General features: G+C 39.4%; 54 protein-coding genes and 3 pseudogenes (1 of these 57 running past the window's edge). 30 read left to right on the forward strand and 27 right to left on the reverse strand.

Going from position 1 to position 57,671, the window contains the following annotated elements:
• The first annotated feature begins 503 nt into the window (after positions 1 to 503).
• From PSE69_RS10155 to PSE69_RS10230, 16 genes and pseudogenes are all read left to right on the forward strand, one after another.
• On the forward strand, positions 504 to 2,075 hold the full coding sequence (locus PSE69_RS10155) for a lipopolysaccharide biosynthesis protein (RefSeq protein WP_230088987.1): 1,572 nt from the start codon (positions 504 to 506) through the stop codon (positions 2,073 to 2,075).
• Entirely contained in the window at positions 2,072 to 3,154 is a 1,083-nt protein-coding gene (locus tag PSE69_RS10160) for an NAD-dependent epimerase/dehydratase family protein (protein ID WP_104873141.1), read from the forward strand. Before PSE69_RS10155 ends, PSE69_RS10160 begins: the two co-directional genes overlap by 4 nt.
• Positions 3,151 to 4,899 carry a thiamine pyrophosphate-binding protein gene (locus tag PSE69_RS10165; protein ID WP_154610444.1) on the forward strand — a complete coding sequence of 583 codons (1,749 nt, stop codon included), beginning with the start codon at positions 3,151 to 3,153 and terminating at the stop codon, positions 4,897 to 4,899. Before PSE69_RS10160 ends, PSE69_RS10165 begins: the two co-directional genes overlap by 4 nt.
• Positions 4,900 to 4,902: 3 nt before the next feature.
• Entirely contained in the window at positions 4,903 to 6,012 is a 1,110-nt protein-coding gene (locus PSE69_RS10170; protein WP_154610446.1) for a polysaccharide pyruvyl transferase family protein, read from the forward strand.
• Between the two features lie 2 nt (positions 6,013 to 6,014).
• Complete coding sequence (locus PSE69_RS10175) at positions 6,015 to 7,004, forward strand: glycosyltransferase family 2 protein (protein ID WP_154610448.1); 990 nt, start codon at positions 6,015 to 6,017, stop codon at positions 7,002 to 7,004.
• Between the two features lie 262 nt (positions 7,005 to 7,266).
• Complete coding sequence (locus PSE69_RS10180) at positions 7,267 to 8,409, forward strand: hypothetical protein (protein ID WP_154610449.1); 1,143 nt, start codon at positions 7,267 to 7,269, stop codon at positions 8,407 to 8,409.
• Complete coding sequence (locus PSE69_RS10185; RefSeq protein WP_154610450.1) at positions 8,406 to 9,152, forward strand: glycosyltransferase family 25 protein; 747 nt, start codon at positions 8,406 to 8,408, stop codon at positions 9,150 to 9,152. Before PSE69_RS10180 ends, PSE69_RS10185 begins: the two co-directional genes overlap by 4 nt.
• Positions 9,142 to 10,056, forward strand: coding sequence for a glycosyltransferase family 2 protein (locus tag PSE69_RS10190; RefSeq protein WP_154610451.1), 915 nt, complete (start codon positions 9,142 to 9,144; stop codon positions 10,054 to 10,056). The genes PSE69_RS10185 and PSE69_RS10190 overlap by 11 nt, the downstream gene beginning before the upstream one ends.
• 150 nt (positions 10,057 to 10,206) lie before the next feature.
• Positions 10,207 to 11,034, forward strand: coding sequence for a glycosyltransferase (locus PSE69_RS10195; RefSeq protein ID WP_154610453.1), 828 nt, complete (start codon positions 10,207 to 10,209; stop codon positions 11,032 to 11,034).
• 25 nt (positions 11,035 to 11,059) lie between these two features.
• The gene (locus tag PSE69_RS10200; RefSeq protein ID WP_154610455.1) at positions 11,060 to 12,205 is read left to right on the forward strand and encodes a polysaccharide export protein; all 1,146 of its coding nucleotides are present in this window, start codon (positions 11,060 to 11,062) and stop codon (positions 12,203 to 12,205) included.
• A 5-nt stretch (positions 12,206 to 12,210) separates the two neighbouring features.
• Positions 12,211 to 12,639 carry an arsenate reductase/protein-tyrosine-phosphatase family protein gene (locus PSE69_RS10205; RefSeq protein ID WP_004924339.1) on the forward strand — a complete coding sequence of 143 codons (429 nt, stop codon included), beginning with the start codon at positions 12,211 to 12,213 and terminating at the stop codon, positions 12,637 to 12,639.
• Positions 12,640 to 12,672: 33 nt separating this feature from the next.
• Entirely contained in the window at positions 12,673 to 14,751 is a 2,079-nt protein-coding gene (locus PSE69_RS10210) for a polysaccharide biosynthesis tyrosine autokinase (protein ID WP_272675219.1), read from the forward strand.
• 17 nt (positions 14,752 to 14,768) lie between these two features.
• The gene (gene galE / locus PSE69_RS10215) at positions 14,769 to 15,797 is read left to right on the forward strand and encodes a UDP-glucose 4-epimerase GalE (protein ID WP_076914812.1); all 1,029 of its coding nucleotides are present in this window, start codon (positions 14,769 to 14,771) and stop codon (positions 15,795 to 15,797) included.
• A 152-nt stretch (positions 15,798 to 15,949) separates the two neighbouring features.
• A complete protein-coding gene (trmL, locus tag PSE69_RS10220; RefSeq protein WP_014657216.1) occupies positions 15,950 to 16,453 on the forward strand; it encodes a tRNA (uridine(34)/cytosine(34)/5-carboxymethylaminomethyluridine(34)-2'-O)-methyltransferase TrmL in 504 nt (167 codons plus the stop codon).
• 80 nt (positions 16,454 to 16,533) lie between these two features.
• Positions 16,534 to 16,722, forward strand: a complete 189-nt coding sequence (locus PSE69_RS10225; RefSeq protein WP_426207048.1) for a type II toxin-antitoxin system Phd/YefM family antitoxin — start codon at positions 16,534 to 16,536, stop codon at positions 16,720 to 16,722.
• 75 nt (positions 16,723 to 16,797) lie between these two features.
• Positions 16,798 to 17,033, forward strand: a pseudogene (locus PSE69_RS10230) (Txe/YoeB family addiction module toxin); the annotation flags it as partial.
• A 108-nt stretch (positions 17,034 to 17,141) separates the two neighbouring features.
• Here PSE69_RS10230 and cysE read toward each other — a convergent pair.
• From cysE to PSE69_RS10250, 4 genes are all read right to left on the reverse strand, one after another.
• A complete protein-coding gene (gene cysE, locus PSE69_RS10235) occupies positions 17,142 to 17,963 on the reverse strand; it encodes a serine O-acetyltransferase (protein WP_004924317.1) in 822 nt (273 codons plus the stop codon).
• Positions 17,964 to 17,986: 23 nt separating this feature from the next.
• Positions 17,987 to 19,015 (reverse strand): NAD(P)H-dependent glycerol-3-phosphate dehydrogenase, encoded by a 1,029-nt coding sequence (gpsA, locus tag PSE69_RS10240; RefSeq protein ID WP_004924313.1) that lies wholly within the window; start codon positions 19,013 to 19,015, stop codon positions 17,987 to 17,989.
• Positions 19,015 to 19,491 (reverse strand): protein-export chaperone SecB, encoded by a 477-nt coding sequence (gene secB / locus PSE69_RS10245; RefSeq protein ID WP_014657213.1) that lies wholly within the window; start codon positions 19,489 to 19,491, stop codon positions 19,015 to 19,017. The genes gpsA and secB overlap by 1 nt, the downstream gene beginning before the upstream one ends.
• 116 nt (positions 19,492 to 19,607) lie before the next feature.
• Complete coding sequence (locus PSE69_RS10250; RefSeq protein WP_004924305.1) at positions 19,608 to 20,045, reverse strand: rhodanese-like domain-containing protein; 438 nt, start codon at positions 20,043 to 20,045, stop codon at positions 19,608 to 19,610.
• A gap of 495 nt (positions 20,046 to 20,540) precedes the next feature.
• Between PSE69_RS10250 and envC the strand changes: the two genes are divergently transcribed.
• Positions 20,541 to 21,833 carry a murein hydrolase activator EnvC gene (gene envC, locus PSE69_RS10255; protein WP_154610458.1) on the forward strand — a complete coding sequence of 431 codons (1,293 nt, stop codon included), beginning with the start codon at positions 20,541 to 20,543 and terminating at the stop codon, positions 21,831 to 21,833.
• 26 nt (positions 21,834 to 21,859) lie between these two features.
• Positions 21,860 to 22,819: a divergent polysaccharide deacetylase family protein gene (locus tag PSE69_RS10260; protein WP_154610460.1), complete on the forward strand. Its 960-nt coding sequence runs from the start codon at positions 21,860 to 21,862 to the stop codon at positions 22,817 to 22,819.
• Positions 22,820 to 22,894: 75 nt separating this feature from the next.
• Here PSE69_RS10260 and tdh read toward each other — a convergent pair whose 3' ends face one another.
• Entirely contained in the window at positions 22,895 to 23,920 is a 1,026-nt protein-coding gene (gene tdh / locus PSE69_RS10265; protein WP_036942514.1) for an L-threonine 3-dehydrogenase, read from the reverse strand.
• 23 nt (positions 23,921 to 23,943) lie between these two features.
• Positions 23,944 to 25,140, reverse strand: a complete 1,197-nt coding sequence (locus tag PSE69_RS10270; protein WP_004924294.1) for a glycine C-acetyltransferase — start codon at positions 25,138 to 25,140, stop codon at positions 23,944 to 23,946.
• Positions 25,141 to 25,371: 231 nt separating this feature from the next.
• On the opposite strand from PSE69_RS10270, the gene rfaD reads away from it, so the two are divergent.
• From rfaD to PSE69_RS10290, 4 genes are read left to right on the forward strand one after another with little or no spacing between them, the layout of a single operon-like run.
• Positions 25,372 to 26,310, forward strand: a complete 939-nt coding sequence (rfaD, locus tag PSE69_RS10275) for an ADP-glyceromanno-heptose 6-epimerase (protein ID WP_004924289.1) — start codon at positions 25,372 to 25,374, stop codon at positions 26,308 to 26,310.
• 9 nt (positions 26,311 to 26,319) lie between these two features.
• Positions 26,320 to 27,366: an ADP-heptose--LPS heptosyltransferase RfaF gene (gene rfaF / locus PSE69_RS10280; protein WP_154610462.1), complete on the forward strand. Its 1,047-nt coding sequence runs from the start codon at positions 26,320 to 26,322 to the stop codon at positions 27,364 to 27,366.
• A complete protein-coding gene (rfaC, locus tag PSE69_RS10285; RefSeq protein WP_014657207.1) occupies positions 27,366 to 28,331 on the forward strand; it encodes a lipopolysaccharide heptosyltransferase RfaC in 966 nt (321 codons plus the stop codon). The genes rfaF and rfaC overlap by 1 nt, the downstream gene beginning before the upstream one ends.
• A 60-nt stretch (positions 28,332 to 28,391) precedes the next feature.
• Positions 28,392 to 29,252 carry a WlaTC/HtrL family glycosyltransferase gene (locus tag PSE69_RS10290; RefSeq protein WP_004924278.1) on the forward strand — a complete coding sequence of 287 codons (861 nt, stop codon included), beginning with the start codon at positions 28,392 to 28,394 and terminating at the stop codon, positions 29,250 to 29,252.
• Positions 29,253 to 29,302: 50 nt separating this feature from the next.
• Here the strand turns inward: PSE69_RS10290 and PSE69_RS10295 are convergent.
• Together PSE69_RS10295 and waaA are read right to left on the reverse strand one after the other, a co-directional pair.
• Positions 29,303 to 30,770 (reverse strand): annotated as a pseudogene (locus PSE69_RS10295) (ArnT family glycosyltransferase).
• A gap of 207 nt (positions 30,771 to 30,977) precedes the next feature.
• Positions 30,978 to 32,255: a lipid IV(A) 3-deoxy-D-manno-octulosonic acid transferase gene (gene waaA / locus PSE69_RS10300; RefSeq protein WP_014657204.1), complete on the reverse strand. Its 1,278-nt coding sequence runs from the start codon at positions 32,253 to 32,255 to the stop codon at positions 30,978 to 30,980.
• 215 nt (positions 32,256 to 32,470) lie between these two features.
• Here waaA and coaD point away from each other — a divergent pair, with 215 nt between their 5' ends.
• Complete coding sequence (gene coaD, locus PSE69_RS10305; RefSeq protein ID WP_004924268.1) at positions 32,471 to 32,956, forward strand: pantetheine-phosphate adenylyltransferase; 486 nt, start codon at positions 32,471 to 32,473, stop codon at positions 32,954 to 32,956.
• Between the two features lie 2 nt (positions 32,957 to 32,958).
• Here the strand turns inward: coaD and mutM are convergent, their stop codons facing one another.
• The 11 genes from mutM to radC form a co-directional block, all read right to left on the reverse strand.
• On the reverse strand, positions 32,959 to 33,768 hold the full coding sequence (gene mutM / locus PSE69_RS10310) for a bifunctional DNA-formamidopyrimidine glycosylase/DNA-(apurinic or apyrimidinic site) lyase (protein ID WP_004924264.1): 810 nt from the start codon (positions 33,766 to 33,768) through the stop codon (positions 32,959 to 32,961).
• A gap of 18 nt (positions 33,769 to 33,786) precedes the next feature.
• Complete coding sequence (locus PSE69_RS10315; RefSeq protein ID WP_004924261.1) at positions 33,787 to 34,929, reverse strand: glycosyltransferase; 1,143 nt, start codon at positions 34,927 to 34,929, stop codon at positions 33,787 to 33,789.
• Entirely contained in the window at positions 34,922 to 35,950 is a 1,029-nt protein-coding gene (locus PSE69_RS10320; protein ID WP_272675220.1) for a glycosyltransferase family 8 protein, read from the reverse strand. The genes PSE69_RS10315 and PSE69_RS10320 overlap by 8 nt, the downstream gene beginning before the upstream one ends.
• On the reverse strand, positions 35,943 to 37,181 hold the full coding sequence (gene rfaL / locus PSE69_RS10325) for an O-antigen ligase RfaL (protein ID WP_272675221.1): 1,239 nt from the start codon (positions 37,179 to 37,181) through the stop codon (positions 35,943 to 35,945). The genes PSE69_RS10320 and rfaL overlap by 8 nt, the downstream gene beginning before the upstream one ends.
• Before the next feature lie 14 nt (positions 37,182 to 37,195).
• Entirely contained in the window at positions 37,196 to 38,209 is a 1,014-nt protein-coding gene (gene waaO, locus PSE69_RS10330) for a lipopolysaccharide 3-alpha-galactosyltransferase (RefSeq protein WP_154610467.1), read from the reverse strand.
• Positions 38,210 to 38,238: 29 nt separating this feature from the next.
• The gene (gene rfaP, locus PSE69_RS10335) at positions 38,239 to 39,036 is read right to left on the reverse strand and encodes a lipopolysaccharide core heptose(I) kinase RfaP (RefSeq protein WP_004924252.1); all 798 of its coding nucleotides are present in this window, start codon (positions 39,034 to 39,036) and stop codon (positions 38,239 to 38,241) included.
• Positions 39,029 to 40,153 (reverse strand): glycosyltransferase family 4 protein, encoded by a 1,125-nt coding sequence (locus PSE69_RS10340; RefSeq protein ID WP_040132603.1) that lies wholly within the window; start codon positions 40,151 to 40,153, stop codon positions 39,029 to 39,031. The genes rfaP and PSE69_RS10340 overlap by 8 nt, the downstream gene beginning before the upstream one ends.
• A 1-nt stretch (position 40,154) precedes the next feature.
• The gene (rfaQ, locus tag PSE69_RS10345; protein ID WP_004924247.1) at positions 40,155 to 41,219 is read right to left on the reverse strand and encodes a lipopolysaccharide core heptosyltransferase RfaQ; all 1,065 of its coding nucleotides are present in this window, start codon (positions 41,217 to 41,219) and stop codon (positions 40,155 to 40,157) included.
• A 197-nt stretch (positions 41,220 to 41,416) separates the two neighbouring features.
• Positions 41,417 to 41,584 (reverse strand): 50S ribosomal protein L33, encoded by a 168-nt coding sequence (gene rpmG, locus PSE69_RS10350; protein ID WP_004924244.1) that lies wholly within the window; start codon positions 41,582 to 41,584, stop codon positions 41,417 to 41,419.
• Between the two features lie 11 nt (positions 41,585 to 41,595).
• Positions 41,596 to 41,832 carry a 50S ribosomal protein L28 gene (gene rpmB, locus PSE69_RS10355; protein ID WP_004924239.1) on the reverse strand — a complete coding sequence of 79 codons (237 nt, stop codon included), beginning with the start codon at positions 41,830 to 41,832 and terminating at the stop codon, positions 41,596 to 41,598.
• A gap of 252 nt (positions 41,833 to 42,084) precedes the next feature.
• Positions 42,085 to 42,753 (reverse strand): RadC family protein, encoded by a 669-nt coding sequence (gene radC, locus PSE69_RS10360; protein WP_272675222.1) that lies wholly within the window; start codon positions 42,751 to 42,753, stop codon positions 42,085 to 42,087.
• A gap of 181 nt (positions 42,754 to 42,934) precedes the next feature.
• Here radC and coaBC point away from each other — a divergent pair, with 181 nt between their 5' ends.
• The 3 genes from coaBC to slmA all read left to right on the forward strand — a co-directional run bounded on the left by coaBC (position 42,935) and on the right by slmA (position 45,715).
• A complete protein-coding gene (gene coaBC, locus PSE69_RS10365; RefSeq protein WP_272675223.1) occupies positions 42,935 to 44,140 on the forward strand; it encodes a bifunctional phosphopantothenoylcysteine decarboxylase/phosphopantothenate--cysteine ligase CoaBC in 1,206 nt (401 codons plus the stop codon).
• Entirely contained in the window at positions 44,127 to 44,582 is a 456-nt protein-coding gene (gene dut / locus PSE69_RS10370) for a dUTP diphosphatase (protein ID WP_004924226.1), read from the forward strand. Before coaBC ends, dut begins: the two co-directional genes overlap by 14 nt.
• A 533-nt stretch (positions 44,583 to 45,115) precedes the next feature.
• The gene (slmA, locus tag PSE69_RS10375; RefSeq protein ID WP_004924223.1) at positions 45,116 to 45,715 is read left to right on the forward strand and encodes a nucleoid occlusion factor SlmA; all 600 of its coding nucleotides are present in this window, start codon (positions 45,116 to 45,118) and stop codon (positions 45,713 to 45,715) included.
• A gap of 213 nt (positions 45,716 to 45,928) precedes the next feature.
• On the opposite strand, the gene pyrE is transcribed toward slmA, so the two are convergent.
• Together pyrE and rph are read right to left on the reverse strand one after the other, a co-directional pair.
• Entirely contained in the window at positions 45,929 to 46,570 is a 642-nt protein-coding gene (pyrE, locus tag PSE69_RS10380; RefSeq protein ID WP_004924221.1) for an orotate phosphoribosyltransferase, read from the reverse strand.
• Between the two features lie 116 nt (positions 46,571 to 46,686).
• Positions 46,687 to 47,400, reverse strand: coding sequence for a ribonuclease PH (gene rph / locus PSE69_RS10385; RefSeq protein ID WP_004924220.1), 714 nt, complete (start codon positions 47,398 to 47,400; stop codon positions 46,687 to 46,689).
• Positions 47,401 to 47,522: 122 nt separating this feature from the next.
• Between rph and PSE69_RS10390 the strand changes: the two genes are divergently transcribed.
• Positions 47,523 to 48,386 carry a YicC/YloC family endoribonuclease gene (locus PSE69_RS10390; RefSeq protein WP_014657191.1) on the forward strand — a complete coding sequence of 288 codons (864 nt, stop codon included), beginning with the start codon at positions 47,523 to 47,525 and terminating at the stop codon, positions 48,384 to 48,386.
• A gap of 440 nt (positions 48,387 to 48,826) precedes the next feature.
• Positions 48,827 to 49,957, forward strand: coding sequence for an ABC transporter substrate-binding protein (locus tag PSE69_RS10395; RefSeq protein WP_014657190.1), 1,131 nt, complete (start codon positions 48,827 to 48,829; stop codon positions 49,955 to 49,957).
• 61 nt (positions 49,958 to 50,018) lie between these two features.
• Here the strand turns inward: PSE69_RS10395 and PSE69_RS10400 are convergent.
• The 3 genes and pseudogenes from PSE69_RS10400 to PSE69_RS10410 form a co-directional block, all read right to left on the reverse strand.
• Positions 50,019 to 50,957, reverse strand: a pseudogene (locus PSE69_RS10400) (nucleoside permease); the annotation flags it as partial.
• A complete protein-coding gene (locus tag PSE69_RS10405; protein ID WP_230088988.1) occupies positions 50,909 to 51,574 on the reverse strand; it encodes a hypothetical protein in 666 nt (221 codons plus the stop codon). The gene PSE69_RS10405 and the pseudogene PSE69_RS10400, both read right to left, overlap by 49 nt.
• 56 nt (positions 51,575 to 51,630) lie before the next feature.
• Positions 51,631 to 52,449: a purine-nucleoside phosphorylase gene (locus tag PSE69_RS10410; RefSeq protein ID WP_004924203.1), complete on the reverse strand. Its 819-nt coding sequence runs from the start codon at positions 52,447 to 52,449 to the stop codon at positions 51,631 to 51,633.
• A 187-nt stretch (positions 52,450 to 52,636) separates the two neighbouring features.
• On the opposite strand from PSE69_RS10410, the gene PSE69_RS10415 reads away from it, so the two are divergent.
• Together PSE69_RS10415 and thiM are read left to right on the forward strand one after the other, a co-directional pair.
• Positions 52,637 to 53,839 (forward strand): ROK family protein, encoded by a 1,203-nt coding sequence (locus PSE69_RS10415; RefSeq protein WP_154610469.1) that lies wholly within the window; start codon positions 52,637 to 52,639, stop codon positions 53,837 to 53,839.
• 48 nt (positions 53,840 to 53,887) lie between these two features.
• Positions 53,888 to 54,658: a hydroxyethylthiazole kinase gene (gene thiM, locus PSE69_RS10420; protein ID WP_121874751.1), complete on the forward strand. Its 771-nt coding sequence runs from the start codon at positions 53,888 to 53,890 to the stop codon at positions 54,656 to 54,658.
• 29 nt (positions 54,659 to 54,687) lie between these two features.
• On the opposite strand, the gene PSE69_RS10425 is transcribed toward thiM, so the two are convergent.
• The 3 genes from PSE69_RS10425 to PSE69_RS10435 all read right to left on the reverse strand — a co-directional run.
• Entirely contained in the window at positions 54,688 to 55,392 is a 705-nt protein-coding gene (locus PSE69_RS10425) for a lipopolysaccharide core heptose(II) kinase RfaY (RefSeq protein ID WP_225829611.1), read from the reverse strand.
• Between the two features lie 162 nt (positions 55,393 to 55,554).
• On the reverse strand, positions 55,555 to 56,721 hold the full coding sequence (locus tag PSE69_RS10430; protein WP_004924193.1) for a nucleotide sugar dehydrogenase: 1,167 nt from the start codon (positions 56,719 to 56,721) through the stop codon (positions 55,555 to 55,557).
• A gap of 57 nt (positions 56,722 to 56,778) precedes the next feature.
• Positions 56,779 to 57,671 carry the 3' portion of an NAD-dependent epimerase gene (locus PSE69_RS10435; RefSeq protein ID WP_004924190.1) on the reverse strand. It continues 109 nt past the right edge of the window, so only the last 893 of its 1,002 coding nucleotides appear in the window; its start codon lies off the right edge, out of view — the gene reads right to left on this strand; the stop codon is at positions 56,779 to 56,781.

Raw genomic sequence — 57,671 nt, forward strand, 5'->3', positions numbered from 1 at the left:
TAAAATATTGCCTACGGTCAGCAAAGGAATCCCAAAGAATATAAATCTATTCTTTACAATAGGTTAGAGAGTTAGCAAAATAATAAGACTATTCTCTAAGACAATCACACCGATAGTCAGCAACTATATTTAGTGATATTATTAGGCGCTTTCGCTTGACCGAGTCAGCGAAAATGCATGCCCTTTTGAAGGGCTATGAATGATAAGACGTGCTTATCAATTGAGCAACTGCGTAAAAACGTAATGTTTTCAATTAATAAGCACGAATGTAGAATTCGATGGTGCTCTGGGACCCGACAACCCAGTGCGGTAGCTATGGCTGATCAAATATTGCAGTAAACATTTATACCATAGCTAAATTTATTCTTACTTAATAAATTATTAAATACCAAGGTTTTCAGTGAAAATATTAGTTACTGGTGGTGCAGGCTTTATTGGTTCCGCAGTTATTCGCCATCCCCTTTCATGGTAATAGCTATTTAGTTTAGACATTTATCGGTGGAATGTTAAATTTACTTATTACCAATATTGAGTTTTTACTTTCGATGTCCAATAAAAAAATCCTTAAAAATACAATCTCTCTTTATATACGCCAAATCATCATTATTCTAATTACTTTGTATTCCATGCGGGTGATTTTGAATGCTTTAGGTATAGAAGATTATGGCATTTATAGCGTTGTTACAGGCTTCGTTACTTTGTTAACATTCTTACCGGGAAGCATGGCAAGTGCCACTCAGCGTTTTTTTTCTTTTGCTATGGGTCAGAACGACCTATCAAAATTAAAAAAAACTTTCAGTGTAAATTTAATTATGTATGCAAGCATTGCCTTGCTTGCTTATGCACTGTTACAAACTATAGGTCTTTGGTACATTAAAGAGTTTTTAAAAATACCTGATACACGCTTTAGTGCCGCATTAGAACTCTATCATTTCACTTCTCTCTCTTTTGTTTTTTCCATTTTCAGTGCACCTTTTATAGCAATTCTAATTGCTCACGAAGATATGCATCTTTACGCACTTATTTCTGTGATTGATGTGGTTTTAAAATTAATAATCGCAATATCTTTAGATTACGTTAACTATGACTTACTTGCATACTACGGCATATCTCTTTTTGTTATATCGGCTTTAATAGCATCGTCTTATATTTATATTTGCATAAGAAAATATACTGAGTGCCAACTAAGAAAATTTTATTGGAGCACCACCATATTTAAAGAGATTCTAGGTTTTACAACTTGGACTTTACTAGGGCAAATTAGTACTGTATTTCGAAATCAAGCTGTAACCATTTTAGTCAACCAGATGTTTAACCCTAGCGTTGTAGCCGCTAGAGCTATTGCATTGAACATAGCTAGTCAAGTAGCTGTATTTTCAAATAATCTAAATACAGGGTTATATCCGCCTATCATTAAGTCTTATGCTTCAAATCAAAAAAACGACATGATGAACTTAATTTTTAATGGCTCTAAACTCACTTTTTTCCTAATGTGGGTATTTGCACTGCCAATGCTGCTTGAGATGAAAACAATTTTAACTCTTTGGCTAAAAACTCCACCACAAGAAGCCATTCTATTTACTCAACTAGCAATTGTTGAATCATTGATATTAGCCATAAGCATGCCCCTAACAACAGCAGCAAGAGCCCCTGGTAAAATGGCTTTGTATGAAATAACTTTAGGCAGTATCCAAATTGCAATTTTTTTCGTTTCGTGGTGGGTTTTGAGTCTAGGGTATTCAGCTGAATGGGTTTTTTTCGTAGCAATAGCTGCTAACGTTTTTATGTTTCAAGTACGCCTAGTACTGGTTAAATATCTTATTGCTATGCCAATTTTACCCTATTATAAAAAGGTAGTTGGCCCTGTTCTAGTCATTCTAACCATTTCAGCCGCTCTTAGTATCCTATTATCAAATAGCCTTCCAAACAACTTATATACTTCCTTGGTCGTTATTGTGTTTTCTGTCGCGACTTCAACTCTTGCTATGTACTATTTAGGATTAGATCGCCACTGGCGTAAAAAAATAATTGATGTGTTATCTAATAAGTTTTTAAAATTTAGAGAGATAAAATGAAAATTTTAGTTTTAGGTGGTACGGGTGCTATGGGTATTCACCTTGTACGCTTCTTGGAAAAGCAAAATAACCAAGTTTATGTTACTTCGCGCAGTAGATCAGGCATAAATAATAATATTAACTATATTCAAGGAAATGCCCATAATCAAGAATTTCTAAATAGTTTGTTAAGCCAGAATTGGGACGTAATCGTCGATTTTATGGTGTACTCTACACCTGTTTTTCAACAACGTTATACTCAATTTTTAAAATCAACAAAACAATATATTTTTATCAGTTCCGCTCGTGTTTATGCAGATTCTATTCAACCAATAACAGAAAATTCACTACGATTACTCGACACAATAAAAGATAGTGATTATTTAAAAACTGATGAATATGCTTTAACAAAAGCAAGACAAGAAAATCTTTTATTTGATAGCAATAGTAAAAATTGGACAATCATTCGTCCTTATATTACATACGACGACGAACGATTACAGTTAGGTGTGCTTGAAAAGGAAGATTGGCTATATCGTGCATTACATGGGCGTAGCATAGTTACAGCAAAAGATATTCAAGCTAAAGTAACTACACTTACAGCAGGAAAAGATGTTGCTAGAGGTATTTGTGCATTAATAGGTAACGAACTTGCACTAGGTGAGGCTTTCCATATAACAACCGATCAAAGTATTAGCTGGAGACAAATCTCAGAAATTTATCTACATGCGTTAGCAAAGAATGGATTCAAAGTAAATCTAGTCGAACAAGATTTAGATAATTTCTTGACTTGGCGCAAAGGAAAATATCAGGTTATTTACGATAGGCTATTTAACCGAGTATTCAACAATGAAAAGATTAGTCAATTTATAGATACCTCAACCTTTATTTCACCACAAATAGGTTTAGAGGCATGTATTCAAAACTTTCTCAGTAGTAAGCCCTATGCCTTCAAGTCAATAAATTGGCAAGAAGAAGCTCTTAAAGATAAAGCATTAAAAGAGAGCACATGCTTAAGTGAAATATCTGGGTTCAAAACAAAAATTAAATATTGTTTATTCAAAAGCCTACCAAAGGTAGGAAGGTTACTAACGCGATGAAATTCTACTCAACATCAGAAAAAAATGCATTGATTGTTATCTCACTACTCAAAGCCCATAGCATTCGCTATGTAATTGCTTCTCCAGGCACTACAAATAATGCTCTCATTGGTAGTATTCAAAAAGATCCTTTTTTCAAAATTTATTCAGCCGTTGACGAACGCTCCGCTGCTTATATGGCCTGTGGTTTGGCAGCTGAAACTGGTGAGCCAGTCGTTATCAGTTGTACTGGAGCTACAGCTTCAAGAAATTATGCACCGGGTATGACAGAAGCTTATTATCGTAAACTACCTGTATTAGCGATTACTTCAACTCAACCAATTAGTCGTATTGGGCATCATGTTGCCCAAGTGATTGACCGCAGTGTTATTTCAAATGATGTAGCAAATCTCAGTGTTACTTTACCTGTCGTTAAGGATGAAGAAGATTTTTGGGATTGTGAAGTCAAAGTCAATCAAGCTATTTTGGAGCTAACACGACGAGGAGGAGGACCAGTACACATTAATCTACCAACTACATATAGCCTTCCCTTTACAGAAAAAGAAAATATCAGCTGTAGAGTAATAAATCGCTTAACCTTAGCTGATAAGCTACCAATTCTTGATACAAATAAGCGCATATCAGTTATTGTTGGCTCACACCACAGTTGGAGTGACGATGCTATAGTTGCATTAGAAGATTTTTGTGGTAAGTATAATGCTGCTGTTTTTTGTGATCATACTAGTGGTTATAGGGGTAAAAACCGTGTATTACTTTCACTTGCAGCAGCACAAGAAATTCATTCAAAATCAGAACTAAAATCAGATATAACACTGCATATAGGTGAAGTAACTGGAGATTATCCTTTAGCTGGAATGGCAGGAAATGAAGTATGGCGTATCAGCCCCGATGGGGAATTACGCGATACATTCCGTAGGCTACGTTATGTGTTCGAGATGTCAGAAACGTCATTTTTTCAGCATTTTGTAGAACAAACAGACCAACCATCTACTAATGAATATTTTCAACAATGTACTGATTTTTTAAAAACTGTACAAAATAAAATACCAGAGATACCTTTTTCCAACATCTGGCTAGCTTCCAAGCTGGCATCGAAAATACCATCAGGTTCAGCTATCCACTTTGGGATTTTAAATAGCTTAAGAACTTGGAATTTCTATGACCTTCCTAATACCGTAACTTCTTTCTCAAATGTCGGTGGATTTGGAATTGACGGTGGAGTCTCTACGCTACTTGGCGCATCCTTAGCAAATCCGAATAAACTCTATTATGGTGTGATAGGTGATCTTGCCTTTTTCTATGATCTCAATGCAATAGGCAACCGCCATACAGCAAATAACTTACGTATCCTTCTTGTAAACAATGGGAAAGGAACAGAGTTTCGAATGTATAACCATCATGCTGCCCATTTTGGTTCAGATGGTGATGAATTCGTAGCTGCCGCTGGACATTATGGAAATAAATCAAGAACTCTAATTAAAGACTATGCCGAAAACTTAGGTTTCGAATATTTTTCTGCATGCAATAAAAAAGAATTTGAAGATGTTTATCAACGATTTCTTGAATCTGAAATTACAGATAAGCCAATGCTATTTGAGGTATTTACTGACGGTGATGACGAAAGTGCAGCACTTCAAATAATGCATAGACTGGAAGTCAATACAGAAAGTAAAGCAAAGCAGACATTAAAAAAAGTACTTGGTCCTAAAGGTATTGATACAGTAAAAAAAATAATAAAAAGGTAAAACATGAAAATTGGAATTTTAACTCAACCATTGCATAATAATTATGGTGGTTTATTGCAAGCTTATGCATTGCAACACTATCTCAAACAACAAGGTCATATAGCAATAACTATTGATTTTAAAAAAACATACAAACCTAAACTTTGGGGAATAAAAGGAATAACAATAAATTTCATAAGAAAGTATATTTTAAAACAAAATATTTCTTCAATATTACCTCTGAATGAAAAGAAAATCAGTCAACATACGGAAAAGTTTATATCTAAAAATATAGAAAGGACACAAGAAATAACTAATCCTAATCAACTAAAAATACTTTCTCAATACAATTTTGATGCTTATATAGTTGGAAGTGATCAAGTATGGCGGCCAGCATACTCTCCCGGAATATCAGCTTTTTTCCTTGATTTTTTAGGAAATGATACAACAACAAAGCGAATTGCTTATGCCGCATCATTTGGTATAAATAATTGTGATGAGTTTTCCACAGAAGAACTTGCAACATATTCCCTTCTAGCAAAAAAATTTGATGCAATAGGGGTTAGGGAAGACTCTGCTGTAGATTTATGTGATACACATTTGAGAATTAAAGCAGAGCAAGTTTTAGATCCAACGTTATTACTTTCCCAAAATGATTACTATAATCTAATTACTGATGCCCCCCCCTCACCTTTTACTTCTGATATTATGATTTATGTCTTAGATAAATCAGAAGAAAAGAATAAAATTATCAACCATATTACTCAAGAAATTAAGCTAGAACCATACGATTTTCTAGAGAATAATATTGATAATATTTATGCTAGTGTATCCAAGTGGCTAAAAGGTTTTTATGATTCAAAGTTTGTTATAACTGATTCATTCCATGGTGTTGTTTTTTCAATAATATTTAACAAACCATTTATAGCTATTGGAAATAAAGATAGAGGTTTGACAAGATTTACATCATTGCTAAAATTATTCGGATTAGAGAATCGCTTAATCCTATCCTTAAAAGATATCAATGCGAATATTGTGAAGGACCCAATTGATTATTCTAAAGTAAATAAAATTCTATATGCAGAACAAAAAAAGTCTATAGATTTTTTACAAAAAGCTTTAAGTGATAAATAACTATGCCAAAAGTATCAGTAATTTTACCTGTTTATAATGCTGAAAAATATATAAAACGAAGCTTATTTAGCTTACTAAATCAGACTCTTAATGACATCCAAATCATCATTATAGATGATGGTTCAACAGATAACTCCCTCACTATTATAAATAATATATTAAAGCAAAACTCTATATATAAAAGCAAAGTAACTCTAATTTCTCGTGGAAATAAAGGAGTGGCGGCCACTAGAGCTGAAGGTATAAATATAGCAAGTGGTGATTATATAATTCAGTGTGATAGTGATGACTGGGTTGACAAAGACTGGCTAAAACTACTATATGATACAGCCTGTAAAAACAATTCAGATATTGTAATTTGTGATTATATAGATGTCTATAAAAATAAAAATCATATTGTCTCTCAAAAGTGCTTTCCATCGACAAAACAAAATATAGAGTCCTTACTAACAAACAACATCAGTAATATGAACTGGGATAAATTAATAAAGCGTTCCATTGTAATAGAAAATGAAATTAACTATATCCAAAATGTAGATATGGGAGAAGACTTTTTATTTTCATTAAAATCATTTTATTATGCAAAAAAAATATCTCACATTCCTAAAGCACTCTACTATTATAATAAAACGAATCAAAATTCATTAACATATAAGTATTCAGATAAATCCTTAGCCGATATCATTAATGTTACAAAAGAAGCTGAAAGGTTTTTAATTGATAGAAATTACTTAAACACCGTAAAAGAAAGTTTCGATTTATTCAAATTAAATGTGAAGGTTTCAAGCATCGTTCGTTCTAGTGGTAAGTTGTATGATATAAATAAAGGGATGAATTTATATCCTGAAATTAATTATTTGGTTACCTCGACACACGCCCCTAAGATTTTAAAAATATTATATTTTCTAAAAACAAAAAATATTAGTATTCTAAGCCCTTGCATTTTAAAAATGTTCAATACATACGTCAAAATAAATCTAAATAAAAGATAATCAAGATGGAATCATATGAATATAAAAAACCTTATGCAGTGTGTATAGATTACAAACGTTTTTTATTATAAAAAATAACTCTTTAATAAAAAATAAAACTATTCACTAATATTGCAATATATACCCCGATTATTAAATAAAATTATGTCTTAATGTAAGTATAAATACATGCAAAGTGAGGAACCATGTCATATCTATTAAGTTATTTTTACATTATGCTTAGCATTAAAAAATTCAACTTAAACCAAACCAATATTTAACTATGCTGAACAATCTTATACTGTTTATAGCCTTTATTTTCATAGTCTATGACCCTTGGTTTTTTCAAACATTACGAGGGTTTATTCTAGGTTCAATTATTACCTTAACCTTTTTATTCATAAGAAAAGCTAACGCAATTAATATAAGAAACTTAAAATTATTACTGGTTATAGCTATTTTTTTAATAGTATCATTAATACCAGCCATTGTTCACTATACATTTGATTTTAGTGTTTTCTTAATGTATTTAAGAATGCTGCTCTATTCTATTTTATTATATTTCTTATACTTAGCCATCCCCCAAAAAAGCAGTTTTATACTTTACCTAAAAAAATCAATCTATTTCCAATTTTTAGTTGTTATACTATGTGTATTAGCTCCTGGGGCTTTCCAAGATTTTATATTTAGCGTACATACTGTAGAAGATTACTTTTATGATAGTGAACAAGGATATAGGCTATATATATTTACATCTATGGCATTTTTTCAATTAAGTCTATTTTTTGGATTTGTTTTTAATTTTTTTCTTAATTTATACTTAGAAAAAAAGGTTAATTTAACACCTTTATTACTTTGTTTTGTTTGTGGCATGATTTCTGGAAGAAGTTTTCTATTATTTGCTGCGATATCAATTTTTATTAGTGGTTTTAATTTAAAATTAATAATAGCCTCACTCATCGCAGCGATATCCATATATTTTATAGCCGTTAACTTTCAAGATAATATATATATATATCATGCATTAGAGCCAATAATTAACTATATAAATGATAAAGGGCTTCAAAGTTCTTCATCTGATAACCTAATAAACAATATGCTTATATTCCCTTCTGATAAGCAAATATTGGTTGGTGATGGAATATATACAAACGATGATAAATCATATTATATGCATACTGATTCAGGTTATCTGCGTCAAATCTTCTATGGTGGGATATTGTATTTATCATTGTGTTTAACATTAACTATTTACATTGTTAAACGTGTGTCGGCAAATTGGTTTCAATCAAAAAAATTAAAGTTTTTTATTTCTAGCATGCTGATTTTTAGTATTGGTCATGTTAAAGCTGATGTTTTTATGTATCCTGGCATTACATTCTTTTTATTACTTCTACTATCATTTTATCCTAAGGATGAAAAATGAATATATATGTACTATCATTAAAAGATTCAAAAAGAAGAAGTATATTTTCTCAGAATAATCATTTTTTAGTTGGTGATTATATTTTTTTTGATGCTGTGGAAGGAAAGTTATTATCCAATGATTATATTCGCAGTATAAATGAATCAACGAAAAGGTATAAGCGGAGTATTGGAAAAAATGAAATTGCATGTGCTGATAGTCACATTGCCATATACCAAGATATGATTAAAAAAGAGATAGAGTGGGCCATTATTTTTGAAGATGATGTCATTATTGATAAGAAAATATCTCAACTTATTACATATGAAAAAAACAATCTTGATAAAATGAGCATTTACATCTTAGGAGGCCAAGATGGTTTGCCTAGTAAAGAGATGATCGTAACATCTAAAAAAGATAAAATCATGGTTTCAGATAACATTGAGTTAAAAAAAACTATAGCTAGCTCAAAATATATATATCGTACCTGTTGTTATTTAATACACCTCGAGTTAGCAAAAAAAATAGTAGAAAAAAGGAAAACACATTTTTTCCTTGCTGATGATTGGAGTTTTTTACATAAGAATAAAATAATAAATGATTTTTATATAAGTGATTGTGTTACCCACCCTATAGATTTAGATAATAGTATTATTCAAAATGAACGAAATGTGCATAAAAAAGAAAATATTATATTTAAATTGAAAAATAGCAAATTAAGAAACTACAAAATAAAATTAAGAAAAATAATATATGGACAATAATATATTTTCAATAATAATCCCAACTTATAATAGAATAGAAAGTCTAATATCGACATTGAAACAACTTGAATCACAAACAATAAAAAATTTTGAGGTTATTATTGTTAATGACCATTCGAGTATAGAATACAACGAAAACACGTGGTTGAATGAATTTAAGTTGTTTCCAATTCAATATTATTACTGTGAAAAAAATTTAGGTCCAGCTGGCGCAAGAAATATAGGAGCCAACCTAGCCAAAAATGAGTGGATTCTCTTTCTTGATGATGATGACAAGTTTGCAGACAATAAATTAGAAATTATTTTTAATGAAATTAAAAATAATGATTATAATTTCATATATAATAAGTCTATTATTTTCATGGTTAATGAAAAGTGTAGTTATGAAACTAGTCAACGTGATATTGCCAATATAGAAAACCCTATTGAGCTGATAAAAAAATTTAATTTTATCGGTGGCGCTCCTAATTTTTCAATAAAGAAAAATTTATTTATAAGTAGTGGTGGGTTCAATGATAATCTTAGGGCTATAGAAGATTATGAATTTCTTATTAGGGTAATTCAAAACGATAATACCAGAATAGGGTTCATTAACAAGCCATTAACAAACTGCTTTTATGTGACGAAATATTCTAGTGTTTCAAAAAATGTAAAAAACATAAAAAATGCTGGTTACTGGATCATGAACAATCATGATGATATTAATATCAAAAAATTCAAATCCAATTTAAACTTAATGTTAGCACATGCACAATTAATGTCATTAAGTAGAAAGTCAAGCATTTACTATTTTTTGTCAATCTTGCATGGCGATAATAAAATCAAGTCGTTATTACTATCATTTATATCCTTGATCTCACCAGTTCTTTTAATAAAATTTCGTTGTTTAAAACAAAAAAGTTAAAATAAAATATATTCAAAATGAACATGCCATATTTATTTTTAGAAAGAACACTATGAAACGAGTAAAAACCAGAGAAATACTCAAGAAAGATACTATATTACGTATCGCAATGAATGATTATCGAAGAAATATTTATTATGAGTATATTTTATGAGTAAAAGTACTAGTAATATAGCAATAATCATGAGTGTTTATAAAAATGATAAACTGGAGTACATCAAAGATGCTATCAACAGTATTTGTCAGCAAGAAAATATCATCCCTCTTATACTTATATATGTTGATGGTATCATTCCAAAACAAGAATTTGAATACCTAGAATGTTTACACAAACAGCATATCATTGAATTAATACATTCCAAATATAATAGAGGATTATCATTTGCACTTAATGCACTAATTGATAAAGTTCTTCTGTATCCTCATATAGAGTATATCGCTCGCATGGATAGCGATGATATTTCATTACCACGGCGCCTAGAAAAACAAAAGCAGTTCATGGATATCCATACCGAAATTGATATTCTAGGTACAGCTTGTGAGGAATTTGGAACATCTTATGCTCTTGTAGAAAAAAAATTACCTTCTCAGCATTCAGAGTTAGAAGATTTCAGTATAACTAGATGCCCATTTATTCATCCTTCGGTCATGTTTAGAAGGCGCGTCTTTGAGCAAGGAAATCGATACCCAACTCACACATGCTTTACAGAAGATATGGCTTTTTGGTTAGAACTGCTTTATAAGAACTATAAATTTCATAATTTACCTGATGTCTTACTACGATATAGACTGGAAGAAAATACGATGACTCGCCGAGCTGGCCTTTCTAAAGCTAAAAGTGAAGTCTCTTTACGGCTAGGTTATATGTTTCTTCTAAACAAGTTTAGCTTTAAAAATATGCTGTTAATATACAGTCGTTACTTTTTTCATTTATTGCCACCTAAAATAATGAGCTTAGCTTATAAACATTTAAGATAATTTTGCAAAAGGATTCTTAGCTCTTATGAAACGCCTTTCTATTGTTGCACTAATGCTTACAGCATTAACTGGCTGTACTGTTACCCCTGGTGTCTATATGTCTACCTCGGGGAAAAATGTCGTCGACACTGGCGATCGTGATATTTCTAAATTTGTCGATATCTACCCGATCTCACCAAAACTGTTAGATGAGATGTATACCCCACAAGTTATCGCAAAACCAAACCCAACCCTCGAAAAGCAACTGGCAACCTATGAGTACCGTGTTGGTGTAGGTGATGTATTAACCATTACGGTATGGGATCACCCTGAGTTAACCATTCCTGCCGGCTCTTACCGTAGCGCCGCGGACTCCGGTAACTGGGTGCATTCCGATGGTACTATCTACTATCCGTATATCGGTAAAGTGAAAGTCATAGGCAAAACGGTCACTGAAATCCGTAATCTAGTGAGTAACCGTCTATCGACTTATATCGAATCACCACAAGTGGATGTCAGCATTGCTGCCTTCCGCTCACAAAAAATGTATGTTTCAGGTGAAGTGGCTAAACCCGGTACATTACCGATTACTAACGTACCGCTAACAGTTTTAGAGGCCTTTAATAATGCAGGCGGTCTGACTGAAAAAGCCGATTGGGACAATGTCGTACTCACCCGAAATGGCAAAGAAATTAAAATCTCACTGCAAGCATTAGTTCAGTATGGCGACCTAACCCAAAACCATCTGATGCTACCGGGTGATGTACTATATGTACCACGTAACGATGGGCAGAAAGTGTTTGTGATGGGCGAAGTGGGTCAGCCAAACACCCTAACCATTGACCGTGCTGGCATGAGTATTACTGAGGCACTGAGTAAAGCAGGCGGTACAGATCAAAATACTGCTAATGCAACCGGCGTATTTGTCATCCGTCCAATTAAAAACCAAACCTCAGGTGATAAAGAGCTGGATGCCCTACTGCCGAAAAAAATGGCGGCGGTCTATCAGTTAGATTTATCCGATGCCACTGCCATGGTGATGGGAACGGAATTTAAACTGCAACCTTATGACTTAGTTTATGTTACTGCCGCCCCTATTGTGCGTTGGAACCGCCTAATCACCCAATTGCTACCAACCATCGCAACTTATAATCAGTTAACCGAAGGTACTAAACGTATTCATGACTGGTAATCCATATGTTTAACAATATTCTCGTTGTTTGTATGGGGAATATATGCCGCTCCCCCACGGGGGAGCGCCTATTACAAGCCCATTTCCCCGATAAAAAAGTACACTCCGCAGGCATTATCGCCAAAGAGGATCGCCCCGCTTATGATAGCGCCATCCGTATTGCACAAAACCACAATCTCTCTTTAGATGGTCATCAATCACGTCGTTTAACCAGTGAATTATGTAAAGAAGCAGATTTAATCCTAGTGATGGAAAACGACCATATTGATAGAATCCATCAACAGTTCCCTGAAACGCGTGGCAAAGTCATGCTGTTCGGCCAGTGGCTAAATAAAACCGAGATCCCAGATCCGCATAAACGCAGTGATGAAATGTTCGAGCATGTTTATCAACTGATGGAAAAAGCCGTTATACAGTGGCAAGGGAAAATTTAATTTTACTATTTGAAGGCTTAACGTTAATTGATTATGAACACGACAAAAACCAGCTCCGCTGCCTCTGACGAAATCGATCTGCTGGCGCTATTTAAGGTACTCAAATCCAGCTACCTTAAAATCGGCTTTTTTACCCTCTTTTTTATTGTTATTGGTGCCGCTTATAGTTTTCTAGCGACACCAATCTATCAAGCCAATGCGACACTGCAATACGATAAAATGAGCCAAGTTTCATTGTTAGATCAAATGAGCGATGTGATGCCATTTGCTAATAGTAATAGCCAAGCCGATTCCGAAATCGAGGTCATTAAGTCTCGGATGGTGCTCGGTAAAACGGTTGCAGACCTTAATTTAGATACCCACACCGCACCGGCTGGTTTTTTCGATAGGCTTTGGGGAGACAAAGCTTCTGTCGCTATTTCCCTCTATTCTTTACCTGAACATCTTATTGGTGAACCCGCTATCCTGACCTATTTAGGCGAAAACCGTTATGCTCTTCATATTGATAGCCAAACCGTTGAAGGCAAAGTGAGCGAACTCCTAAAACAAGATGAAATCAGCTTGCTGGTATCTTCAATCAATGCCGAGGTCGGCCAAGAATTTACTCTCATTAAAAACGCCCGCTATTCTACTATCGAAAACTTACGAAAAACTTTAGCGATCGCAGAGGTTGGTAAAGGTACTGGCATTATCAGCTTGGAAATTAAAGGTGCCGATAAAGCAGAAAATGTGCAAATTCTGAATAGTATTATTCAAAATTATGTGGATCAAAATACCGAGCGCAAAAAAGAGGTCACCAACAACACCCTATTATTCTTAGATGAATATTTACCGAAAGTAAAAACTAAATTGGACAACTATGAAAACCAATTAAATGCTTTCCGTAAAAAGAATGAATCTATCGATTTGTCCTTAGAAGCTAAATCGGCTCTTGATAGCGCCTTGCAAGTCGAAGAGAAACTCAATGAGTTAACCTTTAAAGAGGTAGAGATCCAGCAGCTCTATACCCGTAACCACCCCGCTTACCAATCATTGCTGGATAAGCGTCAAAAACTGTTACGTGAAAAAGAGAAAATCAGTAAAAATATCCAAAAACTTCCTAATACCCAGCAACAGATAGTGCGTTTAACCCGTGATGTGGAATCCGAACAAGCTATCTATAATCAGTTAGTAGCCAAACAGCAAGAGCTGAGCGTATTAAACTCCGGGATCACCGCCGATGTACGCATTATTGACTCGGCAGAATCCCAACCTAATGCCGTGGCACCGAAAAAATCATTGATACTCGTTCTTGCCACTATCCTTGGCTTTATTGTGGGTTGCGCTTATGTGATCGCCCGTGAGTTCTTTAATAATAAGATTAAAGGTACTGAGGATATCGATGCATTGGGTGTTAACGTCTATGCCACTATCCCGTTCTCTAATTATGAGAAAAAATTAATCGCAGCGGGGAATCAGCGCCCACTTGCATTGGAAAACCCAGCCGATACGGCAGTAGAAGCCATCCGTTCCCTACGCACCAGCGTTTACTTCTCGGTGATGAACCAAGGGAATAACTTGGTGATGATCAGTAGTGCATCACCGGGCGTAGGTAAAAGCTTTGTTACCTCTAATATGGCGGTTGTATTAGCTAATGCGGGTAAAAAAGTCCTCTTAATTGATACCGACTTACGTAAAGGTCGTATTCATAAAGCCTTTGGTTTAAGCAATAAAACGGGGTTATCCGAATATTTGGCTCAGCAGGACATTACGCAACCGGCCATCCACAGTGGTGTGATTGAAAACCTAGATGTGATCTGCCATGGTAAAAATGTCACTCACTCTTCTGAGTTACTGATGGGAGAGCGTTTTAAACACCTGCTCGACACGGTGAAAGGGCAATATGATATCGTGGTTATCGATACCGCCCCAATCTTAGCAATCACTGACTCCGCGATTATCGGTAAGTACGTCGGCACCTCACTGCTTATTGCCTACTATGGTGTCAATACGGTGAAAGATATTGAGCTATCGCTAAAACGCTTTAAACAAAACGATATCGAAATCACAGGCGTGATCCTCAATGGTATCGATGCGAAATCAGACGACTATAACTATGTCTATGAGTACTAGTCGTACAGGAATTTAAAATGAATCATACAAAGGTCTTAGTCACAGGCGGTCTTGGCTACATTGGTAGCCATACCTGTGTGCAGATGATTGAACAAGGCATGCAGCCAATTATTTTAGATAATTTATGTAATGCCAACCCAGAAGTACTCAACCGCATTGAAACCATCACAGGTAAAAAACCTGTCTTCTATGCCGGTGATGTACGTGATAACGCTATTCTGGATACGATTTTTGCTGAGCACCAAATCACATCGGTGATCCACTTTGCTGGGTTAAAAGCGGTTGGTGAATCCGTTCAAAAACCGATTGAGTATTATGATAATAACGTCAATGGCACGTTAGTATTACTTGCCAGTATGCAAAAAGCGGGCGTCAAAAGCTTAATTTTTAGCTCATCAGCCACTGTGTATGGTGATCCAGAAGAAGTACCATTAACCGAAAACTCTAAAGTCGGTGGTACTACCAACCCGTATGGCACCAGTAAATATATGGTTGAGCGTATTCTTGCTGATCTGCATATTGCACATAACGATTGGTCGGTTACTTTACTACGCTACTTTAATCCCGTTGGCGCCCACCAATCAGGTTTAATTGGTGAAGACCCACAGGGTATTCCAAATAACCTAACACCTTATATCGCTCAAGTAGCAGTTGGTCGTCATAAAGAAGTCATGGTATTTGGCTCTGATTACCCAACTCCAGATGGTACTGGCGTACGTGATTATATCCATGTTATGGATTTAGCTAGCGGTCATATTGCAGCATTAAACAATGTCAGCCATCAAGCAGGCCTACATATCTATAACCTAGGTACGGGTAAAGGAACGAGTGTATTAGAGATGATTGCTGCTTTTGAAAAAGCATCAGGTAAACCTATCCCGTATAAAATTGTTGAGCGCCGCCCTGGCGATATCGCTGAATGTTGGTCTAGCCCTAAAAAGGCCTTTAATGATTTAGGATGGAAAGCACAATATTCAGTACAAGATATGGTTAATGATAGCTGGCGTTGGCAATCTCAAAACCCTAACGGCTATAAGCAGCAATAGCCTTTAATTGAGATCCTTCACTTAACAGCGGGTTCCTTATCGAACCCGCTTTTTTATTTAGCTTCAACAACTACATGCAACTTGTACCATTTGCGCGTAAAATCCTTCCTCATTGTTCCATCTAACTTGACTGTTTAATACAACCATTCGTTATGCCACATATTGTTTTATTCGAACCAGAGATCCCGCCAAATACGGGCAATATTATTCGCCTTTGTGCCAATACCGGATTTAGTTTGCACCTTATCCATCCGCTAGGCTTTACTTGGGATGATAAGCGACTACGCCGTGCAGGCTTAGATTACAGTGAATTCGCCGATATCAAACACCATCATGACTATTATGCTTTTTTAGATAGCGAAGGCTTAAGTCCTGATAATAACCAATCTGCTAGCGGTGCTCGCGTTTTTGCTTTAACCACCAAAGGTAAGCCAAGCCACAGTAATGTAAGCTATCGGCAAGATGATTATTTAATGTTTGGTCCAGAAACGCGGGGATTACCCCCTTACGTACTCGACAATATGCCAATTGAACAAAAGATTCGTATCCCTATGTTGGCAGATAGTCGCAGTATGAACCTATCCAACTCTGTTGCAGTGGTGGTGTTCGAGGCATGGAGGCAGTTGGGTTACGCAGGAGCATTATTACGCGACTGATTTAGCAGCCATGCATGCTTGAACTGTCCTTATAACGCCATTATACCTGTACAGAATAAAGTACAAGTATAGGAGGGTAAATGAAAACAATTTCATTTAGTGATGCTAGAAATAATCTAAAATCGGTATTAGATAGCGTTGTTGATGATGCAGATACTACTATCATCACTTGTCGTGACTCAGAGGATGCTGTAGTTATGTCTTTAGAGTATTACAATAGCCTAATGGAAACGATTTATTACGCTCACCAGCAAATGCCGAACATTTAAATAAATCAATCGCTCAATTTAAAGCCGGAAAAGTAAAGAAAAGAAAGCTTATAAATGAGTAGATTTTTAATATGAACTGACCAAGGATGGGAAGACTATCTATACTGGCAAACCCAAGACAAAAAACGCTCAAACGCATTAATAAGCTTATTGACGATACTAAAAGAACCCCCTTTTATGGGATAGGAAAACCAGAACCACTAAAAGAAAACTTAGCTGGCTTCTGGTCTAGACGAATAGATGAAACAAATAGGCTCATTTATTCAATAGACGATGAGGGTTTAACTATTATTGCTTGTCGTTATTATTAAAAGGTTCAATAAATTGTGATACAGTAACATGAAATAACTCATCTGTATGGCTAGTATATTCATCCATATCTTTTAGCAGTTTCAGCTCAGATAAAATAATGACTCTTCTCAAATCCCATCGCCATCTTCAAAACCATAAATCGAACCATTAAAGTTCTGATCCATCTCAAATGATGGTTTATCACTATTTGGCTTGCCAACCACCCGAGCAGGTACACCCGCGACGGTTGTATGAGGGGGAACAGGGTGAAGAACAACCGAGCCAGCACCAATTTTTGCGCCACGACCTATCTCAATATTACCAAGAATCTTCGCGCCAGCGCCGATCATCACGCCTTCTCGTACTTTAGGGTGACGGTCACCACAGGTTTTGCCTGTACCGCCTAAAGTCACGGATTGAAGAATAGAAACATCGTTCTCAACAACGGCAGTTTCACCAATCACAATGCCCGTGGCATGGTCCAGCATAATGCCACAACCAATACGAGCAGCAGGGTGAATATCCACTGCAAAAGTGACTGATATTTGATTTTGCAGGTAAACCGCAAGCGCTTGGCGCCCCTCTTTCCATAGCCAATGCCCAATACGGTAACCTTGCAATGCATGGAACCCTTTAAGGTAGAGGAGTGGCGTAGAGTATTTATCCACCGCGGGGTCACGTAGACGCACGGCGGATAAATCCATTGCAGCTGAAAAGATCATCTGCTCATCATTACGATACGCTTCTTCAACAATCTCCCTCACTTCCATCGCAGGCATAATGGGAGAGCTTAGCTTGTTTGCTAACATATAGCTGAGCGCACTGCCTAAGTTGTCATGCTTTAGCAGTGTTGCATTAAAAAAACTGGCTAGTAGCGGTTCACAATCAGCAAGCGATTTTGCTTCCTCTTTAATAAACCCCCAGATCCTATCCAATTCTTCTCGCGACATAATGACTCACTTATCTTTTAACTTTAATCTTTCGACGTCGGCGTATAAGCAATTTCATCTTTTGTTGCACGCCCTAATAGAGCCTGTGCAGCCTCTAACACATTTTTATGGCAATAGAGGATTTGATAAATTTGCTCCGTGATAGGCATCTCAACACCGGTACGCTCAGCAAGCGCTTTCACTTCTTTAGTATTGCGATAGCCTTCCACTACTTGGCCAATCTCTTTTTCGGCTTCACTGACACTCACCCCATCGCCGAGCATCATACCAAAACGGCGGTTACGTGATTGGTTATCAGTACAGGTTAACACTAAGTCACCTAACCCCGCCATACCCATAAAGGTGGCAGGATCAGCACCTAATGCCGCACCTAACCGGCTCATTTCGGCAAGGCCACGGGTAATTAATGCGGTACGCGCATTCGCGCCAAACCCCATACCATCAGAAATACCCGCGCCAATCGCAATGACGTTCTTCACGGCTCCGCCAAGCTGTACGCCGACCATATCAGGGTTTTTGTACACACGGAAACTCTTACCGCAATGGAAAAGTTGTTGCAGTTCATCGCCAAATTGGCTGTCGGTTGCCGCAACCGAAATTGCCGTCGGCATCCCCGCCGCCAGCTCTTTGGCAAACGTAGGGCCAGATAGCACCGCGAGTGGAATTTCATTGCCTAATACTTCACGTGCCACATCTTGTAATAAGCGTCCTGTATCTCTTTCTAAGCCTTTAGTCGCCCAAATAACACGAGAATTGGCTTGGAGATGAGGTTGAATTTGCTTGAGTACATCACCAAAAACGTGGCTTGGTACTACGATCAAGATATTCGGACTCGCTTCCACGGCACGTTTGAGGTCCGCTTCGAGAGATAAACTATCAGGGAAAGAAACGCCAGGCAAAAATGCCTGATTGCTACGTTCTTGTTGTAATGTATGGATATGCTGAGGATCATGCCCCCACAGCACAACCTGATGACCATTACGAGCTAACGTAATGGCTAAAGCGGTGCCGTAAGATCCGGCACCGATGACTGTCATTGAAGCAGTTTTCATTAAGCGTCCTGTTGAGCTTCTGTATCTGGCGCTGATTCACCTTGCTGCTGTTGCAAATAATTCATAAACAGTGCATCAAAGTTAACTGGCGCAAGGTTCAGTTGAGGGAATGTACCACGGCTCACCATGCTAGTGATTGCTTCACGTGCATATGGGAACAGAATGTTAGGGCAGTATGCACCTAAGCAATGTGCCATTTGCGTGCCTTCAATACCTTCGATTGAGAATACACCGGCTTGTTGAACTTCACACAGGAATGCAGTTTCTTCACCCAGTTTTGCTGTTGTGGTAACACGCAAAACAACTTCATAAACACCTTCAGTCAATTGAGTAGAAGAAGTATCCAAATCCAGTTTGATTTCTGGCTGCCACTCATGCTGGAAAATATGTGGTGCATTCGGTGCTTCAAATGAAACATCTTTTGTATAGATACGTTGGATCTGGAATACCATTTCTGAGTTGTTTTGTTCTGACATAGTTTTAATACCTTTTAACTTCCATATGAATTTGACTGTATAGACCCGCCGATGTTCAAACTAACCTGTCTCAAATGAGCATCATTGGATATATGACAATTTACACGCCGGATAAATTATTTCTTACCACGAGCCAACGGCAGGTTTTCACCTGACCAGCCAGCAATCCCTTCTTTTAAGATAAAGACTTTTTCAAAACCGTGCTGGACGAGGTGCTCAGCCGGTTTACCTGATTCCATACCACTTGCAGAGACCACAATAACGGGTTTCTGTTTGTGTTTATCTAGCTCACCTAAATTATTGTCTTTAATTTCAGATGGCGTTAAGTTGATAGAATCAATAATGTGCCCTTTGCGGAAGTCGTCACGAGTACGTAAATCCACAACGACTGCCTCTTCTTTATTAATCAGAGCAATCGCCTGCGCGCGAGTGATCACTTTTGATTTAGAGAACAAACCTTTAAAGGTCATTACGACCACCGCGACAAATAGTGCGATCCAAACCAGACTCAATAACATGTTCCGGCTGACGAATTGCATGATTTCTTGCATCATGGGGGGCAATCACTCCCGTTAGTTAAAAACGAATACCAAAGGGTTCAGAGTATACCTTTGTGTTGAGCTAATTACAGCCAGTTAGCGCAAACTACATTGTTTTTTTTGCGAAACACTCCGCAGAAATGGTCTCTAATCCCAACAAAATAGCGTTTATTTATCAATATAGACGAACCATTTTACCATAAGCACAAAGCGTGACAAAAAATTGCACTGTTAAAATCAAGCATTCTGTGTGGTGGAAAAAGACACAGAGGCACTAACGAGCACTGAAAATATTTGATTTAATGCTACAAAATGGCGCGATACACTATACAATCAATAGGATGACAAATGATGATATGCTAATTATTACAAGATAATTTAGTTTTCATCAGGTCATAAAACGCGTTTGGTTCGGCGCGATTTGTTGCAATATTCAGAATAGGGTGCTGGTAACTCACGCTATCAGATGAAATAATCAGCTATCGCATTTATTCGAGGTTTTCTATCAGAATGGCCAATACACATAACCGGATGAAAAAAGCAGCTATTCGTCAGGCTATTGCTTCAACCCTGTTCGTTTGTGGATTAATCTCTCTGGTGCCTAATCAGGTATTGGCGGCCAATCAGATCACCGAAAATAAAGATCAGCTCCAAAATTTGCTGCAAAATATCGCTGAAAAAGAAAAAAGCGTCAAAAACCAGCAAGCCAAACGGGCATCATTGCTGAATCAACTCCAACAGCAAGAGAAAAACATTTCTGCGGCAGGGCGTGAGCTACATGAGACACAATCTCAACTTAAGCAATTAGATAAAGAGATTTCCTCATTAAGCAGCAATATTAACCGATTGCAAAAGCAAAAAGCCGAGCACGAAAAGTTACTTGCCGAGCAACTTGACGCAGCCTTTCGATTAGGTAAGCACCAAGGCCTATCACTGTTTTTAAAAGGTGAAGAAGGCCAACGGGAAGAGCGTATCCTCGCCTATTACAGCTACCTCAATCAAGCGCGCGAAAAAAATATTAAACAGCTTGAGGCCACCACCCTTGAGCTAAATCAGCAAAAACAGCTTGAGCAGCAAAAACAAGCGGAACAAAAAACAGCTTTAGCTCGCCAACAGCAAGAAAAACGTAAACTCGATAAGGCTCAGGCAGCACGTAAGCAAACTCTTGCGGCCCTTGAAAGTACGCTTAAAGAAGATCAAAAAAATCTTGCCATCATGAAACAAAATGAATCTAGGTTGCGAGATAAGATCGCGCGTGCTGAACGTGAGGCGAAAGCCAGAGCGGAGCGTGAAGCACGTGAAGCCGCACGTATTCGTGCTGAGGTGGCCGAAAAAGAGCGTAAAGCCAAACAAAAAGGCTCGACTTATAAACCTTCAGAGAGTGAGCGTTCACTCATGTCTCGTACCGGCGGCTTAGGCCGCCCTGCGGGGCAAGCACTATGGCCAGTTCGCGGACAGACCCTGCACAATTATGGTGAGGCAATTTCAGGTGAGCTACGCTGGAAAGGTATGGTTATCGGCGCTAACGAAGGCACACAAGTCAAAGCCATTGCCGATGGCCGTGTACTACTTGCTGACTGGCTACAAGGTTATGGCCTCGTCGTCGTGGTTGAACATGGTAAAGGCGATATGAGCTTATATGGCTATAACCAAAGTGCTCTCGTCAATGTTGGGCAAGAAGTTCGCGCTGGGCAACCTATCGCCCTTGTGGGAAGTAGTGGTGGGCAAGAGCGACCAGCACTGTACTTCGAAATTCGTCGGCAGGGTAAAACGGTCAACCCTCGCCCTTGGCTAGGTAGATAGCCAAATAAATAGTTAGGAATATAATTATGTCAAAACGCCGGCCTTTTATGCGACTCATCGGTTTATCTCTTTTGATGATGAGCCTTCAGGCTAGTGCAGCAAAATTAGCGATAGTCATTGATGACTTTGGCTATCGCACGAAAGAAGATAACCAAATATTGGCGCTGCCGACGCCAATCACGATTGCTATCTTGCCTGATTCACCTCATGGTCAGCTTGTTGCCAATAAAGCCCATCAGCAAGGGCGAGAGGTTATCATTCACATGCCGATGAAACCCCTTAGCAAGCAACCACTCGAAAAAAACACCCTTTCACCAACCATGAGCGCCGAAGAAATTGACCGTATTATCAAACGAGCCATTAGCCAAGTGCCTTATGCCAAAGGCATGAATAATCATATGGGCAGTGAAATGACCTCTAGTCTTTCAGGTATGCGCCATGTCATGAACTCACTGTCTAAGGCGAACTTTTTCTTTTTAGATAGCGTGACCATCGGAAATACGCAGGCCGTAAAAGCCGCAAATGAATTTGGTGTTCCCGTTGTACGCCGCCATATCTTCCTTGATAACCATCAATCAGAGGAAGAAACTCGCGTTCAACTTAATAAAGCGGTCGCCTATGCACGTAAACATGGCAATGCGATTGCGATAGGTCATCCACACCCTTCGACCGTTCGTGCTTTACAGAAATACTTGCCGCAACTCCCTGCAGATATAGAACTTGTCTCGGTAAGCGCCTTATTACAAGGAAGTTCGCAACCCACAGACCAAAAACCGTTACAAATGCAGCCTGAAACGCCGAATAAACAGCCCACGCCTTCTACAGTCAACCCTAAAGATACGGCGCTGGAGCCAGTTAGGCTCGGGGTATGTGAGTTTACAGTGCCAGAAAATACGTCGCTAGAAGGGATTGATTTTCTGATGTTTGTGGTTGAATCAATTTATCAAGATAAGACGCTACGGCCGCTATTATCTGCCCCAAAATAGCCGCTCTTTACACAACAAAAACCCTAACACTGTTTTCCAGTTGCCGCACAAATTCGGCAACTGGAATACCACCGACTAATCCCAATTTAATATCACTTTTCCTGACTGCCCTGAACGCATCACGTCAAAGCCCTTTTGGAAATCATCGATAGAAAATTGATGGGTGATTATTGGTGAAAGATCTAACCCAGATTGGATCAAGGTCGCCATTTTATACCAAGTTTCAAACATCTCTCGGCCATAAATACCTTTGATAAATAGGCCTTTAAAAATCACTTTACTCCAATCAATCGCCATTTCTGAAGATGGGATCCCCAATAAAGCAATGCGACCGCCGTGGTTCATCGTGTCTAGCATAGAGTGAAAAGCCGCAGGAGAGCCAGATACCTCTAAAGCCACATCAAAGCCTTCTTGCATGCCAAGCTCTTTCATCACATCTTTTAGATTTTCACGCCCCACATTCACCGCGCGAGTGACACCCATTTTTTTAGCTAGCTCTAATCGATAGTCATTGATATCAGTGATAACAACGTGACGAGCCCCCACATGTCGGCACACCGCGGCAGCCATAATACCGATAGGCCCTGCTCCTGAAACTAAAACATCTTCACCAACAAGATCAAAAGAGAGCGCAGTATGAACCGCGTTACCAAATGGGTCAAAGATAGCAGCAATTTCATCTGGAATATTATCGGGGATTTTAAACGCATTAAATGCAGGCAACACAAGGTATTGTGCAAAACAGCCGGGGCGATTTACCCCCACGCCAATCGTGTTACGGCATAAATGCGTGCGTCCCCCACGACAGTTGCGACAGTGACCGCATGTAATATGCCCCTCACCGGAAACACGATCACCGATTTTAAAGCCTTTGACTTCCTGTCCTATCTCAACAATTTCCCCAATATATTCATGGCCCACAACCATTGGAACAGGAATGGTTTTTTGTGACCATTCATCCCAGTTATAGATATGAACATCCGTACCACAAATGGCAGTTTTACGGATTTTTATCATCACATCATTGTGCCCTAGTTCCGGTTTTGGAACTTCTGTCATCCATATACCTGGTTCTGCTTTTAATTTAGACAGTGCTTTCATAGAACGGCCTTATATTATTATCATTAGGAAATGACTTTCAGTTTTTTGCCTATGCGGGTGAATGCGTCTACAACGCGTAAAATATCTTCTTCCGTATGTGCCGCCGACATTTGTGTACGAATACGCGCTTGTCCTTGAGGAACAACAGGGTAGAAGAAACCCGTTACATAAATACCTTCTTCTAGTAATTCATTTGCAAAAACTTGAGCAAGCGCCGCATCCCCTAACATAACGGGAATAATGGCATGATCGGCGCCAGCGAGAGTGAAGCCTGCCGCAGACATCTTTTCACGAAATAGCGCGGCATTACGCCATAACCGCTCACGTAGCGCATCCCCCTCACTCATCATATCGATGACTTTAATCGAGGCCGCAACGATAGCGGGGGCTAATGAGTTGGAAAATAAGTAAGGACGAGAGCGTTGACGTAACCACTCGACGACTTCTTTTTTTGCCGCCGTATAACCGCCTGAAGCCCCACCAAGCGCTTTACCCAGTGTTCCTGTAATAATGTCTACTCGCCCCATCACATCACAATATTCATGGGTGCCGCGGCCATTTTTACCAACAAAACCAACCGCATGAGAATCATCAACCATCACTAATGCTTGGAATTCATCTGCTAGGTCACAAACCGCTTTCAAATTGGCAATAACACCATCCATTGAGAAGACACCATCCGTCGCAATCAAAATGTGGCGTGCACCTGCGGCTTTAGCCTCTTCGAGACAAGCCCTAAGCTCTGCCATATCATTATTTGCATAACGATACCGTTTAGCTTTACAAAGGCGTATTCCATCGATGATGGAAGCATGGTTTAACGCATCTGAAATGACCGCGTCTTCGGGGCCTAGCAAGGTTTCAAATAATCCCCCATTCGCATCAAAACAAGAGGAATAGAGTATGGCGTCCTCCATACCTAAAAAATCAGCCAATTTCTTTTCGAGTTGTTTATGGCTATCTTGTGTTCCACAAATAAAACGGACAGAAGCCATACCAAAACCGTGACTATCCATACCCTGCTTCGCGGCTTCAATCAAATCTGGGTGATTTGCTAATCCCAAGTAATTGTTGGCACAAAAATTAACAACTCGCTTATTACCAACAATTTCAATATCTGCATCTTGCGAGGAAGTAATTATCCGCTCATGCTTAAACAAACCAGCAGCCTCTGTTTGGGCTAACTGCTCTTTAATCTGCTGATAAAATAGTTCTGACATGATTTATTCCTGTTATGTGACGATTTTTAGAGTTTAATAATAGATACTAAAACTATCGACTGATGCAGCATAAATAAATTAAGTTTGCAGCCAAGATCACGATCATTCCCCTATAAAAATGTAGCCTCTAGAATGTTTGTCTGCCAGTTATGGTGTCGTCAGCGCGCAGAAATGCTATTATGAAAAACAATTCGTATCCTTTTTGTTCTTAACCCATTTGAGGTATGCCCGATGATCATTGTCACTGGCGGAGCTGGTTTTATTGGTAGCAACATTGTCAAAGCATTAAATGATGCTGGTCGTACAGATATTCTCGTTGTCGATAATCTGAAAGACGGTACTAAGTTTGCCAACCTTGTTGACCTCGATATTGCTGATTACATTGATAAAGAAGATTTTATTGCGAGTATTATCGCCGGTGATGATTTTGGTGATGTCGATGCGGTATTCCATGAAGGTGCTTGCTCATCCACAACTGAATGGGATGGCAAGTACATGATGGATAATAACTATCAGTATTCGAAAGAGTTACTGCATTTTTGCTTAGAGCGCGAAATCCCATTCCTCTATGCCTCTTCAGCGGCAACATACGGTGGTCGTAGTGATAATTTTATTGAAGATCGCCAGTTCGAAAAGCCACTCAACGTGTATGGCTATTCGAAATTCCTCTTTGACCAGTACGTTCGCGAAATTTTGCCAGAAGCACAGTCGCAAATTTGTGGTTTCCGTTACTTCAACGTATATGGTCCTCGTGAGGGTCATAAAGGCAGCATGGCAAGTGTCGCTTACCATCTGAATAAGCAAATTAATGAAGGCCAACAACCCAAGCTATTTGAAGGCAGTGAAAACTTCCGCCGTGACTTTATTTATGTCGGCGATGTTGCCGCAGTCAATTTATGGTTCTGGCAGAACAATATTTCAGGGATCTTTAACTGTGGTACAGGCCGTGCCGAGTCATTCCAAGCCGTCGCCGATGCAGTGACACAATTCCACAGTGATAAAAATGTTTCTGTTGAATACATTGAATTCCCTGAGAAACTAAAAGGGCGCTATCAAAGCTTCACACAAGCAGACATGACAAAATTACGTACGGCTGGCTATAAGGCACCTTTTAAAACAGTTGCCGAAGGCGTAGCTGAATATATGCAATGGCTGAATAAAGAAGATTAATACAACTTTATGAAAATATTGGTGATCGGCCCCTCATGGGTAGGGGATATGATGATGTCACAGAGCCTATATCGCACGCTAAAGGCTCAATATCCCCAAGCACAAATTGATGTGATGGCACCTCAATGGTGCCGCCCTCTATTGGCGAAAATGCCCGAAGTCAATGCCGCCATCCCAATGCCATTAGGCCATGGTGCGCTCGCGATTGGTGAGCGCCGTAAACTTGGCCTTAGCTTACGCCAAAATGGTTATGACCAAGCCATTGTTCTTCCGAACTCATTTAAATCTGCTTTGGTGCCCTTCTTTGCCAAAATTGCCAAACGAACCGGTTGGCGCGGTGAGATGCGTTATGGACTACTTAATGACCTCCGTACATTAGATAAAGCCGCTTTTCCGTTGATGGTGCAGCGCTATGTTGCATTAGCTTATGATAAGCAAAACATTCACAGCGCAGCAGATATTCCAGAGCCTATCTTATGGCCTAAACTGGCTGTTAATGAACAAGAAGTCACTGAGGCTATTAAAGCGTTTAATATCAATACCACACGCCCAATTATTGGCTTCTGCCCTGGTGCAGAATTTGGTCCGGCTAAACGTTGGCCGCACTATCACTACGCCGCGCTAGCGGAGCAGTTGATCAGCGAAAAAGGTTATCAAATTCTCTTATTTGGCTCACAAAAAGATCATGATGCAGGTGAGGAAATTCGCCAAAGCCTAACGGACAGTGCGCATGAGCATTGTAGCAACCTTGCAGGTAAAACGTCTTTAGAACAAGCCGTGAATTTAATTGCTAGCTGTCAGGCCGTTGTCAGCAATGATTCAGGACTGATGCATGTTGCTGCTGCATTGGATAAACCGCTTGTTGCCCTATATGGCCCAAGTAGCCCTGATTTTACGCCTCCACTATCGAATAAAGCAGAAGTTATCCGCTTAATTAGTGGCTACCATAAAGTTCGTAAAGGTGATGGGGCAAGCGGTTATCATCAAAGTCTCATCGATATTCAGCCTCAATTAGTGGTTGATGCGCTGGCGCGATTACAAATAGGTGTTGCTTGATGCGCGTACTGCTAGTAAAGACTTCATCGATGGGGGATGTGTTACACTCCCTACCCGCACTAACGGATGCACAGCAAGCCTTTCCTCATATCCAATTCGATTGGGTTGTGGAAGAGGGTTTTGCGCAGATCCCCACATGGCACAGCGCAGTCAATCAAGTGATCCCTGTTGCTATCCGCCGTTGGCGTAAAAACTGGTTTTCTGCCCCCATTCGCGCCGAACGTGCTGCATTTCGCCAGCAACTGACTGCAACCCGCTATGATGCGATTATTGATGCTCAAGGCCTATTGAAAAGTGCCTTTCTGGTCACGCGTCTCGCAGATGGCCCTAAACATGGCTATGATCGCCACAGTATTCGAGAGCCTATTGCCAGTTTTTTTTACGACTATAAATACCAAATTAGTAAGCAACAGCACGCCGTAGAACGTATTCGCCAACTGTTTGCCGCGAGTCTTGGCTACGATAGTCCTAAAGCGCAAGGTGACTATGCCATCGCTCAACATTTTTTACATGCCCCCACAGTCACACAGGATGACTATGTGGTGTTCTTGCATTCAACCACTCGTGATGATAAACACTGGCCTGAAGAGCACTGGCGAGAACTGATTGGGTTAATGGCCGACAGTGGTTTAAAAATAAAACTGCCATGGGGCGCAGAGCATGAACACCAAAGGGCATTACGCCTTGCAGATGGGTTTGATTTTGTCGAAGTTTTGCCTAAATTAACCTTAGCCGAAGTTGCTCTACAAATTGCTAATGCTAAGGCGGTGGTTTCTGTTGATACAGGCCTTAGCCATTTAACCGCCGCATTAGATAAACCGAATTTCACCCTGTTTGGCCCAACAGATCCCGGGCTGATTGGCGGCTATGGTTTAGAGCAACATGAAATTAAATCTGTGGATGGTACTATGAGTTCAATAAAACCTAATGAAGTATTTGAAAAATTGAAATCTAGAGTCTCATGATTTATATATCACTGATTGATTATAACTAAATTTTATACTACGACGGGCTAGCCACATTTTATGAAAGAATCAATAACAATAGTAACTGCTTTTTTTGATATTGGTAGAGGAAACTGGAATAGCCAAAATGGCCATTCAAAATCTTTTGAATGCACCAACGATACTTATTTCGAGTATTTTAGCAGGCTGGCAAAACTTGAAAATAATATGGTTGTTTTTACATCAGCAGATTTCAAAGAAAAAATCCTTTCTATTAGAAAAGGCAAGCCAACCCATATAATTACAATCAACCTCCACAAGAAATTTAACTTTATTCTCAAAAAAATAGCGTATATTCAAAATAGCGATGATTTCAAAAAGCTGATTGATCCCAGCCTATTACATTGCCCTGAATACTGGTCACCTGAATATGTTTTGATCAATAACTTAAAACCTTTTTTTGTTAAAAAAGCCATTGACCTAAAACTTGTTAATAGTGAGACTGCCGCTTGGGTTGATTTTGGTTATATTCGAAATAATAAAGCCCGTTATGGAATAACAGAATGGTATCACCCTTTCGACAAAAATAAGATCCACCTCTTTTCTATTAAAGATAATTTAGACCTCACTGATGAAAAAGCAGTATTAGAAAAAGTTTTAAGTAATGATCCTCATATTATTGGTGGAGTATTGGTTGCTAGTAAAGAAAAGTGGTCTGAATTCTATCAAATGGTATTTGAAACCCAAAAAAAATTTTTATCTTCAGGAATAATTGATGATGACCAAGGTATTTTTTTGACCTGTGCAAGCCAACATCCTGATATTTTTAAATTAAATTATTTGGGACATATGCAGTGGCGTAGTGCTTTAAAGTTATTTAATAAAAATTCAAAATATAACAAGCTACTCCGTTTAGGTATTTACCTAAAACTAATTAAATAAACAAGTTATTACGCAAGGATAATGCCTTATTTAAGGCATTATCCTTATCATTATTTCTCTGGCGCAATAAACCCAAAACACATAGTTTCTGGCTCAGCATCCGGCTCTGAACGATAGATAACATCTTCTTTCTCAATCGTAAATTGTGGCCAGTACTGACGAACCTTATCAAAGTTCTCATGAGTGCAATCATCATACTTACGACCTAACAGCAATGCACCATGCTGACGGATCTCCGCTTCTGTAATCTTGCGATTATACACATTCGGCGGCATATGATGTTCAAGGGTCCAAGGCTGGATCACATGTGGCCTATCTTTTGCGTAGATAATAAACCATTGATGTAAATTATCTTCACCACCAACATATTTTAGTGGAACGCCATAACGTTCATCGTTCATGCCAGCGATCTTCACCCTCCGCGATCAACGTTTTCACGCCAATAAATTTTTGCCCTGCGCCCTTAATATTAGCCGCTTGCACAACACAATAACCTAACAGAACCACGACACCGAAAAGGGCTAAACCAATCAGTGGTTTTCTGAGTGATTTAGTCGGCATGACTGTTATAGAGCCAATAAATAGCGGGGCACAAGCTGCCATAAAGGGTTGCAACCATTCGGTAATACGCCCACCGTCATGGAAAGAGAACCAACCATAGATCACCGCTAATGGGAAAAGAACCAAGAAATTCGCCATACGATTTGCTAGCGATTTCGGCCAACCTAATTTCCCACCACAGCTATATAAAATAATGGCGGCAATAATTAAAGGATAAAATACGCTGAGCGCCGCCTTAGTCGTATGCAAATTAAAGCCTGGGTCAATCTGTGAATCCACCCATTTAAAGGCAGAAAAATCACTCGCCATTAACCAAAAGAAATTAGGTAATACAATCGCAAACCAAAGTGCAATCGCTAAATAAAAAACAGGATAACGATAACTTTGGCGAACTTGTTTAACAAATAACGTTAATAAAAATACCGATCCTACCAGCGATAATGTTGAATATTTCCCCATTGTCGCCAAACCTGCAAATAAAGCAAAAAGCAGCCACCAAGCCGGATTTTCATAAACGGCTCGTAAGAAAAAGTAGATTATCCAAGCCCAAAAGGTCACTAAAATATAGTTATCATTGTAAGGAATGATATCAAAATTAATCACACCCGATAAATTCAACATCAACATCGCAAACCAAGCTAGGTCACGACGTGCTGTTAAACGGTATGCTAATTTCCAGACCCCCAATAAACCAAAGGCAACCCCGACAAAATGAATAAAGTACCAGTAAAAACTGTAGGAAATACCCAAATAAATAGCAGGCCACATAAGAACACCAACAAACCAAGGGTTTTTTGGTGAACCCCACTCCCCATTCATCCCCCAGTTAACGGCTTCCACCGTATCATAAGGCACTGTAGGATCTAAGTGAAAGCTGGCTAGAATCCATGCAACCGCATAGCCAATGACCCATAAATAAACATATTTGTTTGATGTTGATTGATTGATTGCTGGCATACTGTCTTAAATAATTGAGTAAAAGTACCCACTATCTATTAGGCAGACTCATCATGCATAAAAATACAAACCTAATAGCACCAATGGAAATTAAACGGCAGATTCTACTATAGTTTATAGCGAATAATAAGAAAGGAAGACAAATAGTCATCATCTATTGTCGTTTTATTCAAGTTCAATATTCTGAATTAGAAATAATCGTTAAAATTATTGCTCTCTCGGAGGCAAGTAAGGTTGTAAAAGCTTTAATAAACGTTGTAGCGCCCCCTGATTTTCATGCAAAACTTCCGCAGCATGACGACCATAATATAAACGGTAATCTTCGTCCGACAGGAGGCTAGTGACTGCTTGAACCATTGAATCGCTATCAGTCACCGTAATTAAGCCATCCGCCTGCTTCAGCTTCCCACAAATATCCTTAAAATTAAACGTATGTGGTCCCATTAAAACAGGTAACGCATGTGCTGCCGCTTCCAACGGGTTATGTCCCCCTGTTTCCACAAGGCTGCCACCAACAAATGCTAAATCCGCAATTCCATATAATAACATCAGCTCCCCCATCGTATCCCCGACAACCACTTGTATATCAGGAGTAGGCACAATACCTTCACTACGACGAATAAACTTAAGACCTGCTTTTTGGGTGAGTTCTTCTGCTTTGGCAAAACGTTCAGGATGACGAGGAACTAAAATCAGTAATAAATCAGGAAATTGTTTTAATAATTGCTGGTGTGCCGCTAACACAATAGCCTCTTCACCTTCATGGGTGCTAGTGGCAATCCAAACGGGTCGATGTGCCGCCCACTGCCGGCGTAATGTGACGGCTCTAACCGCAAGCTCTGGGGTAACGGAAATATCAAACTTAAGGCTCCCCGTGACATTTAATTGCACACGTCTTAGCCCTAGCTTGATGAAACGCTCACCATCTTCTTGGTGCTGTGCAGCAACCATCGTGACATTACGCAACATACGTTTCACAAAACTACCTAATTTTTGGTAGCCTGCCGCAGAGCGCTCAGACAAACGCGCATTCGCAATCACTAAGGGTATTTGGCGACGATTAAGTTGATTAATCATATTCGGCCATAATTCCGTTTCCATAATAATTACTAATTTAGGATCAACTTGATTAAGAAAACGGCGCATAGAGCACGGAAGATCATAAGGAAGGTAGACATGGTAGACATCATCACCGAATGCCGAAACGACTCGTTCGGAGCCTGTTGGTGTCATCGTGGTTACCGTAATCGGCAATGACGGATAATGATGCCGTAATGCCCGTACCAAAGGCACAGCGGCAAGGGTTTCACCAACAGATACTGAATGCAGCAGAATACCGCCCGGCGCAACTTTACCAGCACAAAAACCATAACGTTCACCCCAACGCTTACGATACGCGGGAGCTTTGCGACCCCGCACTAATAGGCGTACCCAAATGAGTGGCTGGATAAGATAAAGAAGTACCTGATATAAACGCAATAACATTCGATCTGATTCACTTACCAAAATTGGCGCTATCTTAACATAAACCTTTTATTAAAGTGTGCAGAATATGCACCTAAAAATAGCTTTAAAATTCGCTTAGGGCATCATTAGTCGGTTGCAACAGCACTTAATAGTCGATAATGTTGATAATATGCACATATTACTTAATTTAAATTTTTTAAATTAGCGTTAACAAACAACGAGATATCAATATTATGAAACATAAAGCGATTTACCCTGGTACATTTGACCCTATTACTTCAGGCCATATTGATATTGTTTCTCGTGCGGCGGCAATGTTTGACCACGTATTACTCGCTATCGCTAATAGCCAACGCAAAAGTCCCATGTTTACCCTTGAAGAGCGTGTTGAACTTGCCCAAAAAGTCACCTCGCACTTAAACAATGTTGAGGTGGTTGGCTTTTCTGAGCTAATGGCTAATTTCGCACAAAAACATGGCGCAAATATACTTATCCGTGGCGTTCGTTCTGTTGCAGATTTTGAATATGAATGGCAGCTCGCAAACATGAACCGCCATTTTGTTCCTGAATTGGAAACGGTATTCTTACTCCCTTCACAAAGCTTATCTTTTGTTTCATCGTCACTGATAAAAGATGTGGCACTCCATGATGGCGATATTTCTTCTTTCCTTCCGCCCGTTGTCGCTGAAGCGATGCTAAAAAAGCTGAATAAAATTTAAGCTTATTTTTGACATTGAGGACAATAAAAGGTACTACGTTGGCCTTGTTTGATACTAAGAATTGGCGTGCCACATATCAAACAAGGCTCACCTTTTTTACCATATACAAACAATTCTTGGGCGAAGTACCCTGGTTTCCCATCGGATTGTAGAAAATCTTTCAGCGTGGTTCCACCCTGCTCAATAGAGCGCTGCAGTACCTTTTTGATCTGCTGGACCAAATCAATCGATTGTTCAAGAGTCAATGTGTGCGTGATTTTTTCTGGTGAAATGCCCGCCGCAAATAGTGCTTCATTAGCATAAATATTACCAACACCCACTACAACCTTGTTATCCATCAGCCAAGGTTTAATGGCTATTTTTCGCTTTCCTGCCTGCTCAAATAAATATTGAGCATTAAATTCATCAGAAAGAGGTTCTGGGCCTAGATGGGATAAAACACGACTCGTTTCAAGATCATCACACCATAACCACGCACCAAAGCGCCGAGGATCCGTGTACCGTAGTACTTTGCCATCTTTTAATACCAAATCAACATGGTCATGTTTTTCTTCAGGCAATTCTTCCAACAATATACGCAGACTACCCGACATACCTAAGTGGATAATAATCCAACCATTTTTTAGTTCGATTAACAGATACTTAGCGCGCCTTTGTACACTTAAAATCATTTCATCAGATAAACTTTTAATTTGCTCTGATACAGGCCAACGTAAGCGGCTGTTACGAACAATTGCATAACAAATTGTATTACCGACTAAATGCGGCTCGATTCCACGGCGGCTTGTTTCAACTTCTGGTAATTCAGGCATATGCAAACTCTTTTTAACTTATGGATACCATTTTTTGATCACACTAAGAAGCTCATCTTTAACAATTTCCCAAGTAAAATTATCATAAGCATATTTTTTCGCATGGCATGCTATTTCTTGACTTTTTGGGTTATTTAATGCATCAGTAATATCTTCAGCCATACTCAAAGGAGAAAGTGGTTCTCTGAAAATAAACCCTGTCTCGTTATGTGCAATAAATTCAACCATTGCACCACGTTGAGATGCAATAACTGGTCGACCCGAAGCCATAGCCTCAAGTGCTACCATACAAAATGGTTCTGGTGCTATAGAAGGTACTGCAATTACATCTGCAAATGAATAATAGTGTCTAATTTTATCAGGGTGCACTCCACCTAAGAAAATACACTGCTCACCCAAGTTTTTTGCGTAGTTTTTGACCTCATCCTGATATTGTGCTAATTCACCTTTCAATGCCGCGTTTGGGTCACCGACAATCACTAGCTTATAGCGTTTATCTTCTTTGAAGAAAACCTGACAAGCCTGCATTAACTCAAGCACTCCCTTGTCTCTAGCTATTCTACCTGCAAATAAAATAACTTTATCTTCTTGTGTCAGTCCAAAATCTTCGCGATTGATTTCCGGTGGTTGAGCATAAATTTCACCATCAAATCCATTACGAACCACTTCAATATATGCTTTTGGCAATCGCTCACGGAACCAATCCTTCATAAAACGGCTTGGTACAATAATTTTGATGTCTTCTGGTATGTCTTTAGGTTCAAAAAAGTTATGCATATGCAATACAACATTGCTATGCCCTTCTTTTTTTATTATTTTCTTGAAAGACTTAATATGATTATGCACAAAAATAACGCTTTCATTAGGAATTGGAGCGAATTTATGTTTAATTTTAACAATCCTATCAGCGTAAGAATAAGGATCCAGCCTTGTCCATTTTTTAAATAACCTTGTGTACACCTTTCCAAATTTGATGCGTTCAATTTCACAATTTTTATTCACAATAGAATGGCTCGAATACCCTTCATTTTGTATACAAACAATACGGTTTTCGATATCTAATCTCTTCGCAACATTATACATCCACGACTCAATAGCAGCCGCGCTTTTCGGTGGTATAGAAAATATTGGAGAAACTGTTAAGACAATTTTATTAATCATAGTATGATTTTCTTTTACCCATGAGTTTTTCAAACGAATACCGAATACCAGACAAGATACCTGCTAAATAGTTACCTTGTTTTAATAAGTGTTTATACTCTTTTTTTCTTTCAACAAATTTAGTTGCAGGTTTTAAGTCATTCGTTGTCCAAGGCGATTGCATCAAAGCCTTATAAAAAGGTTGGGAAGCGGGATAATTTGCCCATGTGTGCCAAGGTTTACTCACACCTGTGTAATGAATTAGGACTGTTTCAGGTGTAATAACCTGTTGATATTTTTGGTGAGTTGAGTCATATAATTCATTTTTTAGTGTATAAACAGTATTAAATCTTTGACTAAGTAGTTCTAAGTCTTCTCTTAAAATAAGGTTTAACACATCTTGATCAGGATATTTATATCGTTGCTTAGCATTTTCTGCTGATAACAACTCAAAACATTGTTGGGTAATCTGCTTTTCATGCCATTTTTTTAAGTTGACAAACATGACACCAGAATTGAAGTAAGTCTTTGCTAGTGAAGGCGCATGAAGCCTTGTTTCACTTTTTGTTCTTACACCGATATCATCAGCAACGACACCACAGACTTTGTCTTTGATTAAATTAGTCGTTAAATCTAAGATACCATTACACATAACATCCGCGTCTAAATAGAGAGCAAAATCATAATCACTCGACAGATAATTCAAGGCAACTAACCGAAAGTACATCGCTGATGACCAAACATCAGAAGCGGGAAGTGTTTTCAGTAATTTGTTATCTAATTCATAAACATGAAATTCCACTTGAAACTGACTTGCAATAACTTTAAGTTTCTCTAGAAAATCTGGGCTAACTTTATCTAGAAAATAATGGAATCTAAAAAATGTGGTTGGATTATTTATGAGTAAAGACACCGCTGAAACCCCAGCCCCAAACTGATAGTTTTCATCAGAACCATAAATAACATCTAAGCATGATAACAAGGTATTATCAGCTTTACACACTTCGCCGAGCACATATTTATTTGTTATGAGGTTATTCATAGTGCTTTCTCTTATTCTTTGTTGAACTGTGCCCCATCATAGCAATTAAAAAACCTAAAAGAACACCTAATGGTTTTAGGTCCACTTGCTCAAACATCCCTCGAACCAGATAAAAGCTAATGAGGCTCATTAATAACGCTATAAATGCAAAATAGCTTTTTGATTCATTGACTGTACTTTTGATTTCCTTGAATAAGGAAAAACACATCGACAAAAAAACCGCACTAAAAGCAATCAACCCTGAGATACCTACACCAAACCAGACATATAGCCAGATATTATGAGGCCCCAATGACTTCTTAAATACCCAATCAGGCTTTTCTGGTACAACACTATTATATTTATCAATGTATATTTTATCACCAAATCCATATCCAATAATTGGATTCTCTAAAATTAACTCAAGTGCTGTTCCCTGTGTACCATTTTTATATCGATGAGTACTATCAGTTTGTTCAAGCTTATAAAATAGAGTTTTAGTCATATCTGGGTAGATTGATTTTAATGAGAACAATGAAATTAACAAGATACATAGTATCGAGCCAATCAATTTCCATGGACGTTTAAAACATAAAAATAATAAACCTGCCATAGCCACAGCAACCCACCCACCTCGGGAAAGAGTCCCTAACAAAACAAATAAAAATACAACACTTAGTATATAAAAATAAATCAGCTTAGATTTAGGCAATAGATACCAAAGGATCGGAATTATAGGAAAGTAAAAAACCAAGGCATCTGAAACACTCCTAAAGTTATAGGTTGTAAATGGTAAAATACCATTCTGATAAGCCTCATAGTACCGATATAGTTCAATAAGTAAAACAACCACTAATGATGTAAAAAAACTAGTCAATAGTAAATTTGAAATCGTTTTTATATTTTCTTTGTAGAGAAGAATCGGTAATAAAAGAGATAGGCTAAGTATCCCATAATTCAAGAACTTATTATTAATCGCTCTCATTGATGCATCAGGCATGCTTGAGTAACTTATTGAAATATAAAAAACCAATGAAAACAACACGACTAAGTATAAAAGTTTATTATTTAATCTTTTTAGCACCTTTCTTGTGTCTAATGATAAATATACCAAACATGTAGCTATCATTAGGTAGAATAGTATGTGTTTATACCTAGTAACATTATCCACAAAAAAAAGCACAACAAATATAAAGATTAAAGCTTTATTATACTTCGAAAGAGTATTTTGATTTCTTTCTAAAAAAGACATAATTTATCCAATGATTAATTACTTAATTTAGCCCAAAAGTATTGAATGCTATTTTTGATTCCAGAAAATGATTTACCTTGGTTAAACATATGCTTAGCACTATAACGCAAATGGTTGCTACTTTTTGCTTTTAGCAATGGAATATCCTTCCATGGTGAAGATTTTTTGGCCTCAATAAATGGCTGTGCAGTCGCATAGTTCGCCCACTCATGCCATGGTTTAGTCGGACCAATATAATGAATTAATATCGTATTATCTGTTATTGGGTTCTCTTTTTTATCTTTTTGCAGCTCATAGTTTAAGCTATATTGTGTATTATACTTTCCATCAAGATAAATAACTTTGCCTGTTAGTAATATATTAAGAATATCCTGATCTAAATAGGATATTTTTGCTTTTATCTCTTCTTGAGATAATAATTCCATCGCTTTAGCCGAAATATCTAGTCGAGACCAGTTTATCAGATTGATTAGTAAAAACCCTGCGTTAAAATACCCAGAGGAAATATTAGGAACCCCTAAAGCATCAGCTCTTTTCTGCCACCAAACAGCATCTCTTTCAGGTACAACAGCAGCAACTTGATCATCGCTAAACTTAATATCTAACAATTCATTTAATGAACCCTGACATATAATATCTGCATCCATGTAAATCATACGTTCTAATTGATTTGAAAAATAATCTGCGATAATAAATCGAAAATAGGTTGCGTATGACCAATTTTTAGTACTTGGTAATGACTTTAGTTGCTCACAGTCAACTAGGTAAATGATAATACTAGTATTATACTGGCTTGCGAGTTGTTTAAATAAACCTTTCCATTCATCGTCAAAATAATCAGTAAAAATATGGAAGACAAAATGCATATCCGAATTATTTTTTAATATCGATGCAATAGAGATCCCACATCCATACAAGAAGTTACGGTCTATACCATAAGAGATATGTAAGCTAGTACTAGGGTGTTCCTCACCAGAAGAAGATAGATTTATCTGTTTAGTTACTGCATTTTGTTTATCAAAAAACATATTCTTTTTACTCTCTTTTTCGGAGAATGTTACAATGACTTTCTAATTGTACGCTCTTGGATTTTTTTTGCCTTGCTTCCTGCCTTGAGTACCAAAGCTTGTTCTTCTTTTAAAATTTCTCGTAAAGGCAAATCAAAGTAAACCTTCATAAAACGGAAAATATCTCTGCTTGTTAGGCCGATATTTAATGAAGAAAAGTATAACCCAATAAGATCTTTATCACGCCAACGAGTTGGAACCTTCTTTCTAAGTTGCGCTCGATGTAAATCTATCACCGAGATTTTCAAATCCTGCTCTTCACCTGAGAAAGGCAAGTGTAGTAAAAAATGGCAAATATAACAGTCGCGGTGATTAATACCAACGGCGTGCATTTTACGTACCATTTGAGCAACACGGCGAATAATCAATTGTTTAACTCTAAAATCAGGCGCTAGGCTTGGCCAATTTGCACAGTAATCTTCCAAACTCACCGTTGGCGTTAAATCTTTCGTAATAATAAAGGAATGGCGGCGTAGCGGATTCACACCCTTTTGCCCAAATGCACGGCCATCCATCGTATCCACACCCGCTTTTGTTAGCCGATGAATTGCGTTCCACTCCCTATCAGCCCCCAATACTGGTAGCCTTAATGAAAACAGGTTTTTTAACACCTCTTTTAAGCTTGTACCATAATGGATTTTGATAAAATAGCTCTCACCACCAAGCTCAAAGCGCAATGTTTTGCGACTTTCTAGCTGACGAAAAACCTCACCTTCTAACTGCTCAGTTTCAACAAAAGGATCTTTATTTTTCCATAGCTCACTAAAAGGTGTTTTAAGTTCAATCATCTAGATGTCCTAAAATAATATCAGCCGCTTTTTCAGGTAAACTATATAAGTCCTCTGTATCCGCAAAATGCCGCGCCTTTTCTGCCCAATTTTTTAATTGTTGTTTATTTTGCAGGCTTTCTGAAAGCGCAGAATCTAACGTTTTTTGCTCAAATGGTTCACGGATCACAATACCGCATTGAGCATCAGCAATAAATGAAGCATAACCACAAACTTCCGTAACAATAATGGGTAAACCTGCTGTTATAGCTTCCAGCAACACAATACCCGCCGCTTCTTGGTATGCTGGATGCATTAAGATATCAGCCGCTGCCATTAGCTCAGCAACATCATTACGCCCACTAAAAAAGGAGACTTGTTTACCTATACCCAGTGTATTTGCTAGACGCTGATATTTTTCAGGCTTATCCTGCCCAACTACCATTAATAACGTATTTTTCTTAATCTCCTCAGGCAATGCAGCCATCGCTCTTAAGGTTCTATCGACCCCTTTACGCTTAAAGTCGGAACCAACCTGCAACAACAAATACGCTGACTGAGGTATCTGATTTTTCTCTCGATAAATTTGCCGCGCATTGGGGATTTGTTTATCGTATTTTCTATCTTGCGCAATCCCCGGCGGCAGCATATAAAAACGCGACGCTTCTGTAGCATAGTGTTTTTTAAAATGTGCAATTTGATGAGGTGTTAACATTAATAGCTTAGTCGGCTTCCCTGTCTGAAACACCGCTTTTTCAAACCGGGCATAATGTTTATAGCGAGGCGTCAATTTGTAGAAAAAACCTTTTTCATTGGCGACTTTTTCTGCGTAACAAACATCCGCTGCATAGTAAACATCTAAGCCCGGCATCTTATTAAAGCCAACCACACGAGCTACAGGATGTTGTTTAATATGTGCCTGAACCCACTCACAATACTGCGCATTACGTCCATGATTGGTTTTAGAAGTCACAGGCACAATGATAATTTCAAACCCTGCAGGTTTATCGCCATCCCATGATTGAGTATAGACGCGGATCTGCTGTCCTCTTGCCTGACATGCTAATGCAATACGCAAAAAATCACGCTGCAAACCACCGAATGGAAAATACTTGTACAGACAAAATGCCAAAATCATCTCAGAGCCTTGTCATTATTGAACGAATATTCATAGGCAGCATTTTTTCTGTTGCCTCGATAACATCAGATGCAGGAATGATAGAAAGATATTTTTTAGTTCTATCGAGCTTTTCTCTTGGTGGCATCGCCTCATAATCACCCGCCCAAAACTGCACAACATTATCACTCCACGGACGCCAAAATACATTATTCGTTGCGCCAAACAAACACACTATTGGTGTATTTACAGCCGCTGCAATATGCATCGGTGCTGAATCAACCCCGATAAATAACGCGGCATGCGCAATTAAGGCACCAAGCTCAGGAAACGTCGTTTTACCTGCCAATTCAGTAATAGGCTTAGTTTGGCAATGAGAAGCAATCGTCTCAATACAGTTTAGGTCTTCTTTACTTGGCCCTGAAGTCAAAACAACCTGATACCCACGAGATTGTAATGCATCAATGACTTGTGCAAATTTTTCATCATCCCAACATTTAAATATCTGCCGTGCGGTTGGCTGGATCACCACATAACTGCTGTGTACACCTAGCTCTAATAACTTTTGATCGATATTTTTCCAATCTTCTTCTGTGTATGACATCGTTAAATTGGTTTTTAGATTCGTTATTTTTAACGGTTCAAGCACAGAAAGATTATTCATAACAACGTGTTCACCATGAGGCTCGGTCAAGTGTGTAAAGCTATTTAGCCAATATTTGGAATCTCGATGACCAAATTTATGGGAGATTTTCATTTGGGCAGGGATAGAACGCACCAGAAGAGACACCATCCATTGGTCAGCTAGATTCACAACTAAATCATACTTATTACGGCGTAGTTTGAATAATAAACGAATAAAATTACATGCTTTACTTAGACCATTCGCCTTTTTACCTTTCATACCATATAAGGCATGAATTTCCCTATTTTCAGACAAAATAGGGATCGTATCTTGATAAAGTAACACGTCAATCTCGGCATCAGGATAGTTTTGTTTTAATGTACTGATGACGGGCGTCGTCAGTAACATATCCCCATGAAACCGCATCTTGATAACAAGAATTTTTTTAAACTGTTTTTTCACCAGACACTCTTAATTATATCTATACGTAAAATGACATAGTTCTTTGACAAAAACTAACACTATTAATTCAATCAATAATAAACATGTTACTACTTTAGTAATAATCGATATAGCTTTGAATGCCTATCGTCATAGCTTTTTGATTTTTAAAATAAAAAAACCCAGCCAAAGCTGGGTTTTTTATAAGAAAACAAAAATTATTTAATTTTTGCTTCTTTGTAGATTACATGCTTACGAACAACTGGATCGAATTTTTTCATTTCCAGTTTTTCTGGCATAGTACGCTTGTTCTTCGTAGTGGTATAGAAGTGACCAGTACCTTCAGAAGAAACCAGCTTGATTTTCTCGCGAATACCTTTAGCCATTTTTTAGCTCCTTAGTACTTCTCACCGCGGGCACGCAGTTCAGCAAGAACAGCATCAATACCCTTTTTATCGATAATACGCATGCCTTTAGCAGATACACGCAGTGTTACGAAACGTTTCTCAGACTCAACCCAGAAACGGTGAGAGTGCAGGTTTGGCAAAAAACGACGCTTGGTCGCGTTTAATGCGTGTGAACGGTTGTTACCGCTCATTGGACGCTTGCCAGTAACTTGGCAGACTCGTGACATGTCTATTCTCCAAAAATCTAATCAGCTCGAGCTTTTTTGTTCTGGGTATGGCCGCCTCGTCAGGCTTAGGAGCCCATCTCAGCAAACTTTATTGACTGAAAAGAATGTTATCATCTTAGTAAAAAAATTTACTGAGATAGGCTCTTCTCGCCAAACCCAAGATCCTCAAAGGTGGCGTAGTATACGCTTTCAATCGTTCTCACTCAAGCCCAATGCGGCAAAAGTTGTCATTTTTTAGTCAAAAAAATGCTTTTACAACCACCCTCGTTCAAGAAACGAAACACAATTTTTATGCCCAACAACAAAATGGTCAAGTAATTTAATCCCCATTAAAGTACAAGCCTCCTTAATACGAAACGTCACTTGCCTATCAGCGTCACTCGGCTCTGGGTTATCTGAAGGATGGTTATGTGCCAATATAATCGCACTGGCATTCATTTTCATTGCAAAACGAATGATTTCTCGAGGATGCACCTCTACCCGATTGATCGTTCCCCTAAATAACTCTTCGTAGCTAATAATTTGATGTTGATTGTTCAAAAATAAGACGGTGAAAACCTCTCTTTCTTGACCAGAAAATAGCTCGACTAGCCTCATTTTTAATAGGTTTGGGTCTGATATCACATCTTCATATAAAAATTGTTCAGCAAAAAACCGGCGTGCCAGCTCACTAATTGCCTGAAGTTGGGAGAACTTACACACACCAATTCCCTTGCATTTCGACAGCTTTGAGTAATCCGCTTGTAAAAGAAGGTATAAAGAACCGAACTCTTTGAGCAAACGTTCCGCAAGTTCAATTACTGATTCCCCTTGCCTACCTGTTCGTAAAAAAATCGCTAATAGCTCTACGTCAGTCAGTGCTACCGCACCATAAGCTAACAGTTTTTCCCTTGGCTGTAAGTTCTCTTCATATTCCATCATCACCCCCCTATTTCTCCTTTTGCGCTCCCACTTTTATATGCAGACGATAGGCACAACAACGCATAACTGGTGAATTTGCGTAGCGCTTCGCAAAAATAAAAGGGTGATGATATATACAGTGCTCTCAACGATATTTCTGATATGATAAGATGCTCTTCACGATAATTAGATGGATAGAACCATGACACAGCTATTAGGTAAAAAAATAGTTCTCGGCATTAGTGGTGGTATTGCCGCGTATAAAATTCCTGAACTAACCCGTCGGTTACGTGATGAAGGCGCAATAGTTCGTGTTGTTATGACCCATGGTGCAAAAGCCTTTATAACCCCTTTGACGCTACAAGCGGTTTCCGGTCATCCTGTCTCTGATGATTTACTTGATCCCGCTGCTGAGGCCGCAATGGGCCATATTGAATTGGCCAAATGGGCAGATATCATCATATTAGCGCCGGCTACCGCAGATTTAATTGCTCGGGTCACTTCAGGTATGGCTAATGACCTACTCACGACAATTTGTTTAGCTTCGGCAGCCCCCATTGCTGTTGTACCTGCCATGAACCAACAAATGTATCGGGCAACCGCAACACAAGAAAATTTAATTAAACTGAAACAACGTCAATATATTATCTGGGGTCCAGATAATGGTAGCCAAGCCTGTGGCGACGTTGGGCCGGGTCGAATGATAGACCCACTCGAGATAGTACGCCTAACTTGCGAGCATTTCCGCTCTCGAACAGACTTACAAGGTGTAAAAATCATGATTACTGCTGGGCCTACTCGTGAAGACTTAGATCCCGTCCGTTTTATCAGTAATCACAGTTCTGGGAAAATGGGTTTTGCAATCGCCGAAGCGGCAAGCCAACGAGGGGCACAAGTCACTTTAATCGCTGGTCCAGTGAATTTAGCAACGCCCTCCGGAGTCACACGGGTTGATGTTATCAGCGCTCTCGATATGTATGAGCAAGTCCACCACACTATTGCACAACAGGATATCTTTATTGGTTGTGCTGCCGTTGCTGATTATCGTGCAAAAACCATCGCAGAAAATAAAATCAAAAAGCAAGGTGATGAAGTTGCCATTACATTAGTTAAAAACCCAGATATTGTTGCGAGTGTTGGTCAGTTAACGCAAAATCGCCCTTATGTGGTTGGGTTTGCAGCCGAAACCCAAAATGTGGAAGAATACGCACGCCAAAAGCGCCAACAAAAACAGTTGGATCTAATTTGCGCGAATGATGTTTCTCTCGCTGATAATGGTTTTAACAGTGATAATAATGCGTTACATCTTTTCGATGCCTTTGGTGATGTCCGTTTACCACACAGTAGTAAACTTGAATTAAGCCACCGTTTATTAGACGAGATATTTCAACGTTATGAAAAAAATTGATCTAAAAATTCTTGATCCCCGTATTGGTAATGAATTTCCGTTACCAACTTATGCGACATCTGGCTCCGCAGGGTTAGATCTACGTGCCTGCCTTGACGCGCCAATTGATTTGGCACCCGGTCAGACTGAACTAATTCCTACTGGTCTCGCTATCCATATTGCTGATGAGCAACTTGCAGCGGTGATCCTTCCTCGTTCAGGCCTCGGTCATAAGCACGGCGTGGTACTCGGTAATTTAGTAGGCTTAATTGACTCTGATTATCAAGGCCAACTGATGGTGTCTGTTTGGAATAGAGGCAACCAGACCTTTACAATAGAACCAGGTGAGCGCATGGCTCAAATGGTCTTTGTACCCGTTGTTCAAGCAGAATTTAATATCGTCGATGACTTTGATGCTACAGAGCGTGGAGCCGGTGGTTTCGGTCATTCAGGTCGTCAATAAATCTGCATAATCCTAATTCAAAGCTTTACTGGTAATATCAACGCTATGTTAAGTGGCGGAATAAAAATAAAATTATCAGTAAATTAACCGGAAAATAGGCGGTGTCGTTATAGTAAAAGGGCTCTGTTACCAGGGGTATTGTTATTCAACCCTCACTTGTTTATCACGACAAAAGATCCGTTGATGCAACGGGTCTTAATAATGCTAACAATAATGATGAGTTGAATGTGTTATGCTACGTTTGTTTGATATCTCTAACAAAAAACCTCAAGTCTTACCGTATTGAGGGCTGATACGCTAACGTGTTCAGAGGATTTAAAGCGTTCCAACAACAAGGAATAGTTATATCTTCATTTAACACGAAGTGTTACGAGCGTGCATCTAACCATAGATAACAAGAATAGACCTTTGGAATTAATAAGCTCTCATACAAACCGTCCTATTTTATCTTCTTTTTGCCCTTTGATGGCTATTTACTCAGGGCAAAATTTTAGATAGTTTGTTTTGCTGTTTTAGCAGGGGTCTTATCAGACATGGCAGAAAAAGCGATAACAAAAAAACGCAACAGGCGCGAAGAGATTTTACAATCACTTGCGCTGATGTTAGAAAGTAGTGATGGTAGTCAACGAATTACAACCGCAAAACTAGCGGCAAATGTTGGTGTATCAGAAGCCGCACTCTATCGACATTTTCCAAGTAAAACCAAAATGTTCGATAGTTTAATTGAGTTTATTGAGGACTCTTTAGTATCGCGTATTAATCTTATCCTGAATGATGAAAAAGATACGCTAACTCGTATTAAATTGATTTTAGCGCTTATTTTAGGTTTTTCAGAAAAAAATCCTGGCCTAACCCGTATTATGACAGGCCATGCGCTCATGTTTGAGCAAGATAGGCTACAAGGGCGTATCAATCAGCTCTTTGAACGGATTGAGTCACAGCTACGGCAGGTATTAAAAGAGAAAAAAATACGTGACGGTCAAGGCTTTATCCATGATGAATCCCTATTGGCAACGCAATTACTTGCTTTTTGTGAAGGGATGCTATCGCGTTTTGTCCGTTCAGAATTTCGCTATCGCCCAACGGTAGAATTTGAATCTCGCTGGCCTTTAATTTTAGCTCAGTTACAATAACAGATTAAACTACTACTCACCCCGCCCACCCTTTGGGCGAGGGCTTTTTTCTTTTAGTGGGTTATTTCCCTGAGTTAACACTCACTGAAAGCTAAAGTACTGCTTGTAGAGAGAGGCCTGCTACTTCGGCATCTTTTATGCAAACTGATAGGGTAACTATGGCAAGTCACCCTTAATTTCCGGCTCTATTTAAAGCCAACAACGTGTAATACATTAAATACCATATTGCTGGCGATAAGCTTTCATCGCAATAAGGTGTTGCTGCATATCCTCACGTTCAGCCAGATAAGCGATCAAGTCGCTCATGGTGATAATGGAATACACTTTACAGTGATAATCACGCTCAACTTCCTGTACAGCAGAGATCTCACCTTTCCCTTTCTCTTGGCGGTCAAGGCAGAGCAGAACACCATTTAGCGTTGCATTGTGTTGCTTAATAATTTCCATCGACTCACGGATAGCAGTACCTGCCGTAATCACATCATCGACCACAACAACACGCCCCTGTAATGGGCTCCCAACCAGAGTGCCTCCCTCACCATGATCTTTTGCTTCCTTACGATTAAAGCAATATGGCATATCCACATCATGATGCTCAGCAAGGGCGACAGCCGTGGTTGTGGCAATCGGTATGCCTTTATAAGCAGGCCCAAACAGCACATCACACTCAATCGCACTTTCCTTAAGCGCTTGGGCATAGAAACGACCAACTAATGCCAAATCACGCCCCGTATTAAATAAACCCGCATTAAAAAAATAAGGGCTTTTACGGCCTGATTTCAGCGTAAACTCACCAAATTTTAGTACCTGTTTTTTCATGGCAAGTTCTATAAATTCGCGCTGATAGGCTTTCATGGGTCAATCTCCTCAATCGTTAACATCTATATATTAGGTTGCATATCTCTGGCGATATTTACCAAATCGCCGAACATAAAAAAGGCGACTATTTCAGCCGCCTATTAAAAATAACTTTATTTCAACGCTTCTCGTTGAGCTTCAAAAATCGATCCTAGCCCCGTTTTTGCTAGCGCTAATAATGATAAAAGCTCATCATGGCTAAACGGCTCACCTTCTGCTGTTCCCTGAACTTCGATCATGCGACCATCGTCCATCATCACAACATTCATATCGGTTTCTGCTGCGGAATCTTCGACATATTCAAGATCGCACAATGCTTCACCATCAACGATTCCGACAGAAACTGCTGCAACCATAGATTTTAGTGGGCTTTGTGCAAGTTTACCCTGTTCAACCATTTTATTGAGGGCATCAACCAACGCAACGCAAGCACCTGAAATTGCAGCGGTACGTGTTCCGCCATCGGCTTGTATTACGTCGCAATCTAAGGTAATGGTGTACTCACCTAATTTTTTAAGGTCAACCGCAGCACGTAGAGAGCGTGCTATCAGGCGTTGGATTTCCATTGTACGGCCTGTTTGCTTCCCTTTGGCTGCTTCACGTTGATTTCGTGAGTTGGTTGCGCGAGGTAACATGCCATACTCAGCGGTAACCCAACCTTGACCTTGCCCTTTTAGGAAACGAGGTACTCCTTCCTCTACTGTTGCATTACATAACACCTTAGTGTCGCCGAACTCAATAAGAACAGAGCCTTCCGCATGCTTAGTATAGTTGCGTGATATTTTAATCGGACGCATTTGGTCTGCCATTCTGCCTTCTGGACGCATGGTGTTATCTCCATTTTCAACTTAATTGCCGCGCATTATACGTCCTTAAACCGATAATGCCTATCCTGACATCGCGCATAGCGCTATAATCCTTCTAGTATTCATTTTGATAGGAACGAATTATGATCCGTAGTATGACCGCTTTTGCCCGCCGTGACATCAAGGGTGAATGGGGGAGTGCGGCCTGGGAGCTGCGTTCCGTAAACCAACGTTACCTAGAAACATATATCCGCCTACCTGAACAATTTCGAAGCCTTGAACCGGTGATCCGCGAGCGGATCCGTGCACGCCTTACTCGCGGTAAAGTCGAGTGTAACTTACGTTTTGAATTAGATGGTGCAAAACGTGGAGAGCTTATCCTTAATGAGGATCTAGCTCGCCAAATTATTAGTGCGGCTAACTGGGTGAAAAACTACAGCCACGAAGGTGAAATTAACCCACTTGAAATTCTGCGCTGGCCAGGCGTTATGTCCGCTGAGGAGCAAGATTTAGATGCTATCAGTGAGCAGCTATTAGCTGGCCTTGATGAGACCTTAGATGCTTTCATTCAAAGTCGAGAAGCTGAAGGTGCTGCGTTACACGCTCTTATTGAGCAGCGCCTTGATGGTGTTTTAGTGGAAGTAGCCAAAGTTCGTCAGCATATGCCTGAAATTTTACAATGGCAACGTGACCGTTTACAGGCGAAGTTAGAAGAGGCTGATATTCAAGTCGATAGTAATCGTTTAGAGCAAGAGCTGATTTTGCTCGCCCAACGTATCGATGTCGCTGAAGAGCTTGATAGGCTTGAAGCTCATGTTAAAGAGACCCGCAATATTCTTAAAAAGAAAGATGCAAATGGCCGACGTTTAGATTTTATGATGCAAGAATTTAACCGTGAATCCAATACATTAGCGTCAAAGTCTATCAATAGTGAAGTGACTAACTCTGCAGTTGAGTTAAAGGTCTTGATAGAACAAATGAGAGAGCAAATTCAGAATATCGAATAGTATTTTAAAACATATTACCAAGCCAGCCGATACACTGTATTCGCTGGCCTTGATAGTATTAACGTAATCCATACAATTTATTGAAACTAATGCATATCAGTAAACTATACTTACTTTTACTATAAGGCTAAAAGAAGGTGCTGCACGCCGAAAAAATGCAGTGATAACTTCAACACCCACCTTATTCAACTGCAAATATCATCCTATCATCAGTCGCTTACAGCGTACTTCTCCGCTAATCAAGGTACATTTTTCTCCTCTCTTTTTTAACGCTACCCGAAAACTTATTCAAATGATTAAGATTATAACCTGATGAATTAAATCAAAAAAAACATTAACTCATCAATAAATAGAAAAAGATTATAGGTTATTGTTCCGGACATTTTACATATGATAATGATAATTGTTATTATCTAATCTTGCTCAAAAGGGGTCTAAATATGAAGATAGTTAATCACCTGCTCTCAATAACATTTATCACATCACTCTCATTTTCAGCATTAGCAACGACTTATCCAATCACAATCACCGATATGGACGGTCAAAAAATCACGTTAAAGCAAGAGCCTAAACGTGTTGTGCTACAGGATGGTCGAGATATTTTAACCCTTGCTTTGCTTGATAGGGACGATCCATTTAGTCGTGTTGTTGCATGGAACAACAACCTTAAAAAATCTGATCCACAAACAGTAACGTTACTGGAGAAAAAATGGCAAGAGGATATGCAGAAAATCCCAGACATGGGGTTTAATGATAAAGGTGAGGTCAATACAGAAGTGGTTATTGCGCAAAAACCGGATGTATTAATTGCGCAACTGCGTGCAAAGCCAGCCTTAGAAGGTTCAGGTGTTGTCAGCCGCTTAAAAGATGCCAATATTCCTGTCCTATATATTGATACTTTCTTACAGCCCGTCAAAAATACGCCAGCTAGCGTCGATATACTTGGATTAGTGCTCAATAAGGAAAAAGAGGCCAAAGCATATACTGATTTCTACAACACACGCTTGTCTGATATCCAGAAAACGACTGCAAAAATTGAAAATAAACCACGTGTTTTTATTGAAGCCAAAGCGGGCGCAAATGGTAGCGATAGCTGCTGCTTCACCCATAACAACGCAGGTTGGGGTGGGTTAGTACAGGCAATTGGTGCAGATAATATTGGTAGCCAATTCTTGCCTGGCGCTTCTGGTACTGTCTCTTTAGAACAAGTGATTGCCACTAAGCCTGATGTCTATATTGTTACAGGCTCTCGTTGGGTCAATAAAAATAATATTGCAGCACCCTTTGGTTATGGCGTAACTGAAGACGAAAATCAACGTGGTTTTGAACGGCTCAAAAAACGTGTTGGTTTTAACCAAATCAGTGCAGTAAAAAATAACCGCCTATATGGCGTTTACCATAATTTTTATAACCACCCTTACAATATTGTCGGTATGGAGTATCTAGCGAAATTCATCTATCCCGAACAATTTAAGTCACTGAAACCTGAAGAAACCTATAATCAAATCATTAAGGAATTTACGACAATCCCAGTTTCAAAAGCAATTTGGGGTTCTCAAGCTGAACATTAATGATTATGCAAACTGCCCTCCAATTGTAGGGGGCAGTTTATCTCCTATCGAATAAAATACATTACCCTTTTGCTGCTGCAAGTTCACTTTCCCTATCATGATGGTAGTGGAACGTGAAGTAGAAAATAACAGCAAGAACAACAGTATAAGAGGCAAAAACAAGCCAAATGGTATGCCAATCTTTTACGCCATCGACGCTAAAGTAGTCAACGACGAGACCACTTAATATCGCCCCAAAATAAGCGCCGACACCATTGACCATTGTCATAAATAGCCCCTGAGCGCTTGCTCTCATTCGATTATCAACTTCCTTTTCAATAAAAATAGAACCCGAAATATTGAAGAAATCAAAAGCACATCCATAAACAATCATGGATAAGATCAAGAACATTAAACCTATTGCAGAAGGGTCACCAAAAGCAAAGAAACCAAATCTTAATGTCCAAGCGAACATACTTAATAACATGACAGTTTTAATGCCATAACGCTTCAAGAAAAATGGAATGGCTAAAATAAAACCAACTTCTGCCATTTGTGAGATAGACAGTAAAATAGATGGATACTGTACGATTAAACTATCTTGAAATAGCGGGTCACGAGCAAAATCATGTAGGAATGGGCTGCCAAACGTATTGGTTATTTGTAAAACAGCGCCTAATAACATCGCAAATAAAAAGAAGAAAGCCATAATAGTTTTTTTAAATAACACCAAAGCGTCAAGGCCCAGTTTACTGACCCAACTACTTGAGATAGCTTTTTTATTCACGGCAATATGAGGTAGTGTCAAAGAATATAGTGCCAACAATAACGAACAACTTCCTGCAATATAGAGCTGCATGCTACTTAATTCAAATTTTAATAAGCTAATGCTCCACATAGCAATAATAAAACCTACCGTACCAAACACTCGGATTGATGGGAAATTAGCCACAGAGTCTAATTGGTATTGGCTTAATGAGGAGTAACTAATTGAGTTGGATAAAGCAATGGTTGGCATAAAAAGGTAGGAGGTACAATGACTGAAGTGAGTATCGCTCCCCCCGTTACCATAATTGCGGAACGCATCATAGGATCGGTTTTCACCGCGAGTGCACCACTCACATAGACACGTATCGCATTCGACAAAGCAGCACATAAACCTAATGCAACACCTAACCAATGGAATTGGATATGCATCGTATTAAGCAACCCCGTAGCGAATGTCGTACCAATTAAGATAAATAATACTGACACCAGCGTCATTGCTGTAGGAGCTCGGCGAGTTACAGCCGTATTTATCGCCACCCCCATCCAAGTAAATTGCAGAAATAGCACAACACCTAAAGCAGGAGATAAATACTGCAATGATGCGTAATACAATAGCCCAGTTAATCCTGTTGTTGTCCCTGTCAATAACATCAATATTGATTGTTTCTTCGATGGCCAACTGAGTGACTTTCGCCTAATGGCGGAGCCAATCAAAACAAATAGCCAGAGCAGAGCCGCCCCTAGCACGGTTTGGCTACCGATGACATCATTCAAAGAAAATCCGGCCTGATAAGCCAATACAACCAATGTTGACAAAATGCCATAGCTGCAAGCGCCCAGTGAAACTAAAACTAACCCTTTTAATTTCATTTCATACCTACCTACATGGTGTTCTATGGCACTCTTTATATTGTTTTGAGAATAAGTTAGAAGCGAGCGATCACGCCAGTGACTAATTTCAAGAATGTCGCCTTCACTTTCTCGGCAGTTTCAATCACTTCATCATGGCTTAATGGTTGCTCTAAAATGCCACACGCCATATTGGTTAAGCAGGAAATACCCACTGTTTTGATTTGTGAATGGTGAGCGACCAGTGCTTCCGGTACGGTTGACATACCGACGGCATCCGCCCCTAGCGTTCTAATCATGCGAATTTCGGCTGGTGTTTCATAAGTCGGGCCAGTCCACCAGGCATAGACACCTTGGCGCAGCGAAACGCCTTGTTCTTTGGCAACATCAAGGATCACTTGACGCAACTCTTTGTTATAAACTTCGCTCACATCCAAAAAGCGAACGCCTAATTCCGGGTTATTTGGCCCTATCAGCGGGTTATTAGCAGTTAGGTTGATATGGTCAGTGATAACCATCAGATCACCGGGGTTAAAGTCAGTATTGACGGCACCGCAAGCATTGGTAATGATCAATTTCTCGACACCTAATGCTTTCATCAGACGCACAGGAAAAGTGACTTGGTCGAGAGAAAAACCTTCGTAATAATGAAAACGGCCTTTCATTGCGACCACATTTTTACCTGCGATAGTACCGATCACCAATTCATTCGCATGGCCAACCGCTTCGGACTTAGCGAAATGTGGGATCTCGCTATACGGGATATGGACTGCATTTTCTAATGTATCGGCAAATGGCCCCAAACCAGACCCTAAAATGATACCAATCGTTGGTTTTGTCGCTGTACGTGATTCAATAAAACGCAAGCTTTCTAAAATATCATTGGTGTTATGCATGGAAATCTCCGGATCGTGCCCAAAAGAGTGAATGAGGTGATGATAAAGTAATTTAAAAACCAATCAGCGATCTTAATCTCATTTTAAGAAAAAGATTCTCGCTATGATCTTATTTAAACAGCAGGATTTTTTGAGCAGATCTGCTAATCTTGGACGCGGCGTGTCTTGATAAGAAAAAGGTGATGACTTGTTACTTACACTATTGAATGAATTTCGCACCTCGAAAAATTCAAAAACTCGTAAACTCAAAATGCTGTATAGGCTAATCCTGAATCATGGGCCAGTAAGAGCAGAAGAGCTATCATCATTAGCGAGTATGAAACCCGCGACTTGTGCAAGACTGCTTGATGAGTTAAGTAAAAGCCAATTAATTTCGACATCGGAATTGGGGGAATCAACGGGAGGACGCAAGCCAATATTGTATAGTATCAACTCGGATGATGGGTATGTTGTTGGGATTGAGATGAGCGATCTCTACTCAACCATTATGTTGCTTAACCTAAAATTAGATATTTTAGGCATGCTGAAAATAAAAAGTGAACAGCTAGAGACAGCAGAAAATATGCTGGATCACCTATTGATCAAAGTTGAACAGTTATTATCTGAGCACCAATTAACAATCGAAAAAATACTGGGTATTGGCATCGCCATTGATCATATTCTAGAACGAGATAAGGTCGACTTTACTAAATATGATGAGCGGATCAGTAGCCTATTCAATTATATTGATAATAAAGTGCCCTGTTTTGTGACACTGGGCAGTGGTATCACCTTTGCCGCGCTTGCCGAATACCGTTTAAGGTATCATTCAAAAAGCCAACGTTTTTTATTTACAACTTGTGATACGGACATACGTAGCTGTACCATCATCAATAATACCTTTGCCCCTGCGCCAATCAGTACCGCTCAAGCTTTTGGTCACACGACGATTGATATTCGAGGGCTAAGATGTGAATGTGGCTCTTATGGATGCTTAAAACAATACAGTTCCTTATCGGCCATAAAAGCACGCATTATTCAGCAAATTCGATTAGGAAAATCTTCAATCATTAATCAGTTAGTCAGCACTGAATCGGAGATTAATTATCATACTATTTTCCAAGCACTCGCTATGGATGATAAATTATGTTTAGAAGTGCTAGAGGAAGCTGCCTATTATTATGGCCTTGCGATTGCAAACGTTATTTTAACATTACAGCCGGATGTTGTGGTATGTGGTGGTACATTGACACCTAAAAACCATTTTTTTGCCATGACGAAAAAGTCGATAGAAGCGAAAATGGCTGCATTTCCACATATTAAAACCCGTATTTTTCCAGCAAATGACTCCTATGAAGTCGTCGCTCAAGGTGCGGGTGGAATGGTATTAGAAAATTATTTGGCGGATTAATTTTAGGTTAACAAAGACTGGCGAGATCAGGTGACATAGGAGACAGTGATGCAATTTGAAACGACTTCAGAAGAGCAAATTTCAAAAACTAAGCAGCGATTTATTGAACATTCACCCCTGATCCATTGTATGACCAATGACGTTGTACAAACCTTTACTGCTAATATTTTATTAGCCCTCGGCTGTTCCCCTGCTATGGTGATTGAACCCGAAGAAGCGGAGCAATTTGCTGCTATTGCTGATGGTTTATTAATTAATGTAGGCACATTGACCGCAAACCGCCAAAATGCCATGTCATTAGCGGTACACAGTGCTAAAAAAGCTGAAAAGCCATGGGTGTTAGATCCCGTTGCGGCTGGTGCACTGACCTTTCGCACCCGCTTTTGTCATGAACTGCTGGCTTTATCGCCAACTGCCGTTCGTGGTAATGCGTCTGAGATTATGGCGCTAGCAGGATTTAACCAAGGTGGTCGAGGTGTCGATTCATTAAACACCACGAATGATGCCCTACCTGCCGCCCAATCTCTTGCCCAAACAGCCCAAACCATTGTCGTGATAAGTGGAGAAATTGACTATATTACCGATGGTCAAAGAACGATGGCTATCTCTGGGGGCCACCCAATAATGACCCGTGTTGTCGGTACCGGTTGTGGGTTATCTGCCGTTGTTGCGGCAAGCTGTGCATTACCCGGAGATCGGTTAGCCAATATCGCGAATACATGTGCCATCATGAAACAAGCAGGCGAAATTGCAAAGCAACGCTGTCGTGGAACGGGTAGCTTTGTGCCTGAATTTTTGGACGCATTATCATCACGCTAAATCAGCGTTAATGCCGTATATCGCGACATTTATAAACGCGTTTTCTTACCACGTATTTTACGCGACCAATGACGCATGTTATTTCGCAACATGATAAATTGGTACATAAAATTCTTTTTATCAGGTTCGATACCATAAAACCGTTTTAATGCAATTAAGTCATTCGCTTTGCAAATCGCGAGATGACCAAAGTCTGATAAATCGATAATTTTAAGTCCATTATCGGTGAGCACCAGATTACCTGCATGAATATCATTCGATGCTAAATCATAAGCATGGAGTTGGTTAATAAGTGCTGCTATTTCGCGGTAATAAGGCGTGATATCGCTGACCTCCGAAAGTACTGTGCCCTCAACATATTCGGCAATAATCCATGTTTCAATGGATTCTCGGCAGCGCATCTTTTCGGCCACAAAATAGATATCATTTGTGATAGTACAACCTTGATTTTGCGCACGCACTAAACGATAAAGTAGGCGGGAAAAATAAGGGCCATGCACCATACGCATAATTCGCTTTTCTAAACGACTATCGCGCTCTTTTTCACACTTAATGATGTAGTTTTTCCCATTAATCGTAATACGAGCGACACTGCGCTCCATATTGCCACTATTGAGATTTTTACCAACAATTTTGCCTTGGATATAATCATCAATGACTTGCCAATAATCTATATCACTCTCTTTTTGATAAACCTGATACCCATTTTTTTGTGACTTTATTATATTTTTCATTGCTCGCCATTTCACCGTACCATCTGTTTCAACCAATGCTAACAATTACCTACATTCATTTCTTAGCGATTGTTGCAGATTATAGTTAAAGAATGGCAAGTATCCACTGTGAGCTAGCCAGCATAACAGCTGGCTAGTGATAGATCAGAAAAAATAAGGGAATTAATCGTTACCAAATAGGTCGCGGGTATACACTTTATCCGCCACATCTTCGATTTCAGGCACCATCCGGTTAGCCAAAATAATGTCGCTGTCCGCTTTAAAGGCCTCAAGGTCACGATAGACTTTCGAGCGGAAGAACTCATCTTCTTTCAGCACCGGCTCATACACAATCACTTCGATACCTTTGGCCTTAATACGTTTCATCACGCCCTGCACCGCAGAGGCACGGAAATTATCAGAGCCTGCCTTCATCACCAAACGGTATACCCCCACTTTACGTGGCGCTTTGGCAATAATCGCATCGGAAATAAAGTCTTTACGTGTGCGGTTAGACTCCACAATGGCGTTAATCAGGTTATTCGGCACATCATCGTAGTTTGCCAACAACTGTTTGGTGTCTTTAGGGAGACAATACCCGCCGTAACCGAAAGAGGGGTTGTTGTAGTGGCTACCGATACGCGGGTCTAATGACACCCCTTCAATGATTTGTCGTGCGTTCAAACCGCGACTTTCTGCATAGGTATCTAATTCATTGAAATAGGCGACACGCATAGCCAAGTAGGTGTTTGCAAACAGTTTAATCGCTTCGGCTTCTGTGCTGTCAGTAAACAGCACCGGAACGTCTTTCTTGATGGCCCCTTCCAGCAGCAAGTTAGCAAAAATCGCTGCCCGCTCAGAGCGCTCCCCTACCACAATACGGGAAGGGTGCAGGTTATCCCAAAGTGCACGGCCTTCGCGTAAAAACTCAGGCGAGAAAATCACATTGGTGTAGCCAAACTCTTCACGTAAGCGCTCAGTAAAGCCAACCGGAATGGTGGATTTCACAATGATAGTGGCGGCAGGATTGATTTTCTGCACGTCGTGAATGACCGATTCCACTGACTTGGTATTAAAGTAGTTGGTTTTAGGGTCATAGTCAGTGGGGGTCGCCACAATCACATATTGTGCGCCAGTATAGGCTTCGACAATATCTTGTGTCGCTCGGAAATTGAGTGTTTTTTCGCGTAGAAATTGCTCGATTTCGGTATCGATAATTGGCGACTGTTTGTTGTTAAGCATCGCCACTTTTTCGGCAATGATATCGACTGCCACCACTTCGTGGTGTTGTGACAGTAACATGGCATTGGACAGACCCACATAGCCTGTACCCGCAATTGCTATTTTCAAAACTGACCTCTCAAATCCATCTTAGTGTATGACAAGGGATCCTTCATCAGCGACAAATTACAGGTGATAGTATGACTGATACCAGTCAACAAACGCCTGCACCCCTTGCTCTATCGAAACTTGTGGGCGGTATCCCGTGACCTTAAATAAGTCTTCGGTATCGGCCCATGTGGTATACACATCCCCAGCCTGCATCGGTAAAAAGTTTTTGATTGCCTTTTTGCCCAGTGATTTTTCAAGTGCAGTAATAAAGTCAGTTAACTTCACAGGCTGACCATTACCGATATTGTATAAACGGTATGGCGCACGACTTTGTGCAGGTGAAAGAGAACCATTTTCTGGGTCTGCTTGTGGGATTATATCGGAAATACGGATAACCCCTTCCACGATATCATCAATAAAAGTGAAATCACGGCTGAGATTGCCGTTATTATAAACATCGATAGGCTCGCCCGCCAAAATTGCCTTAGTAAATTTGAATAAGGCCATATCCGGACGCCCCCACGGACCATAAACCGTAAAGAAACGCAGACCGGTGGTTGGCAACTGATAGAGATGTGAATAGGAGTGTGCCATCAATTCATTAGCTTTTTTAGTTGCCGCATACAAGGAGACTGGGTGGTCGGTCGGCATATCGGTACTAAATGGAGTTTGCTCACTCATGCCATACACAGAGCTAGAAGACGCATACACAAGGTGTTTGACGTTTGCCTGTCGGCACCCTTCCAAGATAGCCAAATGACCGGAAAGGTTACTATCTGCATAAGCAAATGGATTTTGCAATGAATAGCGAACTCCTGCTTGAGCAGCAAGATGGATCACACGGTCAAAATCTTCTTGGGTACACAACACCACGACTTTTTCACGGTCAGTAATATCAAGTGGAATAAAACGAAAATGAGGGTATTGCTCAAGAATATGTAGACGAGACTGTTTCAGACCCTGATCGT

Source organism: Providencia sp. PROV122 (assembly GCF_028482365.1).
In the GTDB taxonomy this organism is placed as follows: Bacteria; Pseudomonadota; Gammaproteobacteria; order Enterobacterales; family Enterobacteriaceae; genus Providencia; species Providencia stuartii.

Bases quoted from the DNA above. Each gene is read 5' to 3' on its own strand.
- pyrE (WP_004924221.1), bottom strand. From the start codon at position 46,570: ATGAAAGCCTATCAGCGCGAATTTATAGAACTTGCCATGAAAAAACAG.
- secB (WP_014657213.1), bottom strand. From the start codon at position 19,491: ATGTCAGAACAAAACAACTCAGAAATGGTATTCCAGATCCAACGTATC.
- PSE69_RS10165 (WP_154610444.1), top strand. From the start codon at position 3,151: ATGAAATTCTACTCAACATCAGAAAAAAATGCATTGATTGTTATCTCA.
- PSE69_RS10205 (WP_004924339.1), top strand. From the start codon at position 12,211: ATGTTTAACAATATTCTCGTTGTTTGTATGGGGAATATATGCCGCTCC.
- PSE69_RS10425 (WP_225829611.1), bottom strand. From the start codon at position 55,392: ATGAAAAATATAATAAAGTCACAAAAAAATGGGTATCAGGTTTATCAA.
- rpmG (WP_004924244.1), bottom strand. From the start codon at position 41,584: ATGGCTAAAGGTATTCGCGAGAAAATCAAGCTGGTTTCTTCTGAAGGT.
- gpsA (WP_004924313.1), bottom strand. From the start codon at position 19,015: ATGAAAACTGCTTCAATGACAGTCATCGGTGCCGGATCTTACGGCACC.
- mutM (WP_004924264.1), bottom strand. From the start codon at position 33,768: ATGCCTGAATTACCAGAAGTTGAAACAAGCCGCCGTGGAATCGAGCCG.
- PSE69_RS10210 (WP_272675219.1), top strand. From the start codon at position 12,673: ATGAACACGACAAAAACCAGCTCCGCTGCCTCTGACGAAATCGATCTG.
- rfaL (WP_272675221.1), bottom strand. From the start codon at position 37,181: ATGTCTTTTTTAGAAAGAAATCAAAATACTCTTTCGAAGTATAATAAA.
- PSE69_RS10390 (WP_014657191.1), top strand. From the start codon at position 47,523: ATGATCCGTAGTATGACCGCTTTTGCCCGCCGTGACATCAAGGGTGAA.
- PSE69_RS10405 (WP_230088988.1), bottom strand. From the start codon at position 51,574: ATGAAATTAAAAGGGTTAGTTTTAGTTTCACTGGGCGCTTGCAGCTAT.
- PSE69_RS10260 (WP_154610460.1), top strand. From the start codon at position 21,860: ATGTCAAAACGCCGGCCTTTTATGCGACTCATCGGTTTATCTCTTTTG.
- rpmB (WP_004924239.1), bottom strand. From the start codon at position 41,832: ATGTCACGAGTCTGCCAAGTTACTGGCAAGCGTCCAATGAGCGGTAAC.
- cysE (WP_004924317.1), bottom strand. From the start codon at position 17,963: ATGTCGCGAGAAGAATTGGATAGGATCTGGGGGTTTATTAAAGAGGAA.
- slmA (WP_004924223.1), top strand. From the start codon at position 45,116: ATGGCAGAAAAAGCGATAACAAAAAAACGCAACAGGCGCGAAGAGATT.
- PSE69_RS10250 (WP_004924305.1), bottom strand. From the start codon at position 20,045: ATGATGCAAGAAATCATGCAATTCGTCAGCCGGAACATGTTATTGAGT.
- rfaP (WP_004924252.1), bottom strand. From the start codon at position 39,036: ATGATTGAACTTAAAACACCTTTTAGTGAGCTATGGAAAAATAAAGAT.
- PSE69_RS10410 (WP_004924203.1), bottom strand. From the start codon at position 52,449: ATGCATAACACCAATGATATTTTAGAAAGCTTGCGTTTTATTGAATCA.
- thiM (WP_121874751.1), top strand. From the start codon at position 53,888: ATGCAATTTGAAACGACTTCAGAAGAGCAAATTTCAAAAACTAAGCAG.
- dut (WP_004924226.1), top strand. From the start codon at position 44,127: ATGAAAAAAATTGATCTAAAAATTCTTGATCCCCGTATTGGTAATGAA.
- PSE69_RS10160 (WP_104873141.1), top strand. From the start codon at position 2,072: ATGAAAATTTTAGTTTTAGGTGGTACGGGTGCTATGGGTATTCACCTT.
- coaD (WP_004924268.1), top strand. From the start codon at position 32,471: ATGAAACATAAAGCGATTTACCCTGGTACATTTGACCCTATTACTTCA.
- PSE69_RS10315 (WP_004924261.1), bottom strand. From the start codon at position 34,929: ATGATTAATAAAATTGTCTTAACAGTTTCTCCAATATTTTCTATACCA.
- waaO (WP_154610467.1), bottom strand. From the start codon at position 38,209: ATGTTTTTTGATAAACAAAATGCAGTAACTAAACAGATAAATCTATCT.
- trmL (WP_014657216.1), top strand. From the start codon at position 15,950: ATGCCACATATTGTTTTATTCGAACCAGAGATCCCGCCAAATACGGGC.
- waaA (WP_014657204.1), bottom strand. From the start codon at position 32,255: ATGTTATTGCGTTTATATCAGGTACTTCTTTATCTTATCCAGCCACTC.
- PSE69_RS10155 (WP_230088987.1), top strand. From the start codon at position 504: ATGTTAAATTTACTTATTACCAATATTGAGTTTTTACTTTCGATGTCC.
- rfaF (WP_154610462.1), top strand. From the start codon at position 26,320: ATGAAAATATTGGTGATCGGCCCCTCATGGGTAGGGGATATGATGATG.
- PSE69_RS10200 (WP_154610455.1), top strand. From the start codon at position 11,060: ATGAAACGCCTTTCTATTGTTGCACTAATGCTTACAGCATTAACTGGC.
- radC (WP_272675222.1), bottom strand. From the start codon at position 42,753: ATGATGGAATATGAAGAGAACTTACAGCCAAGGGAAAAACTGTTAGCT.
- PSE69_RS10270 (WP_004924294.1), bottom strand. From the start codon at position 25,140: ATGTCAGAACTATTTTATCAGCAGATTAAAGAGCAGTTAGCCCAAACA.
- PSE69_RS10195 (WP_154610453.1), top strand. From the start codon at position 10,207: ATGAGTAAAAGTACTAGTAATATAGCAATAATCATGAGTGTTTATAAA.
- PSE69_RS10185 (WP_154610450.1), top strand. From the start codon at position 8,406: ATGAATATATATGTACTATCATTAAAAGATTCAAAAAGAAGAAGTATA.
- rph (WP_004924220.1), bottom strand. From the start codon at position 47,400: ATGCGTCCAGAAGGCAGAATGGCAGACCAAATGCGTCCGATTAAAATA.
- PSE69_RS10320 (WP_272675220.1), bottom strand. From the start codon at position 35,950: ATGAATAACCTCATAACAAATAAATATGTGCTCGGCGAAGTGTGTAAA.
- tdh (WP_036942514.1), bottom strand. From the start codon at position 23,920: ATGAAAGCACTGTCTAAATTAAAAGCAGAACCAGGTATATGGATGACA.
- PSE69_RS10225 (WP_426207048.1), top strand. From the start codon at position 16,534: ATGAAAACAATTTCATTTAGTGATGCTAGAAATAATCTAAAATCGGTA.
- rfaD (WP_004924289.1), top strand. From the start codon at position 25,372: ATGATCATTGTCACTGGCGGAGCTGGTTTTATTGGTAGCAACATTGTC.
- PSE69_RS10180 (WP_154610449.1), top strand. From the start codon at position 7,267: ATGCTGAACAATCTTATACTGTTTATAGCCTTTATTTTCATAGTCTAT.
- PSE69_RS10290 (WP_004924278.1), top strand. From the start codon at position 28,392: ATGAAAGAATCAATAACAATAGTAACTGCTTTTTTTGATATTGGTAGA.
- PSE69_RS10395 (WP_014657190.1), top strand. From the start codon at position 48,827: ATGAAGATAGTTAATCACCTGCTCTCAATAACATTTATCACATCACTC.
- PSE69_RS10340 (WP_040132603.1), bottom strand. From the start codon at position 40,153: ATGATTTTGGCATTTTGTCTGTACAAGTATTTTCCATTCGGTGGTTTG.
- coaBC (WP_272675223.1), top strand. From the start codon at position 42,935: ATGACACAGCTATTAGGTAAAAAAATAGTTCTCGGCATTAGTGGTGGT.
- galE (WP_076914812.1), top strand. From the start codon at position 14,769: ATGAATCATACAAAGGTCTTAGTCACAGGCGGTCTTGGCTACATTGGT.
- envC (WP_154610458.1), top strand. From the start codon at position 20,541: ATGGCCAATACACATAACCGGATGAAAAAAGCAGCTATTCGTCAGGCT.
- PSE69_RS10175 (WP_154610448.1), top strand. From the start codon at position 6,015: ATGCCAAAAGTATCAGTAATTTTACCTGTTTATAATGCTGAAAAATAT.
- PSE69_RS10190 (WP_154610451.1), top strand. From the start codon at position 9,142: ATGGACAATAATATATTTTCAATAATAATCCCAACTTATAATAGAATA.
- rfaC (WP_014657207.1), top strand. From the start codon at position 27,366: ATGCGCGTACTGCTAGTAAAGACTTCATCGATGGGGGATGTGTTACAC.
- PSE69_RS10170 (WP_154610446.1), top strand. From the start codon at position 4,903: ATGAAAATTGGAATTTTAACTCAACCATTGCATAATAATTATGGTGGT.